Source organism: Pseudomonas sp. RSB 5.4 (assembly GCF_037126175.1).
Taxonomy (GTDB): Bacteria; Pseudomonadota; Gammaproteobacteria; order Pseudomonadales; family Pseudomonadaceae; genus Aquipseudomonas; species Aquipseudomonas fluorescens_H.
The window spans coordinates 6,143,318-6,200,302 of record NZ_CP146986.1 but is presented as its reverse complement, the minus strand read 5'-3'; the positions used below and the strand labels follow the sequence as shown (position 1 = coordinate 6,200,302).

52 protein-coding genes (2 of these 52 only partly in view) are annotated in these 56,985 nt (G+C 60.3%); 25 read left to right on the top strand and 27 right to left on the bottom strand.

The genetic code is table 11. From position 1 onward, the window contains the following. Positions 1-5,095, bottom strand: partial view of a hemagglutinin repeat-containing protein gene (locus tag V9L13_RS28045; protein ID WP_338801082.1) — the 5' portion only. It extends 8,216 nt beyond the left edge of the window; the window shows 5,095 of its 13,311 coding nt (coding positions 1-5,095); its start codon is at positions 5,093-5,095; the stop codon falls past the left edge of the window. A gap of 441 nt (positions 5,096-5,536) precedes the next feature. On the opposite strand from V9L13_RS28045, the gene V9L13_RS28040 reads away from it, so the two are divergent. The 3 genes from V9L13_RS28040 to V9L13_RS28030 all read left to right on the top strand — a co-directional run bounded on the left by V9L13_RS28040 (position 5,537) and on the right by V9L13_RS28030 (position 7,270). After that, positions 5,537-5,812, top strand: a complete 276-nt coding sequence (locus tag V9L13_RS28040) for a hypothetical protein (protein WP_003222690.1) — start codon at positions 5,537-5,539, stop codon at positions 5,810-5,812. A gap of 261 nt (positions 5,813-6,073) precedes the next feature. After that, positions 6,074-6,658, top strand: coding sequence for a papain-like cysteine protease family protein (locus V9L13_RS28035; RefSeq protein WP_262143079.1), 585 nt, complete (start codon positions 6,074-6,076; stop codon positions 6,656-6,658). A 12-nt stretch (positions 6,659-6,670) separates the two neighbouring features. Continuing rightward, positions 6,671-7,270 carry a hypothetical protein gene (locus V9L13_RS28030; protein ID WP_338801081.1) on the top strand — a complete coding sequence of 200 codons (600 nt, stop codon included), beginning with the start codon at positions 6,671-6,673 and terminating at the stop codon, positions 7,268-7,270. A gap of 62 nt (positions 7,271-7,332) precedes the next feature. On the opposite strand, the gene V9L13_RS28025 is transcribed toward V9L13_RS28030, so the two are convergent. After that, a complete protein-coding gene (locus tag V9L13_RS28025) occupies positions 7,333-8,673 on the bottom strand; it encodes a DEAD/DEAH box helicase (protein ID WP_003222685.1) in 1,341 nt (446 codons plus the stop codon). A 191-nt stretch (positions 8,674-8,864) separates the two neighbouring features. On the opposite strand from V9L13_RS28025, the gene V9L13_RS28020 reads away from it, so the two are divergent. Next, positions 8,865-10,163, top strand: a complete 1,299-nt coding sequence (locus V9L13_RS28020) for a mechanosensitive ion channel family protein (RefSeq protein ID WP_338801080.1) — start codon at positions 8,865-8,867, stop codon at positions 10,161-10,163. 110 nt (positions 10,164-10,273) lie between these two features. On the opposite strand, the gene V9L13_RS28015 is transcribed toward V9L13_RS28020, so the two are convergent. The 3 genes from V9L13_RS28015 to V9L13_RS28005 all read right to left on the bottom strand — a co-directional run bounded on the left by V9L13_RS28015 (position 10,274) and on the right by V9L13_RS28005 (position 12,631). Beyond that, positions 10,274-11,140: a carboxylate/amino acid/amine transporter gene (locus tag V9L13_RS28015; RefSeq protein ID WP_338801079.1), complete on the bottom strand. Its 867-nt coding sequence runs from the start codon at positions 11,138-11,140 to the stop codon at positions 10,274-10,276. 344 nt (positions 11,141-11,484) lie between these two features. Beyond that, a complete protein-coding gene (locus V9L13_RS28010) occupies positions 11,485-12,084 on the bottom strand; it encodes an FMN-dependent NADH-azoreductase (protein WP_338801078.1) in 600 nt (199 codons plus the stop codon). 232 nt (positions 12,085-12,316) lie between these two features. Continuing rightward, complete coding sequence (locus tag V9L13_RS28005; RefSeq protein WP_338801077.1) at positions 12,317-12,631, bottom strand: 3-phosphoglycerate kinase; 315 nt, start codon at positions 12,629-12,631, stop codon at positions 12,317-12,319. A 49-nt stretch (positions 12,632-12,680) separates the two neighbouring features. Between V9L13_RS28005 and V9L13_RS28000 the strand changes: the two genes are divergently transcribed. From V9L13_RS28000 to aqpZ, 5 genes are all read left to right on the top strand, one after another. Next, complete coding sequence (locus tag V9L13_RS28000) at positions 12,681-13,604, top strand: LysR family transcriptional regulator (RefSeq protein ID WP_025110609.1); 924 nt, start codon at positions 12,681-12,683, stop codon at positions 13,602-13,604. A 14-nt stretch (positions 13,605-13,618) separates the two neighbouring features. Further along, complete coding sequence (locus V9L13_RS27995) at positions 13,619-14,422, top strand: alpha/beta hydrolase (RefSeq protein ID WP_338801075.1); 804 nt, start codon at positions 13,619-13,621, stop codon at positions 14,420-14,422. 3 nt (positions 14,423-14,425) lie between these two features. Beyond that, positions 14,426-14,983 (top strand): peptidylprolyl isomerase, encoded by a 558-nt coding sequence (locus V9L13_RS27990; protein WP_338801074.1) that lies wholly within the window; start codon positions 14,426-14,428, stop codon positions 14,981-14,983. Positions 14,984-15,071: 88 nt separating this feature from the next. Beyond that, positions 15,072-16,904, top strand: coding sequence for an ABC transporter ATP-binding protein (locus tag V9L13_RS27985; RefSeq protein WP_338801073.1), 1,833 nt, complete (start codon positions 15,072-15,074; stop codon positions 16,902-16,904). A gap of 290 nt (positions 16,905-17,194) precedes the next feature. Next, positions 17,195-17,881, top strand: coding sequence for an aquaporin Z (gene aqpZ / locus V9L13_RS27980; RefSeq protein WP_338801072.1), 687 nt, complete (start codon positions 17,195-17,197; stop codon positions 17,879-17,881). 168 nt (positions 17,882-18,049) lie between these two features. Here the strand turns inward: aqpZ and V9L13_RS27975 are convergent, their stop codons facing one another. Next, entirely contained in the window at positions 18,050-19,174 is a 1,125-nt protein-coding gene (locus tag V9L13_RS27975) for a GNAT family N-acetyltransferase (protein WP_338801071.1), read from the bottom strand. 279 nt (positions 19,175-19,453) lie between these two features. Between V9L13_RS27975 and V9L13_RS27970 the strand changes: the two genes are divergently transcribed. Continuing rightward, positions 19,454-20,785, top strand: a complete 1,332-nt coding sequence (locus V9L13_RS27970; RefSeq protein ID WP_103522308.1) for a putative porin — start codon at positions 19,454-19,456, stop codon at positions 20,783-20,785. A gap of 202 nt (positions 20,786-20,987) precedes the next feature. Here V9L13_RS27970 and V9L13_RS27965 read toward each other — a convergent pair whose 3' ends face one another. The 5 genes from V9L13_RS27965 to aceK form a co-directional block, all read right to left on the bottom strand. Further along, positions 20,988-21,227, bottom strand: a complete 240-nt coding sequence (locus V9L13_RS27965) for a zf-HC2 domain-containing protein (RefSeq protein WP_003222664.1) — start codon at positions 21,225-21,227, stop codon at positions 20,988-20,990. Continuing rightward, a complete protein-coding gene (locus tag V9L13_RS27960) occupies positions 21,221-21,835 on the bottom strand; it encodes an RNA polymerase sigma factor (protein ID WP_338801070.1) in 615 nt (204 codons plus the stop codon). The genes V9L13_RS27965 and V9L13_RS27960 overlap by 7 nt, the downstream gene beginning before the upstream one ends. A gap of 191 nt (positions 21,836-22,026) precedes the next feature. Next, positions 22,027-23,148, bottom strand: coding sequence for a beta-ketoacyl-ACP synthase III (locus V9L13_RS27955; RefSeq protein ID WP_210557876.1), 1,122 nt, complete (start codon positions 23,146-23,148; stop codon positions 22,027-22,029). Positions 23,149-23,552: 404 nt separating this feature from the next. Continuing rightward, positions 23,553-27,464: an ATP-dependent RNA helicase HrpA gene (gene hrpA / locus V9L13_RS27950; protein ID WP_338801069.1), complete on the bottom strand. Its 3,912-nt coding sequence runs from the start codon at positions 27,462-27,464 to the stop codon at positions 23,553-23,555. 213 nt (positions 27,465-27,677) lie between these two features. Continuing rightward, complete coding sequence (gene aceK / locus V9L13_RS27945; RefSeq protein ID WP_338801068.1) at positions 27,678-29,399, bottom strand: bifunctional isocitrate dehydrogenase kinase/phosphatase; 1,722 nt, start codon at positions 29,397-29,399, stop codon at positions 27,678-27,680. 400 nt (positions 29,400-29,799) lie between these two features. Here aceK and V9L13_RS27940 point away from each other — a divergent pair, with 400 nt between their 5' ends. Both V9L13_RS27940 and V9L13_RS27935 read left to right on the top strand, forming a co-directional pair. Continuing rightward, on the top strand, positions 29,800-31,425 hold the full coding sequence (locus V9L13_RS27940; RefSeq protein WP_338801067.1) for a methyl-accepting chemotaxis protein: 1,626 nt from the start codon (positions 29,800-29,802) through the stop codon (positions 31,423-31,425). An 86-nt stretch (positions 31,426-31,511) separates the two neighbouring features. Beyond that, positions 31,512-32,420 (top strand): DMT family transporter, encoded by a 909-nt coding sequence (locus V9L13_RS27935; protein ID WP_338801066.1) that lies wholly within the window; start codon positions 31,512-31,514, stop codon positions 32,418-32,420. 135 nt (positions 32,421-32,555) lie between these two features. Here V9L13_RS27935 and V9L13_RS27930 read toward each other — a convergent pair whose 3' ends face one another. After that, on the bottom strand, positions 32,556-33,419 hold the full coding sequence (locus V9L13_RS27930; protein WP_338801065.1) for a DMT family transporter: 864 nt from the start codon (positions 33,417-33,419) through the stop codon (positions 32,556-32,558). Between the two features lie 554 nt (positions 33,420-33,973). On the opposite strand from V9L13_RS27930, the gene V9L13_RS27925 reads away from it, so the two are divergent. Then, positions 33,974-34,396 carry a hypothetical protein gene (locus V9L13_RS27925; protein WP_338801064.1) on the top strand — a complete coding sequence of 141 codons (423 nt, stop codon included), beginning with the start codon at positions 33,974-33,976 and terminating at the stop codon, positions 34,394-34,396. Positions 34,397-34,431: 35 nt separating this feature from the next. Beyond that, positions 34,432-34,590, top strand: a complete 159-nt coding sequence (locus tag V9L13_RS27920) for a hypothetical protein (RefSeq protein WP_167734099.1) — start codon at positions 34,432-34,434, stop codon at positions 34,588-34,590. Positions 34,591-34,648: 58 nt separating this feature from the next. On the opposite strand, the gene V9L13_RS27915 is transcribed toward V9L13_RS27920, so the two are convergent. Together V9L13_RS27915 and cysK are read right to left on the bottom strand one after the other, a co-directional pair. Further along, positions 34,649-35,587 carry an aspartyl/asparaginyl beta-hydroxylase domain-containing protein gene (locus V9L13_RS27915; RefSeq protein ID WP_103521574.1) on the bottom strand — a complete coding sequence of 313 codons (939 nt, stop codon included), beginning with the start codon at positions 35,585-35,587 and terminating at the stop codon, positions 34,649-34,651. A gap of 184 nt (positions 35,588-35,771) precedes the next feature. Next, complete coding sequence (gene cysK / locus V9L13_RS27910; protein WP_003222645.1) at positions 35,772-36,746, bottom strand: cysteine synthase A; 975 nt, start codon at positions 36,744-36,746, stop codon at positions 35,772-35,774. Positions 36,747-36,873: 127 nt separating this feature from the next. Between cysK and V9L13_RS27905 the strand changes: the two genes are divergently transcribed. Further along, positions 36,874-37,950: a DUF748 domain-containing protein gene (locus V9L13_RS27905; protein WP_338801063.1), complete on the top strand. Its 1,077-nt coding sequence runs from the start codon at positions 36,874-36,876 to the stop codon at positions 37,948-37,950. Here the strand turns inward: V9L13_RS27905 and V9L13_RS27900 are convergent. Then, positions 37,947-38,444, bottom strand: coding sequence for a helix-turn-helix domain-containing protein (locus V9L13_RS27900; RefSeq protein WP_329699366.1), 498 nt, complete (start codon positions 38,442-38,444; stop codon positions 37,947-37,949). The genes V9L13_RS27905 and V9L13_RS27900 overlap by 4 nt on opposite strands. Continuing rightward, on the bottom strand, positions 38,432-38,662 hold the full coding sequence (locus V9L13_RS27895) for a DUF4160 domain-containing protein (RefSeq protein ID WP_338801062.1): 231 nt from the start codon (positions 38,660-38,662) through the stop codon (positions 38,432-38,434). Before V9L13_RS27895 ends, V9L13_RS27900 begins: the two co-directional genes overlap by 13 nt. Positions 38,663-38,863: 201 nt before the next feature. On the opposite strand from V9L13_RS27895, the gene V9L13_RS27890 reads away from it, so the two are divergent. Both V9L13_RS27890 and V9L13_RS27885 read left to right on the top strand, forming a co-directional pair. Then, on the top strand, positions 38,864-39,709 hold the full coding sequence (locus tag V9L13_RS27890) for a MoxR family ATPase (protein WP_338801061.1): 846 nt from the start codon (positions 38,864-38,866) through the stop codon (positions 39,707-39,709). A gap of 10 nt (positions 39,710-39,719) precedes the next feature. Then, positions 39,720-40,898, top strand: a complete 1,179-nt coding sequence (locus tag V9L13_RS27885) for a VWA domain-containing protein (protein ID WP_338801060.1) — start codon at positions 39,720-39,722, stop codon at positions 40,896-40,898. 91 nt (positions 40,899-40,989) lie between these two features. Here the strand turns inward: V9L13_RS27885 and V9L13_RS27880 are convergent, their stop codons facing one another. The 4 genes from V9L13_RS27880 to V9L13_RS27865 all read right to left on the bottom strand — a co-directional run bounded on the left by V9L13_RS27880 (position 40,990) and on the right by V9L13_RS27865 (position 44,713). Then, positions 40,990-41,913, bottom strand: coding sequence for a biotin-dependent carboxyltransferase family protein (locus tag V9L13_RS27880; protein WP_338801059.1), 924 nt, complete (start codon positions 41,911-41,913; stop codon positions 40,990-40,992). After that, positions 41,910-42,614 (bottom strand): 5-oxoprolinase subunit PxpB, encoded by a 705-nt coding sequence (gene pxpB / locus V9L13_RS27875; RefSeq protein WP_338801058.1) that lies wholly within the window; start codon positions 42,612-42,614, stop codon positions 41,910-41,912. Before pxpB ends, V9L13_RS27880 begins: the two co-directional genes overlap by 4 nt. After that, positions 42,611-43,363, bottom strand: a complete 753-nt coding sequence (locus tag V9L13_RS27870) for a 5-oxoprolinase subunit PxpA (protein ID WP_338801057.1) — start codon at positions 43,361-43,363, stop codon at positions 42,611-42,613. Before V9L13_RS27870 ends, pxpB begins: the two co-directional genes overlap by 4 nt. A gap of 63 nt (positions 43,364-43,426) precedes the next feature. Beyond that, positions 43,427-44,713 (bottom strand): MFS transporter, encoded by a 1,287-nt coding sequence (locus tag V9L13_RS27865; protein ID WP_003222629.1) that lies wholly within the window; start codon positions 44,711-44,713, stop codon positions 43,427-43,429. A gap of 158 nt (positions 44,714-44,871) precedes the next feature. Here V9L13_RS27865 and V9L13_RS27860 point away from each other — a divergent pair, with 158 nt between their 5' ends. Next, complete coding sequence (locus V9L13_RS27860) at positions 44,872-45,786, top strand: LysR family transcriptional regulator (protein WP_338801056.1); 915 nt, start codon at positions 44,872-44,874, stop codon at positions 45,784-45,786. A 148-nt stretch (positions 45,787-45,934) separates the two neighbouring features. On the opposite strand, the gene V9L13_RS27855 is transcribed toward V9L13_RS27860, so the two are convergent. The 3 genes from V9L13_RS27855 to V9L13_RS27845 are packed head-to-tail and all read right to left on the bottom strand — an operon-like array spanning position 45,935 to position 47,782. Continuing rightward, positions 45,935-46,477 (bottom strand): DUF2937 family protein, encoded by a 543-nt coding sequence (locus V9L13_RS27855; protein WP_003222626.1) that lies wholly within the window; start codon positions 46,475-46,477, stop codon positions 45,935-45,937. A 14-nt stretch (positions 46,478-46,491) separates the two neighbouring features. Next, positions 46,492-47,268, bottom strand: a complete 777-nt coding sequence (locus V9L13_RS27850) for a class II glutamine amidotransferase (RefSeq protein ID WP_025110635.1) — start codon at positions 47,266-47,268, stop codon at positions 46,492-46,494. Positions 47,269-47,284: 16 nt separating this feature from the next. After that, positions 47,285-47,782 carry a hypothetical protein gene (locus tag V9L13_RS27845; protein ID WP_007969598.1) on the bottom strand — a complete coding sequence of 166 codons (498 nt, stop codon included), beginning with the start codon at positions 47,780-47,782 and terminating at the stop codon, positions 47,285-47,287. A 236-nt stretch (positions 47,783-48,018) separates the two neighbouring features. Here V9L13_RS27845 and V9L13_RS27840 point away from each other — a divergent pair, with 236 nt between their 5' ends. Further along, positions 48,019-50,073, top strand: coding sequence for a S9 family peptidase (locus tag V9L13_RS27840; protein ID WP_338801055.1), 2,055 nt, complete (start codon positions 48,019-48,021; stop codon positions 50,071-50,073). 274 nt (positions 50,074-50,347) lie between these two features. Further along, positions 50,348-50,821 carry a cyclic nucleotide-binding domain-containing protein gene (locus tag V9L13_RS27835; protein WP_103484422.1) on the top strand — a complete coding sequence of 158 codons (474 nt, stop codon included), beginning with the start codon at positions 50,348-50,350 and terminating at the stop codon, positions 50,819-50,821. Here V9L13_RS27835 and V9L13_RS27830 read toward each other — a convergent pair. Next, positions 50,818-51,102 carry a hypothetical protein gene (locus V9L13_RS27830; protein WP_003222617.1) on the bottom strand — a complete coding sequence of 95 codons (285 nt, stop codon included), beginning with the start codon at positions 51,100-51,102 and terminating at the stop codon, positions 50,818-50,820. The two genes, V9L13_RS27835 and V9L13_RS27830, sit on opposite strands and share 4 nt — an antisense overlap. Positions 51,103-51,182: 80 nt before the next feature. Between V9L13_RS27830 and V9L13_RS27825 the strand changes: the two genes are divergently transcribed. From V9L13_RS27825 to V9L13_RS27810, 4 genes are all read left to right on the top strand, one after another. Then, positions 51,183-51,869, top strand: coding sequence for a spermidine synthase (locus V9L13_RS27825; RefSeq protein WP_003222615.1), 687 nt, complete (start codon positions 51,183-51,185; stop codon positions 51,867-51,869). Between the two features lie 49 nt (positions 51,870-51,918). Further along, the gene (locus tag V9L13_RS27820) at positions 51,919-52,290 is read left to right on the top strand and encodes a YajD family HNH nuclease (RefSeq protein ID WP_003222612.1); all 372 of its coding nucleotides are present in this window, start codon (positions 51,919-51,921) and stop codon (positions 52,288-52,290) included. A gap of 208 nt (positions 52,291-52,498) precedes the next feature. Beyond that, complete coding sequence (locus V9L13_RS27815) at positions 52,499-52,969, top strand: RNA methyltransferase (protein ID WP_007911337.1); 471 nt, start codon at positions 52,499-52,501, stop codon at positions 52,967-52,969. Positions 52,970-53,051: 82 nt separating this feature from the next. Then, complete coding sequence (locus V9L13_RS27810; protein WP_003222608.1) at positions 53,052-53,429, top strand: DUF2892 domain-containing protein; 378 nt, start codon at positions 53,052-53,054, stop codon at positions 53,427-53,429. A gap of 237 nt (positions 53,430-53,666) precedes the next feature. On the opposite strand, the gene V9L13_RS27805 is transcribed toward V9L13_RS27810, so the two are convergent. Both V9L13_RS27805 and V9L13_RS27800 read right to left on the bottom strand, forming a co-directional pair. Beyond that, positions 53,667-54,896, bottom strand: a complete 1,230-nt coding sequence (locus V9L13_RS27805; protein WP_338801054.1) for a hypothetical protein — start codon at positions 54,894-54,896, stop codon at positions 53,667-53,669. A 35-nt stretch (positions 54,897-54,931) separates the two neighbouring features. Next, on the bottom strand, positions 54,932-55,381 hold the full coding sequence (locus V9L13_RS27800) for a YcgN family cysteine cluster protein (RefSeq protein WP_103485621.1): 450 nt from the start codon (positions 55,379-55,381) through the stop codon (positions 54,932-54,934). Between the two features lie 165 nt (positions 55,382-55,546). On the opposite strand from V9L13_RS27800, the gene V9L13_RS27795 reads away from it, so the two are divergent. Then, positions 55,547-56,140: a nitroreductase family protein gene (locus tag V9L13_RS27795; protein ID WP_338801053.1), complete on the top strand. Its 594-nt coding sequence runs from the start codon at positions 55,547-55,549 to the stop codon at positions 56,138-56,140. Between the two features lie 124 nt (positions 56,141-56,264). Here the strand turns inward: V9L13_RS27795 and V9L13_RS27790 are convergent, their stop codons facing one another. Then, positions 56,265-56,985, bottom strand: partial view of a D-2-hydroxyacid dehydrogenase gene (locus tag V9L13_RS27790; RefSeq protein ID WP_003222601.1) — the 3' portion only. The gene runs 212 nt beyond the window's last position; only the last 721 of its 933 coding nucleotides appear in the window; the start codon falls outside the window, past its right edge; its stop codon occupies positions 56,265-56,267.

Below are 56,985 nucleotides of genomic sequence, written 5' to 3'. Positions count from 1 at the left end.
CACCGAGCAGGTCGAGGCTGACGCTGTCATCGCCAACGAGGCTGCCATTGCTGTTGTTCAGGTGCGTGCCGGTGAAGGTCAGGGCTTTTTTCGCAGTGACTCTGCCGCCGCTGTTGTCCAGCGATGCGGCGCGGACATCCAGCGCGTCACCGCTCTCGATCAAGCCGCCGGAAGCATTGCTGAGCGTGCCGCCAGTCAGGGCCAGCGTCTGTTTGCCGCCACTGCTGACCGTGCCGTTGCTGTTATCGAGGCTGGCCGCTTTGATACTCACTTCGCCCTTCGCGCCCACGCCACCTTTGCTGTGGTTGGTGAGCGCACCACTGAGGTCGATGCTGGTGTTGCCGAGCAGGCTGGAGACACTGCCTTCCTGACTGTTGTCGAGGGTGCCGCCGGTGACGCTCACGCCGTTCCAGCCAGAGACCAGACCGCCCTGATTGTTCAGGTCGGCAGCGGTCAGGGTCAGTTGATCGTTGCTGATCAGGTTGCCGCTACGGTTGTCCAGGCTGTTGCCTTTCAAACGGAAGCTGTTGACGCTGGAAATCTCGCCCTTCTGGTTATTCAGGTTGCGCAGCGTCTCAATGCTCAACACGCCTTTGCTGTTGATCACGCCGTTCTGGTTATTGAGATCACGCAGGTGGGCGACGCTCAGCAAACCCTTGCTGCTGATCAGGCCGTCCTGGTTATTCAGATCCTGTGCGGTGGCGCCCAGATCGATCGCCATGCCCGCAACACCCACCAGTGTGCCGCCCTGATTATTCAGGCCGGTGCTGTTGAGGTTCAGCTGTTGCGCGGCCTTGATGCTGCCCTTGTTCTGGTTGTTCAGCAGGCCATCGACCTTGACGTCGATATCGCTGTCACTGAGCAAAACACCTTCGCCACTGTTATCCAGACTCGCCGCGCGAATCTGCAGCGCCGCGGCAGCGATCTTGCCTTTGATCGAGGTCAGCGCGTCGTTGATCTGCAGGGTGAGTTTCTGATTGCTCAGCAGTTGGCCGCTGCTGTTATCCAATGACTTGGCGAGCAGCTCGAAAGCCTGCTCGCTGGAAATCTCGCCGCCACGGTTGTTCACGTCGGCCAGATTCTTCAACAGCAACTGACCCGGCGCACTGATGACGCCGCCCTGGTTGTTCAACGCGCCGCCGTTCAGATCGACGCTGACATCAGCATTGCTGCTGAACAGCTTGCCACCCTGCTGATCCAGACCACGAACATTGGCCGCCAGCGAATTGGCCGCGCCGAGACTGCCGGCGATGTTGGTCACCTGGCCGGCCGTGATGTGCAGTTGATCGGCGGAGTAAATGCTGGCCTGGCTGTTGTTGAGGTCGCCGGTGGTAATGCTCAGTTTGCCTTTGCCACTGATCGCGCCTTGTTGCTGGTTATCCAGCGCGCTGCTGTTGAACGTCAGGTCGGTGTCGGTCAGCAGTTTGCCGCCCTGGTTACTGACGGCGCCACGGGTGTCGATGGTCAGCGCTTTAGCGCTGGAGACCGTGCCGGCCTTGTTGTCGAGACTTTGCGCGCTGATCGCCAAAGCGCCTTCGTTGACGAGGCTGCCCTGTGCGTTGTTCAGATCTCCGGAGAGGTTGATCGCAAGATCTTTCTGGCTGGTCAGACGTCCGCTGTTTTCCAGGGTCTTGCCCGTCAGGGTCAAGCCGCTGACACCGGACAGCAGCCCCTTGTTGCGGTTGATGACTTCATTAACCGTCAGCGCCAGATTGCCGCCGGCGAGCATGTAGCCGCTGTCGCTGTTATCCAGCCAGGCGCCGATCAGGCTCACATCAGCCTTGCTCGACAGCTCGCCGCTGCGGTTGTCGATACGGTCGACGTTGAGGTTCAGCGCTTTTGTTGAACCGATGAGGCCTTCCTGACGGTTATCCAGGCTGGCGGCCGTGATCGTCAGGCCGTTGTCGGCGATGACCACACCATTCTGGTTATCGAACATTCCGGTGACGCTGAAATCGACATCACCCCGCACGCGAATGTCGCCGCTGTTGTTGTTCAGACTGTCGCTGCGACTGTCGAGGCTGGCGGAAGCAATCACCCCTTTGACGTTGCTTAAGGCGCGGTCGATGACGAGGGTGAGCTTTTCATTGCTGAGCAATTTGCCGCCGTCGTTGTTCAGGCTTTGCGCATCGAGGCTCCAGGCCTTGGCAGCGGAAATTTCACCGGCGCTGTTGTCGACGTCCTTGAGGTTTTTCAGCAGCAACTGGCCCGGCGTATGAATATTGCCGCGCTGGTTGTTGAGCAAACCGTTGTTCATGTCCAGGGTCAGGTCGCTGTTGCTGAACAACTCGCCGCCGTCCTGTTCCAGCGAAGTCAGCGAAGCCTGAAGTTTCTGCTGGCTACCGATGGTGCCCCCGGAGTTGTCCAGGTGCCCGGCGGTCAACAACAGCGTGCCATCGGTGGCGATACTGCCGCTCTGACGGTTCTTCAACTCGCCGGTAGTCAGGGTCGAATCAGCCTTGGCGCTGATGATGCCGTTGTCGCTGTTATCCAGGCTGCCACTTTTGAAGGTCAGGCCTTTCTGCGAGACGATCAGGCCGCCCTGGCTCAGTACCGCGCCGGTGGCGGTCAGCGCCATTGCTTCAAGGCTCGACAGTTTGCCCAAGCGATTGTCGAGGCTGCCGGCGGTGAGGATCATTTGCCCTTCACTGCTGATCAGGCCTTGCTGGTTATCCATCGCGCCGTCGAAGGTCAGCCCCAGACTGTTCTGACTGACGATCCGCCCAGCGACGTTACTCAACCCGGTACCGCTCAGGGTGCTCGCGCCCTTGCTGAAAATCAGGCCGTTGCTGGCGTTGATGATCTGCGCGACTTTCGCCTCCAGCGTGGTGTCGGACAACACCTTGCCGCCCTCGCTGTTGTCCAGGCGCGAACCGTTGATGTGCAGGTCCTGCTGGCTGGAGAGCGAGCCACCGCGGTTGTCGATCTGGTCGACGTTGACCGTCAGGGTCTTGAGCGACCCGACGAGACCGTCCTGATGGTTCTGCAGCGTCTTGCCAGTCAGCAACAGGTTGCCTTCGGCGACCAATTCACCGCCCTGCTGGTTCAGGCTGTCGATACTGGCGTCGATATCGCCCTTGCCGGAAATCCGCCCACCATCGTTGGTGACATTTTTGGCCTTGAGGCCCAGCAGGCCGGTCGAAGTGAGCAAGCCACCATTGCGGTTGTCCAGCGTGTTGCCTTCGAACGTCAGTGTTGCCTTGCTTTCAACGCGGCCCTTGTCGCGGTTGTCCAGTTCACTGATCAGCAGTTTCGCCGCCTGATCAGCGCGAATCGTGCCGCCGCGGTTGTCCGTATTGGCGCTGGTGAGCGTCAGGGTGTTGAGGCTGGAAATCTTGCCGGCGCGGTTATCCAGGCGCGTGGCCTGTACGTCCGTGGCAGCGTTGGCCTGGATCAGGCCTTTGTTCTGATTGTCCAGGCGATCACTGATGCGCGTGGTCAGTGTGCCTTCACTGATCAACTGGCCTTGCTGACTGTTGTCGAGTTGTTGCGCGCGCAGGGTCAGCGATTGTTTGGCGCCGATCCGGCCGCCGTTGCTGTTGTTGATCGCACTGAGGGCGGTGATGTCGAGCAACTGCCCGGCGGTCATCACGCCGGCAACGTTATCCAGCGAAGTGACCGTCAGTACCGCGTCGGTCTGGCCGGCAAGTTCACCATTGCGGTTGATCAGTTGGCCGATATTGCCGGTCAGTCTGGCCTGGCTGTTGATCACGCCTTTGTTGTTCAGCACTTGAGCGGCATTGAGGTTCAGCGTAGCGCTGCTCTGCACGCGACCACCGTTGCGGTTGTCCAGTGTCCCCGCGGTGATCGCTGTGGTTTGCCCACTGAGTGTGCCGCTCTGGTTGTTCAGGGTTTGCGCGGTGTTGACTGTCAGATTGCGACTGGCTACCAGGCTCTTGCCGCTGTTGTCGAGGTTCTGCGCATTCAGGCTCAGATCACCGTTGGCGTTGCGGCTGCCGTCGGCGTTGACCCCGGCCTCAATGACGCCGGCGTTGGTCAACTGACCACCGGCACTGAGGGCGATGCTGTCACGGGCGGCGAGGGTCTGGTGGTTGGTCAGATTGCCTTGGGTCTGCACGTTCAATGCCGTGCCGGCATACACCGGCCCACGCGCATCGAGACTGGCCGCCTTGACGTTGACCGCGCCGGTCGCCGAAGTATCGGCCAGGCTCAATTGACCATTGGCATCAAGCTGAATATCGCCACCGCTGGCGATCAGTTTGCCGTCGAGCTTCACGCCGACCCCGGCCTCGGTGCCAACCAGTTTGATCGCCCCGGCATACATCCCGCCGAGTGCCGAGGAGTCAATCGCCAGTTGCGGTTTGGTGCTGCCGTCATCGGCACGGGCCGTGGCGTTCAAGGTCTGCGCATTGACGTCGTTGCGCCCGGCAACAATCGTCAGATTCTGCGCCTGGAGTTCAGCGTTGATCTTCGCGCTGCGGGTGATGATTTCGAAACGGTCGACGTTGTTGGCGTTGAGGCCGGCGCCTTCGATCGCTACAGCGCCTTGATCAACCTGAAAACGATCCAGCCGGCCCGCGCCATCCAGCACCGGCTTGCCGGTAGTCAGCGTCACGCGCGGTGCGTTGATGAAGCCGCAGCCATTACAGGTGATGCCATACGGGTTGGCGACGATCACTCGCGCTGACTGCCCCGCCACTTCGGTGTAACCGCGCAACTGGCTCGGGTTGCCGCTGATGACTTCGTTGAGAATTGCCTGCGCCGAGCCGCTGTTTTTCAGGTTCGGGTTGCCGATGATGTGCCCGGCCAACTGCGTATTCGAGGTTTGCGTCGAGCCGTTGTTGAGGATGACACCCTGCGCGCCGACGTTGTAATCATGGAACTGGTTATGCGACAGCCCGTTGCCGTTGGGCGTGGCGATGTTGATGATCGGCACACCGTTACCGGCACGATCCAGCGAGGTGTTCGGGTTGGCCACGACAATGCCGTCGGCCTGCGCCCACATCGGTTGCCAGAACATGACGTTCGCCAATAGAAACGCCAGCCCGCGCTTGGGCATGCCCCAGAAATGCTCACGGGTTTTCACGGCAGCAGAAGGCTGACGAGCGAGGAAGGCGTATTGGCGAACGTCCATGTTTGAGCTCTCGTTGCGACAGGCGAATGAGGTCTGGGTAATCAACAGGCAAAGCGATCCCTGCCCGGCAAAGCACGGCGCCAGGTGAGAGAACAAGCAAAAGGGGATAAATGCGCGCTTTGGTCAGAACGTCCAAAGCGTGGCAGAAACGATCGCAGAACTGCTTGCGAAGAGTTTGTTCGATCCCTCGAAATCACCGATTGATATCAATGTGATGGCGCGATGGTAGATTGCCATCATTCTGACGTCAATAAGTCGTACAGTGTCTTTTTTCGCAACGGCTCTAGCGCGCGGCTTTTCCTCAAGAAGTCTACTTTTCAGGGGGGATCGCAACCGTTCGGTCACTTCAAATGGGCTGGTAAAAACACTGTCACTGAACTTTTCACCGTCCGAAACCCTCCACCGATTAACCCGTCTTACCCGGAACGGAGGCCCGCCCCCATGAAAACCCTGCTCAAGCTCACCCTCGCCGCCACCCTAGCCTGCGCCCTGCCGGTCTGGGCCTGCACACCAGAAGAGGCCACCGCCAAACGCGAACAACTGGCCAAGGAAGTGGCCAAGCTCACCGAGCAGAACCCGACCAAGGCCAAGGAGATCAATGCCGAGTTGCAGAAAATGGACTTGGGCACGGCCAGTGCGGATTTGCCGGACAAATGCCAGTTGATTGATCAGCGCTTGAAAGAGCTGGATTCGGCTGAGAAAAAAACCGAGAGCTAAAGCAAGAGCAAAAGATCGCAGCCTGCGGCAGCTCCTGCACCGAACCCTGTAGGAGCTGCCGCAGGCTGCGATCTTTTGCTCTTAAAAATGCATTTGTGCATTTATTTTATTGCACAAACGCATATTCAGACTATGGTTACATCGAGCAAGGAGATCGGCACCGTTCATCGCAGATGAAAACCGTTAACCACCGATCGCTCGGCAATACCGCAACACAATCACAAGCTGGACGCTTGTTTTCATTCATGGAGGACTGAAAAAATGTTAACCACTCAAGCAACATCGTTCACCGGCGAGAGCCTGCCAAGGTGCCTTATCGGCCACCTGCTCGACCCGCAACTGGTCGAGGTTGAAGCCACTGCGCAAACTGCGGCACTGGCCGCCGCCAACCTCAACTTCACCATGCAGAAACAGACGCAGACCAACTGGTGCTGGGCCGCCGTTTCCGCCTCGGTCGGCAACTACTACGGCACCGGGAACTGGACACAGTGCGGGGTCGCGAGCACCCAACTGGATCGCAACTGCTGCAACCAGCCAGGTCCGTGCAACGTCTACGGCTATCTGGATTCGGCCCTGCAAACCACCCGCAGCTACAACGGGATGAATCAGGGTTCGCTGCAGATGTCGGCCATTCAGAACCAGATCAACATGGGGCGCCCGGTGGGCCTGCGTTGCGCCTGGTACGGTGGTGGCGCGCACTTCCTGGCGATCTACGGCACCAACGGCAACTACGTGCTGGTCGCCGACTCGATCTACGGTTACTCGACTCGCGCGCTGAACGCGTTCCCCGGTTCGTACAACGGCGGCGGCAACTGGACTCACACTTACTTCACCGCGAAAAACTAGGAGGGCGACATCATGCAACTGACTTATCCAAAGGCGCCTTCCAACGGCGTACAGACTTTGCGTCCGGTGCTGCAAGCCGCGCTGCAAAACCAGGGCTTCGGTATCAACCGCCAGTTCGCCAATGCGACACCGGCCAAAGTCAGCCTCAGCGAAGCCTATCGCGGCTACTCGCTGACGCTGGACGATCTGAGCCAGGGCAAGGGTCTGAAAGACGCACGCATCGGTGACTGGCATTACCTGGTATTTGCCGACGGCGTGAGTATTGCCGATGCGCAACTGGCCGAGGTGCGTGGCCACGTCGAGTTCGCTTCGCTGAACCACGGCACCCGGGCCGCCGACACCGTGGGCGCGCTGAAACTGGCGGAACAGGCGCCGCAATTGCAGGGCAAAACCGTTGAACTACGGGTGCTGTTTGTCTCTGCGCTGCACGTCGTGGCGATCTGGCTGCACGCTGACGGTGAGGATGTACTGATCCCGATCGAGCCGACGCCGAAAGAGCTGGGCGACTCGCAGTTGTACAGCGAAGCCGCGCTGCTCGCCCTGCTTAAACCGGCGGCAGATCGCGCCAAACAGCGCTTTGACGCGGATACCAGCGGACAGTTGGGGAACTGATAAACCCTGCGCATAAAAAAACCCGGACACTGTCCGGGTTTTTTATTGCCTGCGAAAACGCCTTACTCAGCCGCTGGCTCAGCCGGCTTGCGACGCTTGAGCGGGGCCATGCCGTCGCTGCTCACCAGCGAATCCGGCTTCGGACGGTTGGCGCTCTTGCGCTTGGTCGGGGTCTTGGCGGCGGTTTTCTTCTTGTCGCCCTTGGCGTCGGTCTTTTTCTTCTTCACGCCGACGGCTTTGCCCGAGGCCTTGACCTTTTTCGGCCCGCCGTAGGTGCCTTTGACTTCCTTGATGGTGCGGCGCTCGAAGCTCTGCTTCAGGTAGCGCTCGATGCTCGACATCAGGTTCCAGTCGCCGTGGCAGATCAGCGAGATCGCCAGACCATCGTTACCGGCGCGGCCGGTACGACCGATGCGGTGCACGTATTCGTCGCCGCTGCGTGGCATGTCGAAGTTGATCACCAGATCCAGGCCATCAACGTCCAGACCACGGGCCGCGACGTCGGTCGCTACCAGGATCTTCACACCGCCCTGCTTCAGACGATCGATCGCCAGTTTGCGATCCTTCTGGTCTTTCTCGCCGTGCAGCACGAACGCCTTGTATTCCTGAGCCACGAGGCGACCGTAGATGCGGTCGGCCATGGCACGGGTGTTGGTGAAGACGATGGCCTTCTGGTAGGTCTCGTTGGCCAGCAGCCAGTTGACGATCTGTTCTTTGTGCTGGTTGTGGTCGGCGGTGATGATCTGCTGACGGGTGGTCGAGTTCAGTTGGCTGACCGCGTTGAGCTGCAGGTGCTCAGGGTTGTTCAGCACCTTGGCGACCATTTCACGCAGGCCGGAACCGCCGGTGGTGGCGGAGAACAGCATGGTCTGCTGACGGTTTGGGCATTCGTCGACCAGACGCTGCACGTCTTCGGCGAAACCCATGTCGAGCATGCGGTCGGCTTCGTCGAGCACCAGCACTTCGACTTCCTTGAGGTCGAGGTTGCCGGCATTGAGTTGCTCGATCATCCGGCCCGGGGTACCGATCAGGATGTCCGGCACCTTGCGCAGCATCGCCGCTTGCACCTTGAAGTCTTCACCGCCGGTGATCAGGCCGGACTTGATGAAGGTGAACTGCGAGAAGCGTTCAACTTCTTTCAGGGTCTGCTGGGCCAGTTCGCGGGTCGGCAGCAGGATCAGGGTCTTGATGCTGACGCGAACCTTGGCCGGGCCGATCAGGCGGTTGAGGATCGGCAGGACAAAAGCGGCGGTCTTGCCGCTACCGGTTTGCGCCGTCACCCGCAGGTCACGCCCCTGGAGCGCCAGCGGAATGGCCGCTGCTTGCACAGGCGTTGGCTCGACAAATTTCAGCTCGGCCACGGCTTTGAGCAGGCGTTCGTGCAGGGCGAATTGGGAAAACACGGGTGCTACCTCGAAGATATGCAAAAAAACAGCTGCATAGGTTACCGGTTTCGAGCGCTCAGGCCGAGTTTCTTTATACAAACGGGCGTAATCAGTGGCTTTTTTGTTGCTCGATTTGTCTCCAACGGTAATACACAGCGTCTTAAATGCTCTAATCGCCTATCGCGTCCTACAGAAGAATCGTTGCTCACATGGATTTCAAACAGCTCTGGCTCAACGCCCAAGACCTCTGGGGTGCCCTCGAACAGCACCCGTTCCTGCAATCCGGCCTGGCGCTGATGTTGCTCTTGGTGATCGCGCTGGTCCTCGGACGAGTGGCGCGCTATCTGATCCTGCATGCCAGCCGCATGCTCGGCCGGCAGCCGGCCCTGCACTGGATCAACGACTTTCGCCACAACAAAGTGTTTCAGCGCCTGGCGCAGATGACGCCGTCGCTGGTGATCCAGTTCGGCCTGCACCTGGTGCCGGAACTGAGCAAAACCGCGATGACCTTTCTCGGCAACGTGGCGCTGTCGTTCACCATCCTGTTCCTGCTGCTGTCGGTCAGCGCCCTGCTCAATGCGCTGCTGGACATCTACGCGCGCACCGAACACGCGCGCACCCGCTCGATCAAGGGCTATGTGCAACTGGCGAAAATGGTCTTGTACGTGTTCGGTGCGATCATCATCGTCGCCACGCTGATCGACCGTTCGCCGCTGTTGCTGCTCTCCGGTCTGGGTGCGATGTCGGCGGTGATTCTGTTGGTCTACAAGGACACCCTGCTGTCGTTCGTCGCCAGCGTGCAACTGACCAGCAACGACATGCTGCGCGTCGGCGACTGGATCGAAATGCCGCAAGTCGGCGCCGATGGCGACGTGGTCGACATCACCTTGCACACGGTCAAGGTACAGAACTTCGACAAGACCATCGTCTCGATCCCGACCTGGCGCCTGATGTCCGAATCGTTCCGCAACTGGCGCGGCATGCAGCAGTCCGGCGGCCGACGGATCAAGCGCAGCCTGTTCATCGACGCCAGCGGCGTGCGCTTCATCCGTGATGATGAAGAAGAAAAGCTCTCCCAGGTGCACCTGCTGACCGCGTACATGGGCCGCAAGAAAGCCGAGCTCAAGGCGTGGAACGAAGCCCAGGGCAATGTGGCGGCAATGTCGGCCAACCGTCGACGCATGACCAACATCGGCACCTTCCGCGCCTATGCGCTGGCCTATTTGAAGAGCCACCCGGAGGTGCAGCCGAACATGACTTGCATGGTCCGCCAGATGCAGACCACGGCGCAGGGCATTCCGCTGGAAATCTACTGCTTCACGACCACAACGGTGTGGGCCGATTACGAGCGGATTCAGGGGGATATTTTCGATTATCTGCTGGCGGTGCTGCCGGAGTTTGGCTTGAGCCTGTATCAGCAGCCGAGTGGCGGGGATTTGCGGACCGGGTTGTTGCCGGCTGTACTCGGCTCAGCGCACATACCAGAACCACAAAAACACCTCCTGTAACCCCACAGATCAAAACTGTGGGAGCGGGCTTGCTCGCGAAGGCGTCAGGTCAGTCAACTTAATCGTTGAATGACGCACTGCTTTCGCGAGCAAGCCCGCTCCCACAGGGGTCATGCGGTGGCTTGAGTTTTGCGGATGCCCAACCGGCTGATCCACACTGCCGCCAGAATCACACTGCCACCCAGCAACAACCTTCCCAGTTCCTCATGCTGATTCCAGATCAGCAGATTCAGCAGCAAGCCCACCGGCACATGCAGGTTGTTCATCACCGCCAGCGTGCCGCCGTTGACCATGCACGCGCCCTTGTTCCACCAGTACATCCCCAGCGCCGTCGAGACCAGTCCGAGGAACAGCAACACGCCCCATTGCAGCGGCGCTTCGGGCAGGAAGTTAGCCTTTCCGAACATCAGGAATGCCGGCAATACCACCGCCAATGCGCCGAGGTAGAAGAAGCCGAAACGCCGGTAATGCGGCAGGTCGCTTGGGTGTTTCGCCACCAGATGTTTGTACAACACCTGGCCGGCGGCGTAGGTGAAGTTGGCCAGTTGCAGCAGCAGGAAACCCATGAAGAAGTCCGGGTTGATGCTGTCGAAACGAATCACCGCCGCACCGCCCACCGCTACCAGTGCGGCGACCAGCGCCCAAGGGTTGAAGCGTCGGTTCAGCGCATCTTCGATCAACGTCACGTGCAGTGGTGTAAGGATGGTGAACAGCAACACTTCCGGCACCGTCAGCACGCGGAAGCTCAGGTACAGGCAGACGTAGGTGATGCCGAACTGCAACGCGCCGATCAGCAGCATGCCGCGCATGAACGCCGGTTCCACCGAGCGCCAGCGGGTCAGCGGAATGAACACCAGCCCGGCCAGCACCACACGCACCAGCACCGCGAAGTAGCTGTCGACGTGCCCGGCGAGGTATTCGCCGATCAGACTGAAGGAAAACGCCTGAATCAGCGTGACAAAAAGTAGATAGCCCATGGTCGCCTCTGTTTCGAATGGCGGCGACGATAGCGGTTTTTACGCCAGACCGCGAACCTCAGGCAACACTGAACCCTGTGGGAGCGGGCTTGCTCGCGAAAGCATCGTGTCAGTCGACGAATAGTTGATTGACACACCGCCTTCGCGAGCAAGCCCGCTCCCACAGGGGTTACACGTTGCTCAGATAATTGCAGGCAAAAAAAAAGCCCGATCTCGCTAAAGCGTTCAATCGGGCTACAGCACTCAGGAGCAACAAGTGCAAAGGGAGGTTCGATGCGCGTAAGGCCTTGAAGGGGTTGCGCCGGGTCACTAGAACAATCGGCGATTATCTGGGGATTAACCTGTCAAGCGACCTGGGACAGTTTGGCGTTGGCCTGATTCAGGCCCTTCTCCTGGAAGTCGCCGCCCAGGTTCATGCCTTCGGCGTGAATGAAGGTCACGTCGTGGATGCCGATGAAGCCCATGACCTGACGCAGGTACGGTTCCTGATGGTCGGCCGGGCCGCCGGCATAGATGCCGCCGCGAGCGGTGAGCACATAGGCACGCTTGCCGCTGAGCAGGCCTTGCGGGCCGGTTTCGGTGTACTTGAACGTCACGCCGGCACGCAGCACGTGGTCGAGCCATGCCTTGAGAGTGCTCGGGATCGCGAAGTTGTACATCGGCGCGGCCATCACCAGTACGTCGGCGGCGAGCAATTCATCGGTCAATTCGTTAGATCGATCCAGCGACGATTGTTCGTTGGCGTTGCGCTGCCCGGCGGGCTTCATCCAGCCGCCCAGCAGGTTGCTGTCCAAGTGTGGAACGGGGTTCACGGCGAGGTCACGCACGGTGATCTGATCGTTGGGGTGCGCGGATTTCCACTGGCTGATGAAGGTCTGGGTCAGTTGACGGGAAACCGAGTCTTGCTGGCGGGCACTGCTTTCGATGATCAGAACGCGGGACATGGTGTGTAGCCTCCATCCGAGAATGTTGTAGGTCGATGGAGTGAAGGTTAAACAGGGTTGCATCGATGAAAAAGCGCAAATAATTGCTGCAAAGCATCGAATAATTCGTTTAGATGCTGACACGTACCCTTGTAGGAGTGAGCCTGCTCGCGATAGCGGTGTGTCAATTGACGCATTCTCTGACTGATACACCGCTATCGCGAGCAGGCTCACTCCTACAAGGGATCGACCGTTATTTCGGGGAGCAGCTCAGGTCGATGCGCAGCCTGATGATCTCGCGGGAGAACTTGGCCGTGGCGTTCGTATGCTTGTGGGCCGGGATTTCGATGTTGCGCGTACGGGGAGCTTCCGGACCATTGTTGAAAACGACTTTGCAGTTCGCGTCGACATCACCGAAGTTGACCACTTTGATAGACCCGATGTCCTTGTCGGTGTCGTAGGTTTCGTAGTCGATCTTCAAGCCATTGAGGTTTTTCTGCACGTCGATCGAGTAAGCAAACGCCGTCAGCGGCAGCAGCGCCAGCAACACACAACAGAATTTTTTCATTCGCCAGTCTCCATGAGGGACGGCCAGCTTAGGACAAGAGGAGCTATTGATGAAAGCGCCCCGCGTGACCCTTGATCAATGGCGAACATTGCAAGCCGTGGTCGACCACGGCGGCTTCGCCCAGGCCGCCGAGGCCTTGCACCGTTCGCAATCGTCGGTGAGTTACACCGTCGCCCGTATGCAGGACCAGCTCGGTGTGCCGTTGCTGCGCATCGACGGACGTAAAGCGGTGCTCACCGAGGCTGGTGGCGTGCTGCTGCGCCGCTCGCGCCAACTGGTGAAACAGGCCAGCCAGCTGGAAGACCTCGCCCACCACATGGAACAGGGCTGGGAGGCCGAAGTGCGGCTGGTGGTCGATGCCGCCTACCCGAGCGCACGCATCGTCCGCGCGTTGACCGCGTTCATGCCGCAGAGTCGCGGCTGCCGCGTGCGGCTGCGCGAAGAGGTGTTGTCGGGGGTCGAAGAGGTATTGCTCGAAGGGGTCGCCGATCTGGCGATCACCGGCCTGAGCATTCCCGGCTACCTCGGTGCGGAATTGAGCGACGTCGAGTTTGTCGCGGTCGCCCACCCGGATCACGCGCTGCATCGGCTCAATCGCGAACTGAGCTTCCAGGATCTGGAAACCCAGATGCAGGTGGTGATTCGCGACTCCGGTCGCCAGCAGCCGCGCGACGTCGGCTGGCTTGGCGCCGAACAGCGCTGGACGGTCGGCAGCCTCGCCACCGCTGCCACGTTCGTCAGCAGCGGTCTGGGCTTCGCCTGGCTGCCGCGGCACATGATCGAACGGGAATTGAAGGAAGGCACGCTCAAGCTGCTACCGTTGGATCAGGGCGGCAGCCGCAACCCGAGCTTCTATCTGTATTCGAACAAGGACAAACCGCTGGGCCCGGCGACACAGATCCTCATCGAACTGCTGCGCACCTTCGACACCTTGCCGCTGGACGCACCGTTCGCCGCCCCTGAACAAGCCTGACACGGAGTTCACCGATGGCCTATTTCGAGCACGAAGGTTGCAACCTGCACTACGAGGAATATGGCCACGGTTCGCCGTTGCTGCTGGTTCACGGGCTCGGTTCGAGCACCCTGGACTGGGAAATGCAGATCCCGGCGCTGTCGGCGCACTACCGGGTGATCGTACCGGACATTCGCGGTCACGGTCGCTCGGACAAACCCCGCGAGCGCTACAGCATCGCCGGTTTCAGCGCAGACCTGCTGGCACTGATCGAACACTTGAACCTCGGCCCGGTGCACTATATCGGGCTGTCGATGGGCGGGATGATCGGCTTTCAGTTCGGCGTCGATCAGCCGCGGATGCTGAAAAGCCTGACCATCGTCAACAGCGCTCCCGAAGTCAAAATCCGCAGTCGCGACGACTATTGGCAGTGGTTCAAGCGCTGGAGTCTGATGCGCGTACTCAGCCTCGCGACCATCGGCAAGGCCTTGGGCAGCAAACTTTTTCCCAAGCCTGAGCAGGCCGAACTGCGGCAAAAAATGTCCGAGCGCTGGGCAAAAAACGACAAACGTGCTTATCTCGCCAGCTTCGACGCGATTGTTGGCTGGGGCGTTCAGGAACGACTTTCGAGAATTTCCTGTCCAACCCTCATCGTCAGCGCCGACCGTGACTACACACCCGTCGCGCTGAAAGAAACCTATGGAAAACTGCTGCCGAATGCGCGGCTGGTGGTGATCGCCGATTCGCGCCACGCCACCCCGCTCGATCAACCCGAACGCTTCAACCAAACGCTGCTGGAGTTTCTTGCCGCAGCCGACACTCAATCTCAGGATCACTGACCCATGCTGAAAAAACTCGCCCTCGCCGCTGGTACCGTGCTGTTTGCCGCCAACCTGATGGCTGCCACGCCTGCCAAAGCACCGCACGTGCTGCTGGACACCACCAACGGTCAGATCGAAATCGAACTGGATTCGGTCAAGGCGCCGATCAGTACCAAGAACTTTCTGGATTACGTCAACAGCGGCTTTTACACCAACACCATTTTCCACCGCGTGATCCCGGGCTTCATGGCTCAGGGCGGCGGTTTCACTCCACAGATGCAGCAGAAAGAAACCAAGGCGCCGATCAAGAACGAACACAAAAACGGTCTGGCCAACGTCCGTGGCACCTTGTCCATGGCGCGCACCTCCGCACCTGATTCGGCAACCAGCCAGTTCTTCATCAACGTCAAGGACAACGATTTCCTCGACCAGGGTGATGGCTACGCCGTATTCGGCAAAGTGGTCAAAGGCATGGACGTGGTCGACATCATCGTCAACTCGCCAACCACCACCAAACAGGGCATGCAAAACGTGCCTTCCGACCCTGTGATCATCAAGTCGGCCAAAGTCATCGACTAAGCTGTACAGGGTGTATCGAGCGGCGCTGGCCTGACGCCACGCCGCTCGCACCGATAAAAGGAGAGCCCGGCTTCCGGGCGGTTATCTGATGCTCTATCGCCGTTTCGAACAACTGATCGACATATTCCGCGACGCTCCGACGGCGTCCCCTCCAGATCGTGTCTGGCCCTTCTATACCTACTACCTGAAACAAGTCTGGCCGAGCTTCGCTGCTCTGCTAGTGGTCGGCCTGTTTGCCGCGCTGATCGAAGTGGCGCTGTTCAGTTACCTGAGCCGCATCATCGACCTGGCCCAAGGCACGCCCAACCCGAATTTCTTCAGCGACCACGCCCTCGAACTGACGTGGATGGTGGTGGTAGCGCTGGTGCTGCGGCCGATCTTTTTCGGCCTGCACGATCTGCTGGTGCATCAGACCCTGAGCCCGGGGATGACCAGCATGATCCGCTGGCAGAACCACAGTTACGTGCTCAAGCAGAGCCTGAATTTCTTCCAGAACGACTTCGCCGGGCGTATCGCCCAGCGCATCATGCAGACCGGCAACTCGCTGCGCGATTCGGCGGTGCAAGCGGTGGATGCGCTGTGGCATGTGGTGATCTACGCGATCAGTTCGCTGGTGCTGTTCGCCGAAGCCGACTGGCGCCTGATGATCCCGCTGCTGACGTGGATCGCTGCCTACATCGGCGCGTTGTATTACTTCGTGCCGCGGGTGAAAGATCGCTCGGTGGAGGCCTCCGACGCGCGCTCGAAACTGATGGGGCGGATCGTCGACGGCTACACCAACATCGCCACCCTGAAGCTGTTCGCCCACACCAACTTCGAACAGCACTACGCCAAGGAAGCCATCGAGGAACAGACGGTCAAGGCGCAGATGGCCGGCCGCGTGGTGACCAGCATGGACGTGGCAATCACCACCATGAACGGCCTGCTGATCGTCGGCACCACCGCGCTGGCGCTGTGGCTGTGGACGCAGTCGCTGATCACCGTCGGTGCTATCGCGCTGGCCACCGGTCTGGTGATTCGTATCGTCAACATGTCCGGCTGGATCATGTGGGTAGTCACCGGCATCTTCGAAAACATCGGCATGGTCCAGGACGGTCTGCAGACCATCTCGCAACCGGTCAGCGTCACCGATCATGAGCAAGCCAAACCGCTGGCCGTGGCCCGTGGCGAAGTGCGTTTCGAGCACGTGGATTTTCACTACGGCAAGAAGAAAGGCATCATCGGCGACCTCAACCTGACCATCAAACCGGGGGAGAAAATCGGTTTGATCGGCCCGTCCGGCGCCGGCAAATCGACCTTGGTCAACCTGCTGCTGCGCCTCTACGACGTCGAGGGCGGACGTATTCTGATCGATGGGCAGAATATCGCCGAAGTCGGCCAGGAAAGCCTGCGCGCACGCATCGGCATGATCACGCAGGACACCTCCCTGCTGCACCGCTCGATCCGCGACAACTTGCTGTATGGCAAGCCTGACGCCACCGACGCCGAGCTCTGGGACGCGGTGCACAAGGCCCGCGCCGACGAGTTCATTCCGTTACTGTCGGACGCTGAAGGTCGCACTGGTTTCGATGCGCACGTCGGCGAGCGCGGGGTGAAGCTGTCCGGCGGTCAGCGCCAGCGCATCGCGATTGCCCGGGTGTTGCTCAAGGACGCGCCGATCCTGATCATGGACGAAGCGACCTCGGCACTCGACTCGGAAGTGGAAGCGGCGATCCAGGAAAGCCTGGAAACCCTGATGCAAGGCAAAACCGTGATTGCCATTGCTCACCGCCTCTCGACCATCGCCCGTATGGATCGGCTGGTGGTGCTGGAAAACGGCAAGATCGCCGAGAGCGGCACCCACGCCGAACTGCTGGCGCATCGCGGCCTGTATGCGCGGTTGTGGGCGCACCAGACCGGAGGGTTTGTCGGAATCGATTGATTATTGGATCAATACAACTCCAATGTGGGAGGGGGCTTGCTCCCGAAAGCGGGGTGTCAGTACCGAACATTTGTCTGACACACCGCATTCGGGAGCAAGCCCCCTCTCACAATACATCGAGAACCGCCACAGGCCTCTAACCACGGGCTCTGGCGTTTTTTCATGCCTGCTGGAAATCCATCCAAAGCCTGCTGTACTCAGCCAAGGCTCCAGCACGGAACCTGTCGTAAATCTGCAGGGAAGCACAACGCAATACAGTCTCGATAGCATGGGCTATCAAGGACTCTCTCATGTCTCTGTTCAAACGTTCAGTCACGGAGTTGTTGGGTACGTTCTGGCTGGTTCTGGGTGGCTGTGGCAGCGCGGTCATTGCAGCGTCTTCGCCGTTGGGCATTGGAGTGCTGGGGGTGGCCCTGGCGTTTGGTCTGACGGTGCTGACCATGGCGTTCGCCATCGGTCACATCAGTGGCTGTCACCTCAATCCCGCGGTGTCAGTCGGGTTGGTGGTCGGCGGGCGGTTTCCGGCGAGGGAGCTGCCGGCCTACATCATCGCCCAGGTAGTGGGCGGGATACTCGCCGCTGCCCTGCTCTACTACATCGCCAGTGGCAAGGAGGGTTTTGACATCGCCGCCGGCCTGGCCTCCAACGGGTACGGTGAGCATTCTCCGGGCAAATACTCGATGGCGGCCGGGTTTGTCACCGAACTGGTGATGACCGGGATGTTCGTGATCATCATCCTCGGCGCCACCGACAAACGCGCCCCGGCGGGCCTCGCACCGATCGCCATCGGTTTGGGCCTGACGCTGATCCACCTGATCTCGATCCCGGTCACCAACACCTCGGTCAACCCGGCGCGCAGCACCGGCCCGGCGCTGATGGTCGGCGGCTGGGCGATCGCGCAGTTGTGGATGTTCTGGGTCGCGCCGCTGCTGGGCGCAGTGGTGGGCGGGACGCTTTATCGCTGGCTGGGTAAATAGGACACCTGACACCACTGGAGATCCCCTGTGGGAGGGGGCTTGCTCCCGAATGCGCCGTTTCAGTCACTATTTACTGCACTGACACATCGCATTCGGGAGCAAGCCCCCTCCCACATCAGGAAATCAGCCACGCTCGGGAATGAATGTCGGCGCCGATTAAAGGCGAACTCAGGTTTGGCGGTACGGCAAGGCTGTTCTGGCTTCCTCGGCGTAGGCCAATACTCCGGCGCGCTCTTGCTGCAGGAAGTCTTTAACTGCGGCTTTCAATCCGGGATGGCGCAGGTAGTGCCACGAATGAGTGATCACCGGTTCAAAGCCGCGAATCAGCTTGTGCTCGCCCTGAGCACCGGCATCAAAACGCTGGTATCCGTGGGCAATCGCATAATCCATGCCCTGATAGAAACACGTCTCGAAATGCAGCCGGTCAAACTCGGCCAGACACCCCCAGTAGCGCCCATAGAAGCTGTCGCCCCCGACCAGACTGAAGGCCATCGCTACCGGCCGTGAACCCTGTCTGGCGAAAACCACCCGAATCGCCTCCGGCATCCGCGCGGCCAGCAGGCTGAAGAACTCGCGCGTCAGATAGGGTGCCTGGCGGCGCACGGCGTAAGTGTTGGCATAGCAGGCGTAGACAAAATCCCATTGTGGCTCGTCCAGCTCGCACCCCGTCAACCATTCGAACTCGAAGCCCCGCCCCGCCACCTGTTCGCGTTCCTTGCGCATCTGCTTGCGCTTGCGCGAACTGAGCACGTCGAGAAAGTCCTGGAAGTCGCGGTAACCGCGATTCTGCCAGTGATACTGACAGCCGATGCGCTGCAGCCAGCCCGGCTGCTCGGCCATGGCGGCGTCGGTGAAGGGGTCGGTGAAATTGATGTGCGCGCTGGAAAGATCTTCGATTTCCAGATAGCCCGGCAGGCTCTTGAGCAGTTCGAATCCATCCTCGACATTCGCCGCCAACAGTCTCGGGCCGCTGACCGGACTGAACGGCACCGCCGTCAGCAGCTTGGGGTAGTAATCGATGCCCGCCCGGGCGCAGGCATCGGCCCAACCGTGATCGAACACGTACTCGCCGTAGGAATGCCACTTGCGGTAACTGGGTAACGCGGCGATCAACCGACCGCCTTCAACGTGCAGCAGATGCTCGGCTTGCCAACCCGTGTGCGGGCCAACGCTGCCGCTGTCTTCAAGCGCCGAGAGAAAGGCATGGCGCAGAAACGGCTGGGTCTCGGGCACCAGTGCATCCCAGGTCGCCGGGGCGATTTCTGACAGGCTTTGCAGGCGTTGCAACGGCATCAACTGACTCTCCACTTCCGGGCATCAAAGCCGCGCGAGTATCGCTTATCGCTGCCCTTTGCACACGAGCATTCGGACGACAGCGCTCTAGATCAATAGTTCAGGACATCTTTGTATCGTCATCGACATGACATCACTTAGCCACTGCTCTGTCATAAACCATCGCGATACTCGCTCCTGTTTTTAGAGCGCCGGGTTCTACCCGGACACTGTTTTCCGACGTGCGCGTCGGTGTGCCCAGGATGGTTCAGCCATCCCCTCTCATCTTCGGAGATTGCTATGCGTCTTGCTTCCACAAAAACTGCGGCGGCCTTGTGCGGTGGCCTGTTGCTGGCCATGAGTGTTCCGGCCAGTGCCGCAGTCGACGCCAAACTGCTCGACATGCTCAAGGCTAACGGTTCCATCACCCAGGCGCAGTACATCGAACTGCAAACCGAACTGGCCCAGGATCAGAAGGCTCAGCAAATCGCGCAGCAGGCGCAGCAAGAGACCAACGAGCAAATCGCGGCGACCGCGAAGAAAACCAACGAGCTGAGCTCCTTCGACCAGAAACTTGCCTGGGCCGCCAAGACCCAGTTCAAGGGTGACGTGCGTTTCCGTCAGGAGACCGTCAAGAACGACGGCGTGCCGAACAGCAAGGACCAGGACCGTCAGCGCATTCGTGCCCGTCTGGGTGCCTACACCGAAATCAACCCACAGGTGGACACCGGTATCCGTATTGCTACCGGCAGCAGCGACGACGCCCGCTCCACCAACCAGGACCTGAACAACTACTTCGACAAGAAGCAGATCTGGCTCGACCAGGGTTACGTCGACTACCACCCTGACGCAATCAAGAACCTGCACCTGATCGCCGGTAAAATGAACCAGCCGTGGGTCAGCATGGGCGACATCATCTGGGACAGCGACATCAACCCGGAAGGTCTGGCCGTCACCTACAAGTACCCGCTGAACGGCAGCACCGAGCTGTTCGGCAGCGCCGGCCACTACACCCTCAAGGACAACGTCGACGGCGAAGGCGTGCAGTTCAAGCACGACCTGCGTCTGTACGCAGGCCAGTTGGGTGGTCGCTTCGCACTCACCGACAGCCTGAAACTGACCCTGGGCGGCAGCCTCTATTCCTACGACAATGACAAGGACAGCGCCTGCCCGACCACCGGCACCGTCACTGCGCCATGTGCCTTGGCCGTCAACGGCAACAGCCCGAACGAAACCTTCAAACTGTACGAAGGTTTTGGTCAACTGGACATCGCCAACCTGCCGGTACCGCTGTCGATCTACGGTCAGTACGTCAACAACAAAGACGCCAGCAACGACCAGGACACTGGCTGGCTGGCCGGCGTCAAGACCAAGGTTTATGGCTTCGGGATCGACTACAACTACCGCGACGTACAGCGTAACGCGGTGGTCGGTGCCTTCACCGACTCCGACTTCGCCAACGGCTACACCGGTTCGCGCGGCAGCAAGTTGAAAGTCAGCTACGAGCTGGACAAGAACTTCACCCTGGGCGCCACCTACTTCATGGCCAACTCGGACTACACCAACGCCAGCCTGAAGAAGACCGACTCCGACATCAATACGCTGCAACTGGATGCCGAAGCCAAGTTCTAAAACGCGTCACCCTCTAGCCTGACGCGGGCGGGACGATCCCCATCATCCGTTCGTTTCGTCCCGCGCCGGGCTATTTTTATCTTACCTGTGGCGAGGGAGCTTGCTCCCGCTGGATTGCAAAGCAGTCCTCTGCTTCTAAGTAAAGCGGGGGCCGCTTCGCGACCCAGCGGGAGCAAGCTCCCTCGCCACAAGGGTTCAGCGCCTACAGAAGACTATCTTTTCGGCGTTGCTCGGCCAGACGTTCGGCCAACGCATCCACACCCTCTTGCGGTTTCTCCGGCAGCGCCTTCAGGGTCGCCTGCATCAAACGCATCTGACGAATGAACCGCCGACAGTTCGGGCAGAACATCAGGTGATGGCGCACCAGCAGTTTCTCGCGAAAGCTCAATTGGCCATCGAGATAATCGCTGGAGCGCGCTACTTGTTCCTTGCAGGTCAGCATTCGCCGGTCTCCTCAAAATGCTCCACCGTGGCGAAGACTTTCAGCCGCGCACGATGCAGCAGCACACGGACATTGGAGAGCGAGATCTCCAGAAGATTACAGATCTCTTCCAGTTCCAGACCCTGACGCTCGCGCAGCAGCAACACGCTACTTTGCAGTTCCGACAGGCTGAGCAAGGTGTGCTCCAGGCAATCACGCAGTTCGCTTTCGGTGAGCAAGGCTTCCGGGGTGTCCTGATGCCAGGCGAATGGCGCCACCAGCCAATGGCCGTCACCGGGAGAAAAACGATCGTCGTCGATGGTGCCGTGGGGTGACGGAAGATCGTCCATCAACACTTCGCGGCGGTTTTGTTTGTAACGGCTTTTGGCGGAATTGGCGGTGATGGTCAGCAGCCAGGTCTTGAGACTGGAACGACCCTCGAAGCTGCCGATATAGCGCACCACCGAAAGCCAGGCGTCCTGCACCACTTCTTCGACATGGCGCTGGCCGACAATCGCGTAAGCCACGGCGCGCATGGCGCTCTGGTAGGTGCTGACCAGTTCCTTGAACGCCTTTTGCTCACCCGCGAGCAGACGTTCGAGCAGTTGGGTGTCGTCGGTTGCGGCCATGCACGCCTCGTTTGCAAATACCGATTAACGTTAACGCACTCGACCCTGTGGCGAGCGAGCTTGCTCGCGCTCGGCTGCGCAGCAGTCGCAAAACCGGCGATTGCGGTTCTTCAGCAAGACCGCAATCGCCGGTTTTGGCAGCGCTACGCACTTCAGCGGGAGCAAGCTCCCTCGCCACGAGGGCTAGTGACTCAGCGCTTGCGCAGAATCACGCTACCGATCGAGTAACCGGCGCCGAACGAGCTCAATACCGCCAGCGAACCGCTGGCCAGATCGTCCTGATATTTGTGGAAGGCAATCACCGACCCGGCAGAGCTGGTGTTGGCGTAGGTGTCGAGAATCACCGGCGCTTCTTCTTCGGTGGCTTCGCGGCCCAGCAGCTTGCGCACGATCAGGTGGTTCATGCTCAGGTTGGCCTGGTGCAGCCAGAAGCGCTTGACGTCGCCGACGTTGAGTTTGTTTTCCTCCAGATGCTCACCGATCAGCTCGGCGACCATCGGGCAGACGTCCTTGAACACCTTGCGGCCTTCCTGCACGAACAGCTTGTCGCGGGCACCGATGCCCTCTTCCGCGGCGCGGTTGAGGAAGCCGAAGTTGTTGCGGATGTTGTTGGAGAACTTGGTCAGCAGTTTGGTGCTGACCACATCGAACTGGTGCTTGGAAGTCGCCAGGTCAGCGCGCTCGATGATCACCGCCGTCGCCGCGTCACCGAAGATGAAGTGGCTGTCGCGGTCGCGGAAGTTCAGGTGCCCGGTGCAGACTTCCGGGTTGACCATCAGGATCGCCCGGGCCTGGCCCAGTTGCACGCTGTTGGCCGCGGCCTGAATGCCGAAGGTCGCCGAGGAGCAGGCGACGTTCATGTCGAAACCGAAACCCTGAATGCCCAGTGCTTCCTGGACTTCGATGGCGATGGCCGGGTAGGCGCGTTGCAGATTGGAGCAGGCAACGATCACGCCGTCGATGTCGGCGGCGGTCTTGCCGGCACGTTGCAGCGCCTGTTCAGCGGCGCCGATGGCCATCTGGCACAGCACCGACCATTCGTCGTTGGAGCGCTCCGGCAGACGTGGGGCCATGCGCGCAGGATCGAGAATGCCGTCCTTGTCCATGACAAAGCGGCTCTTGATGCCCGACGCCTTTTCGATGAACGCGGCGCTGGATTCGGTCAGCGCCTGGACTTCACCGCTGGCGATGGCGTCGGCGTTGTCGGCGTTGAACTGCGCGACGTAGGTATTGAAAGACTGCACCAGCTCTTCGTTGGAGATGCTGTTGGCCGGGGTGTACAGGCCGGTGCCGCTGATGACGACGTTATGCATGGTCGTTTCTCTAATCTGTTCAGGCAGAAAGCGCTGGCACCGACGTACCAACACACAAAGGGTCTATTCCCGTCCGGGGACGCTGACCTGGCATCTTTTAGTCCGATCCGCGAACTCGCCAAAGGCTCTGGGTCGCGAAAACGGCATTTATGGTCGCGAAGTTTGCCATAAACCCAAGGTTTTGGCGCCTTTCTCAAGCACAACGCTTCTTCCAAGGTGGGGTCTTGTCTGTGTGGCGAGGGGATTTATCCCCGATCGGCTGCGAAGCAGTCGCCAAACCAGCACCCTCATCAAAACTGATGAACTGAGAGGGTCACTATTGGGGCGGCTTCGCCGCCCATCGGGGATAAATCCCCTCTCCACAAAAGCCCGCTCCCACAAGAGGGATTGTGCTTGCCTGTGGATCAGGCCTCGACCTGACTCCACTGCTTGCTCAGCCGTTTGTCCGAGATCGGCGCTTTCGTCCCCAACTGCTGGGCGAACAGCGACACCCGGTATTCCTCCAGCCACCAGCGGTACAGCTCCAGCTGTGGATCGCGTTTGCCTTCCTGCGCATGCTTGGCGGCGCGGGTCTGGTATTGCGTCCAGAGGCCGGCCAGTTCGCCGCTCCAGACTCGATCCTTCTGCACCTGCGCACCGAGTTTCTCGAAACGCTGCTCGACCGCCTTCAGGTAGCGCGGCAACTCCTTGAGCCATTGCATCGGCGTCTCCCGGACGAAACCCGGATACACCAGATGGCTGATTTGCTGCTTGATGTCATTCAATGCCACGGCCTGAGCCAGATCGATCTTGCCCTTGAAGCGCTTTTGCAGGCCGTGCCACAGCTTGAGGATCTCCAGCGTCAGCCGCGCCACGCGCTCGGCGTGTTCGGTCCAGCTGCCGCGCTTGCGTTCGGCCAATGCCGCCAGCCCGGCGCCGTCACGGGGCAACGGGTCTTCGCCTTCCAGAATGCAGCTGTCGAGGCTGGCCAGCAAAATGTCTTCGACCAGCGCATCCACTCGGCCCAACTCGCGATAGAGCAGGCCCAACTCGGTGATGCCCGGCAGTTTGCTGCGCAGGAATTTTGCCGGTTCCGCCAGTTGCTGCAGCAGCAGCCGCTGCAAGGCGCGACGATGCTGGAACTCGGCTTCGGCCGGCGTCGAGAACCGCCCTTCCTTGACCGTGCCGCCCTCCTCCACCAGCGCCGGATAGACCGTCATCGACAGACCGGCAATCTTCTGCTGGGTCTTTTCCGCCACCGGGGCGAAGACCTTGGCCTCCACCGGTTGCTGACTTTTCGCACTCTGCGGCACTGCCAAAGCCGCCTGGCTGGCTTCGGCAAACCGTGCGGTCAGCTCGGCCAGATCGCGGCCCTCGCCAAGGAACTTGCCCTGGCCGTCGACGATTTCCAGGTTCATCCGCAGATGGCTTTCGACCTGCTGCGCGGCTTCCGCCCACGCTTCATCGCTGACCCGCGCGCCGGTCATGCGCAACAGCTCGCGACCCAGCGCTTGCGGCAATGAACCTTCGGCGAAGGTCATGCGCTGCAATGCCGCCTTGATGAAGTCCGGCACCGGCACGAAGTTCTTGCGCAGGGCCTTTGGCAGGTTGCGTACCAGGGCAATGCACTTGGCTTCGATCAGCCCCGGCACCAGCCATTCCAGGCGTTCCGGCGGCAGCATTGGCAACAGCGGCGCCGGCACGCGCAGGGTCACGCCGTCGCGCGGGTGATTGGGTTCGAAGTGGTAGCTGAGCGCCAGTTCCAGATCGCCAATGTGCAGCGTGTCCGGGTAGTCGCGCGCGGTGACTTCACTGGCCTCGCGGGCCAGCACGTCCTCTTCGCGCATGATCAGCAGTTGCGGGTCTTTCTGGCTGTTGACCCGATACCAGCTGTCGAAGGTCGCAGTCTGGTGAATCTCCGCCGGCAAACGCGCATCGTAGAACGCGTACAGGGTTTCTTCGTCAGCGAGGATGTCGCGACGCCGGGCCTTGGCTTCCAGTTCGTCGAGCTGTTCGAGCAACTGCTTGTTGGCCGTCAGGCACTTGGCTTTCGACTGAATCTCGCCACGCACCAGGCCTTCACGGATAAACAGCTCACGCGAGACCAGCGGATCCACCGGGCCGTAATGCACCGGACGGCGACCGACCACGATCAGCCCGAACAGAGTGATCTGCTCGTAGGCCACGACCTGGCCGCGCTTCTTCTCCCAGTGCGGTTCGAAATGGTTTTTCTTGATCAGGTGCCCGGCCAGCGGCTCGATCCAGTCGGCGTCGATCTTGGCGACCATGCGCGCGTAGAGCTTGGTGGTTTCCACCAGTTCGGCGGTCATCAGCCATTGCGGACGCTTCTTGCCGATGCCCGACGACGGGTGAATCCAGAAGCGCCGCTGACGGGCGCCGAGGTAATCACCGTCCTCGGTTTTCTGGCCGATCTGGCTGAGCAGACCGACCAGCACCGCTTTGTGCAGTTTCGGGTAATCCGCCGGTTCCTTGTTGAGGCTCAACTGCATGTCGCGGCAGATCAGGCTCAACTGGCGATGGGAATCACGCCACTCGCGCAGGCGCAGGTAATTGAGGAAATTCTTCCGGCACCAGTTGCGCAGCGGGCTGGCGGTCAGCGCCTGGCGTTGCTCTTCAAAACCGCGCCACAGATTGACCAGTCCGGCGAAGTCCGAATCGGGATCTTTCCATTGTGCGTGGGCCTGATCCGCGGCTTGCTGACGCTCCGGCGGACGCTCGCGCGGGTCCTGAATCGACATCGCACTGGCGACGATCAGCACTTCCTGCAGGCTGCCGAGCTTGGCCGCTTCGAGCAGCATGCGGCCCATACGCGGGTCCACCGGCAGGCGCGCCAACTGGCGACCGAGCGGGGTCAGTTGACTGTTGCGATCCACCGCCGAAAGCTCTTGCAGCAGATTGAAACCGTCGCTGATCGCCTTGCCATCCGGCGGCTCGATGAACGGGAACGCGGTGATCTCACCGAGGCGCAGGTGCAGCATCTGCAAGATCACGGCGGCAAGGTTGGTACGCAAAATTTCCGGATCGGTGAATTCCGGGCGACCGAGGAAATCTTCCTCGCTGTACAGCCGCACGCAGATCCCCGGCTCGACCCGGCCACAGCGACCTTTACGCTGATTGGCGCTGGCCTGGGAAATCGCTTCGATCGGCAGCCGCTGGACCTTGGCACGATAGCTGTAGCGACTGATGCGCGCGGTGCCGCTGTCGATCACGTAACGGATGCCCGGCACGGTCAACGAAGTCTCGGCAACGTTGGTCGCCAGCACCACGCGCCGCCCCGGATGCGACTGGAAAATCCGCTGCTGCTCCGCCGGCGACAGGCGCGCGTACAGCGGCAGGATTTCCGTGTGTTTTAGCTGGGCTTTGCGCAGCATGTCGGCGGCGTCGCGAATCTCGCGCTCGCCGGGCAGGAACACCAGCACATCGCCGGGGCTGCGGCGTTCGCTGCGCTCATAGGCGGCGATTTCGTCGAGGGTAGCGAGGATCGCCTGATCCACGGTCAGGTCGTCCTCGACGCGGTTGCCCTCTTCGTCCTGCTCCAGGGTCAGCGGGCGATACCAGGTGTCCACCGGGAAAGTCCGCCCGGACACCTCGACAATCGGCGCATCATCGAAATGCCTGGAGAAGCGCTCCAGATCGATGGTTGCCGAGGTGATGATGACCTTCAGATCCGGGCGACGCGGCAGCAGGGTTTTCAGGTAACCGAGCAGGAAGTCGATGTTCAGGCTGCGTTCATGGGCTTCGTCGACGATGATCGTGTCGTAGCGTTCGAGGTAGCGGTCGTTCTGGGTTTCCGCCAGCAGGATGCCGTCGGTCATCAGTTTGATCAGGGTGTTGGCATCGCTCTGATCCTCAAATCGCACCTGATAGCCGACCAGCGAGCCGAGCGGCGTGCCGAGTTCTTCGGCAACCCGGCTGGCAACGCTGCGCGCCGCAATTCGGCGCGGCTGGGTGTGACCGATCAAACCGTGCTGACCGCGACCGATTTCCAGGCAGATTTTCGGCAACTGGGTGGTTTTGCCCGAACCGGTTTCGCCAGCGATGATCAGGACCTGATGCTTCTCTAGCGCAGCCTTGATCTCATCGCGCTTGGCGGCAATCGGCAGGCTGTCGTCGTAACGAATCACCGGCAGGCTGGCACGGCGCGCCAGCACCTGATCGCAGGACGCCTGCATGCGCGCCACCCACTGGGCCAGCTTGGCCTCGTCGGGTTTCTTGCGCAGCTCGAGCAACTGCCGCCGCAGCCGGTGACGGTCGGCGAGCATGGCGTGATCGAGGTTTTTCAGCAGTTTGTCGATGGAGGGCGATTCGTCGGTCATCGGGTACGCAATTCGGTCGTCTGTTTATGCAGGGGGGCGATTGTCGCAGATTTGCCCCCTACTGTGGCGAGGGAGCTTGCTCCCGCTCGGTTGCGCAGCAACCGTAATCCGGTTGTCGGGATGTCACTGACAGGACGCGGTGGATGGTTTCAGGGCCGCTTCGCAGCCCGGCGGGAGCAAGCTCCCTCGCCACAAGTTAGTCATGCTCCGGGATTATTCGTTATCCAATCCTTTACGGCGGTAGGGGAAGACATCGATGACTTTCCCCGCCCGAATCGCCTCCTGCAAACCCTTCCAGTAATCCGCGTTATACAACTCGCCATGCAACTGATCGAACAGTTTGCGCTGTCCGGCATCGGCGAACAGGAACGGCGGAAACTCTTCCGGGAACACATCCAGCGGCCCGATCGAGTACCACGGCTCGGAAGCCATTTCGTCCTCGGGGGTACGTGGCGCGGGGATGTGGCGGAAGTTGGCTTCGGTCAGGAAGCAGATTTCGTCGTAGTCGTAGAACACCACCCGGCCGTGACGAGTGACGCCGAAGTTCTTCAGCAGCATGTCGCCGGGGAAGATGTTGGCCGCCGCCAGTTGCTTGATCGCCAGGCCGTAATCCTCCAGTGCCTCGCGCACCTGAGCTTCGTTGGCGTTGTCCAGGTAAAGGTTGAGCGGGGTCATGCGGCGCTCGGTCCAGCAGTGGCGGATCAGCACCGTGTCGCCTTCGACCGAGACCGTCGACGGCGCGACCTCGAGCAGTTCTTCCAGGCAGGCCGGATCAAACTTGCTCAGCGGAAAACGGAAATCGGCGAACTCCTGGGTATCGGCCATGCGCCCGACCCGGTCGACGCTTTTCACCAGTCGGTACTTCTCGATCACCGTCGCCCGGTCGACGTTTTTCGACGGTGAGAAACGGTCCTTGATGATCTTGAACACGGTGTTGAAGCCCGGCAGGGTAAACACGCTCATGACCATGCCGCGCACGCCCGGCGCCATGATGAACTGGTCGTCGGTGTTGGCCAGATGATTGATCAGCGCTCGGTAGAACTCGGATTTGCCGTGCTTGTAGAAGCCGATCGAGGTGTACAGCTCGGCGATGTGCTTGCCCGGCAGGATGCGCCGCAGGAAGCCGATGAACTCCGCCGGCACCGGCACATCGACCATGAAATAGGAACGGGTGAAGGAGAAGATGATCGACACGTCGGCTTCGTCGGTGATCAGCGCGTCGATCTGAATCCCCCGACCCTCACGGTGCAGCAATGGAATCACCAGCGGCCACTGCTCGTCGCGGGTGTAGATGCGCCCGACCAGATACGCGCCCTTGTTGCGGTACAGCACCGAGGAGAACAGCTCGACGCTCAGCTCCGGATCCTTGCACACCCAGTCCGGCAGGTTCTCGCGCAACTGTGCTTCGAGGCGCTGCAGGTCGCCGGGCAGATCGGCGTAATCCTCGCTGAAGCGATAGTCGGCAAAAATGCTGGCGAGCATCGACGACAGCTGCCCTTGCGGCTTGTAGGTGCGGGTTTGCGCAGCGCGGGCGCGGCGCAGGCTCGGCCGGGTGGTGTGGATGAACATGCAGCCATCGCTGATCAGGTCATGGCTGAACAGCCCGCAGAAGATCGAGTTGTACCAGGTCTCGGACAGCTCATCGTCGAAGCGCAGGTCGATAAGGCTGATGTAGGCGCTTTTCACCAGCGGCCAACTGCCGACATTCATCAGTGTCTCGTCGTCGAAATACTCGCGCAGGCGGGCGATGGTTTCGCCGACCTTTTCTTCGTAGAGGTTGATCCGCGCCGCCGACGCGGTCTGCGCCTCCTGCCAGCGTGCCTGCTCGAAGCGCTCGCGGGCGCCGTCGGTAATCCGCCGGAAATGCTCGCGGTAATCGTCAAAGCCATCGAGGATCATGCGGGCGATGTCGGCGGCTGGCCATTGCTGCGGCATAGATGAGACCTCTGCGTGCATGTGGAAATCTGTGCCTGAGCTTAGCCACGGATGCACGCGCAGGAGAAGTGCAATTTCTGCCAAATGCGCGTCAGCGTTGTACAGCGACACAGTTTTTATCAAAGTTTTTTCAGATGACCGTTCGGTCAATTAATCACTCGTTCGGTCTGCTCGGCATTCCCGCGCCAGACCGCGAATTCTCTGGCTTTCGGATCCAATCACCAGGTCAGGCCTCTGGCTTGCGGCTTTGCCCCTGTTGGCAATTGCGGGGCAGGACAGCGTACCGATTGGTCTTACCAAAATAGTGGCACTTTGATATACAGCCCGCCAGCACCCGCCCCACAACAAGATCCTCGGCCCACGAGGACGACTTCTCCCCCATAGATCAAGGAGCACTTTGATGTCTATCCGCAATCTGCGCATCGGTTTGCGCGCTGGTTTGAGTTTTGCCGTGCTGGCCGGTCTGCTGGTGATCGTAGGCCTGTTCGGCCTGGGTCAAATGAAAACCCTGCGTGAAAGCGCCGCGGTCATCGAAGAATCGTGGATGCCGAGTATCGAAAGCATTCATGACGCCGCAGCGAATATCGCCAGCATCCGCCTCGAATCTCTGCGCCTGATCACCAGCACCCAACCGGCCGTGCGTGAGCGCAGCAAAGGTCTGATCCAGGTGCAGCGCGAAGAATTGCTCAAACGCCTGAAAAGCCATGAAGCCTTACTCGCCGGCGATCAGGAACGCGTGATGCTCGACGGTTTGAACGCCGACATCACCCGATATCTGAGCATCCTCGACCAGATCATCAGCCAGATTGACGCTGGGCAAAACGAACAGGCCTACAACCGCCTGAACAATGATCTGGCCCCGCAGGGCAAAGTGCTCGACAAGACTCTGGAGCAGATGATCAGCCTTAACCAGCAAGGCGCTGAAGCCGCCGCCCGGGCCGCGGCTGCGATGTACCAGCGAGCGCTGTGGATTGTCGCGACGATCATCGTTGTCGCTCTGATCGCCACCCTGCTGCTCGCCTGGCTGCTGACCCGCAGCATCACTACACCGATCAATCAGGCGCTGAACGTCGCGCAAAAAATTGCCGCCGGCGACCTCAGCGGCCAGATCGCCGACAACGGTCGCGATGAGGCGGCGCAGTTGCTCTCGGCCCTCGCCGAGATGCAAGGCAATCTGCGCTCGACCATCCGGGGCATCAGCGAATCGGCGCAACAACTGGCTTCCGCCGCCGAGGAAATGAGTTCGGTGATGGAACAGAGCACTCGTGGCCTGCAACAGCAAAACGACCAGATCGAGCAGGCCGCCACGGCCGTCACCGAGATGAGCACGGCAGTGGATGAAGTCGCCGCCAACGCGGTGTCCAGTGCCGAGGCCTCCGAAGCCTCGAACGAGGACAGCAAGCACGGACATGTGCAGGTCAGCGAAACCATCAGCTCGATTCAGGAACTGGTTGGCGCGGTACTCGGCGCCTCCGAGCAAGCCGAAGGCCTCGCCACGCAGGCCCAGGACATCAGCAAGGTGCTGGAGGTGATTCGCGGCATCGCCGGGCAGACCAACCTGCTGGCGCTCAACGCTGCGATCGAAGCGGCGCGCGCCGGTGAAGCCGGACGCGGCTTTGCGGTGGTCGCCGATGAAGTGCGCTCGCTGGCACAACGCACGCAGAACTCCACCGAAGAAATCGAGTTGATGATCAGCAGTATCCAACAAGGCACCGGTGCCACCGTCGGAGCGCTGCAAAGCAGTGCCGAGCAAGCCAGCCACACACTCCGTCGGGCCAACAGTGCCGGTCAGGCACTGGAGAAAATCACCGCGTCGATTTCGCAGATCAACCAGCGCAACCTGGTAATCGCCAGTGCCGCCGAACAACAGGCGCTGGTGGCGCGTGAGGTTGACCAGAATCTGGTGACCATCCGCGACCTCTCGACCCAGACCGCCGCCGGCGCCACCCAGACCTCTGCCGCCAGTCAGGAACTGTCACGGCTGGCGATCGACCTCAATGGTCTGGTGACGCGTTTCGTGCTCTGAGTGCGAAATTAAATGCCCGATTAGCGGTTGCCATCGTCGGGGCGCTCGGCAACACTCTCGTCCCCATCAAGGAAGGAGTGCCCACCGTGAGCCCTGTCGATATCTTTCGTTTGTTGTCGCTGGCAGCGATCTGGGGTGCGAGCTTTCTGTTCATGCGCATCATCGCCCCGGTAATCGGCACCATTCCCACCGCGTTCTTTCGCGTGTCGATTGCGGCTGTGGGGCTGCTGGTGATTCTCGGCCTGATGCGCATCAGTTGGGACTTCAAGGGCAAGCTGAAAACGGTGATGCTGCTGGGGGTGATCAACTCGGGGATTCCGGCGACGCTGTACTCGGTCGCGGCCCAAGTATTGCCGGCCGGCTACTCTGCCATTTTCAATGCCACCACGCCATTGATGGGTGTGTTGATTGGCGCGTTGTTTTTCAGTGAAAAGCTCACCGCGGCCAAATTTGGCGGCGTATTCCTCGGTCTGTTCGGCGTCGGCGTATTGACCCGCGCCGGTCCCGTGGCATTCGATCTGCAACTGCTGATGGGCGCCCTCGCCTGCCTGCTCGCCACCACCTGCTACGGCTTTGCCGGGTTCCTGACGCGACGCTGGCTGGATCATGCCGGTGGCCTCGACAGCCGGCTTTCGGCCGTGGGCAGCATGCTCGGCGCGACGTTGTTCCTGTTGCCGTTGTTCGGCTACAGCGTGATCACGCAGCCCCCGGCGAGCTGGGGTGGCTGGAGTGTCTGGCTGTCGCTGCTGGGCCTGGGCCTGGGTTGCACCGCATTCGCCTACATCATTTATTTCCGCCTGATGAGTTCGATCGGCCCGGTGAAGTCGATGACCGTGACCTTCATGATCCCGCCGTTCGGTGTGTTGTGGGGGGCGCTGTTGCTGGATGAGCCATTGTCGATGGCGCATGTTTATGGCGGGGTGTTGATTGCGCTGGCGTTGTGGTTGGTGTTGAAGCCTGCGGTGGTGAAGCCCGCTGCCGTAGCCGTCCGCTGATTTGCCGCGTTAACAAGTCAGTCTTCGCGAGCAAGCCCGCTCCCACAGGAGGAATGCATTCCAATTGTGGGAGCGGGCTTGCTCGTGAAGAGGCCGGCCCAGACACTGAAAATGCCTGGGTCAGCCTTGTGGTTTTCAAGCGGATTTACGGAACACAAACGCCAGACCGACAATGATCAACAGCATCCCCAGCACACTCAACGCCGCCAGACGATTACCGAAAATCAGGTAGTCCATCACCGCCGTCACCGCTGGCACCAGATAGAACAGACTGGTGACATTCACCAGATTGCCGCGGGCGATCAGGCGATAAAGCAACAGCGTCGCCAGCACCGACACCACCAGCCCCATCCACAACACCGGCACGATGAAGCCTGCGTTGTGTTCAAAGTGGAACGGCTGAAACGGCACAAAGATCCCGCACAACAATAGCCCGGCCAGGTACTGCACCGGCAGCGTACCGAGGGGATTGTCGGTGATGCGTTTCTGCATGATCGAGCCGAGGGTCATGCTCGCCAGCGCCAGCAGGCCGAACAGCATCCCTGCCCAGGACATCCCCGCCAGCCCGACCCCCTGATAAACCACCATGATCAGCCCGGCCAGCCCCAGCGCCAGGCCGAACATCCGGCTCGCCGAGCGCTGGCGCTCCATCAACACCACAGTGAGGATCGGCTGTACGCCCATGAGGGTCGCCATCACCCCCGGCGTGACTTTGGTGTTGAGCGCCAGCAGATAGAAAATCTGATACGCCCCCAACAACACCACGCCCGTAGCCATCGCAAACAGCATCGGCCGACCGCCCTTGGGCAGCTTCAACTTGAGCAGCGGCGCCAACAGCAGCAACCCACACAGGGCGATCACAAAGCGAATCAGCAGAAAGGCAAAAGGCGAAGCGTGGGCCAGCCCCCATTTGGAGAAGATCGCTCCGCTGCTCCACAGCAGAACGAACAGGCTCGTGGACGTCGCCGCGAGCGCGGTTTTTTTCGAAAGGACAAACATGAATACCACCTGTAGTCAGGCCAATAGCCAACTCAGCCGAAGCTGAAATTCAGTAGTTGTTCTGGCGGGCGCAGGGGTCAGCAAAGATTGCCGATCAGCCCGAAACGCCAACGCCCGGCGGTGATACGACGGCGCACACCGGCGTGCTACTGACAGGTGGAGGATAATGACTGATCTGCCCTGGCTGCTGATTCCCGCACGGCACGACGCCAGCGTTGACCGCTGAATCGACTACCGCGTTGATGAGGGATGCAGGCATTGGGGCTGATCTTTTTGAAGGGTTTGAAACGTGAATCAGCTGATTCACGAGCGCCGACTATAACCAGCGCGGGACATGGATTGCAATGATTTGGACAAAGGGCCAGCAGGGACAGTTGGCCGCGAGGTGATTAGGCTGAAGAGCAACGGATAGGCCCATTGATGGGGAGACAGGGAATGCTCGAAATCACATGCCAAGGGAACGGACGAATTTGCGGTATCAGTTGCACAGGTCGCAGGCCAGGAAACAGGCAAGCATCGCCAAAGCTCTATTGCAGCTACCAGCGCGGCAAGACTTGTCGAAAGTACGTTTCGAAGCCATCGACGCCATAGCACTGAGCGCGTTCGAGCTCTGGGAGAATCCACTTTTTTGCTGGCGAGAGGTTGCCGCATGGAAATCACGAGAACCCCTGTCCCTGGATATCGCGATCTGGTTCGAAGAACAGCTCTGCGGACTGTGTTTCGTCAATCCGAACAAAAGCCGCCAACGTATTCGAATCGTACGATTGGAAGGGCGACCAGGAGATTCTCACCCGCTGAAAAATCGTATCGGGACCTTGGCGATGATGGTCATCGATGAGTTCGCCCAAATAATCGGCAGCAAGTTCATTGAAGTCCAGGAGCCGATGCAGGGGGCAATTCCTGTTTATACAAAGCTCGGCTTCAAATTTGATTTGGAAGGTCGTCTTGTCCTCGCAGTGGAGAGTAAAGTATCGTGAAAACAGCTCAAGTAATGATCAATGAGGGAGGGAGCATGCGCAAATCAGTCAAGAAATCCCCCGCTAAGAAAAGATCAATCAAAACAGAAGAAAAGATTGTGTCATCCGGGCTTTCAGCCAATCAGCAGCGCTTTCTGCAGTTACTGATTACAGGCATTGAAGACGAACCCAACGTTCTCGCCGGGCGCCGCTGACTCACAGACAATAAAAAACCGCTCACAAGGAGCGGTTTTTTCATTTCAACATCCAGCCTCAACCAAACAGCCAATACCCCAGCAACGTCAACACCACCACTGCCAGCACCGGGCGCAGGACGCGGTAGGCCTTGGGATTGCGGCGCTTCCACTGTTTGACCACACCGCTGAACCGGTCGCTGAAGTTCTTGCTCCAGGCGTAAGCCTGGTTGATTCCGCCGACACGTTCGTCGTCAAGGTTCTGCGGGGCGGTGGCACGCCCCAGCCAGGCGCTGATGGCGCGGTTGATGCGAGTCATCAGGCGGTTGCTCAGTGGTCGTTCAACGTCACAGAACAGGATGACGCGGGTCTGATCGGTTTCGTTCTTGACCCAGTGCACGTAGGTCTCGTCGAACATCACGTCTTCACCGTCGCGCCAGGCGTAGACCTGACCGTCAACGAAGATCCGGCAGTCGTCGGAGTTCGGCGTCGACAGGCCCAGGTGATAGCGCAGGGAACCGGCAAACGGATCGCGGTGCGGGTTCAGGTGGCTGCCACCCGGCAACAGCGCGAACATCGCGCCTTTGACGTTAGGGATCGCACTGACCAGCGCCACGGTTTTCGGGCACAGGGTCTCGGCCGATGGCAGCGGTTTGTCGTACCACTTGAGGTAGAAACGTTTCCAGCCCTTCTTGAAGAACGAGCCGAAACCGGCGTCATTGTTCTTCTCGGCGGCGCGGATATAGCCCTCGTCGAACAGGTGCATGGCCTCGTCGCGAATGGTTTCCCAGTTATCGCGCAGCACGTCAAGTTCCGGGAACTTGCTGCGATCCAGATAGGGTTTGGACGGAACGCCGGAGAACAGGTACATCAAGGCGTTGTACGGAGCGAACAGCGCCGAGTGATTGACGAACTGACGCAGTACCGGCAGACGCGCCTTGCCGCGCAAATGCACATAGAGGATGCTGCCCACAAACAGCAGCAACACCAACACCTTGGCGGCTAACGAAAAGGTCATCAACGACTCCTTGAATAAAGACAACGCTGCGCATGGCCCCTCATCAGGCATGGCAGCCGGCAATGATAAACACTACCGGCGTGGGGCAACACCCGCCGAACCAAAGATTCAGTGTTAAGAATTGCGCAACAAAGCATTTATTAGCATAAGGTTCCTGAATCCCGACTGATCTGCATCAATTCGATTACTGCTGATTCTCCTGTTCCGTGAACAGATCGCTGAACAGCATGCTCGACAGATAACGCTCACCGGAGTCCGGCAGAATCACCACGATGGTCTTGCCCTGCATTTCCGGGGTCTCAGCCAGACGCACTGCTACGGCCATGGCCGCGCCGCAAGAGATACCGCACAAGATCCCCTCCTCCTGCATCAGGCGCAGTGCCATGGCCTTGGACTCTTCGTCGGTGACCTGCTCCACCCGGTCGACCATCGACAGGTCAAGGTTTTTCGGCACGAAACCGGCGCCAATCCCCTGAATCTTGTGCGGGCTCGGTTTGATCTCCTGGCCCGCCAGTGCCTGGCTGATCACTGGCGAAGACACCGGCTCCACCGCCACCGATAGAATCGGTTTGCCCTGGGTATTCTTGATATACCGCGAAACGCCAGTGATGGTTCCGCCGGTCCCGACACCAGCCACCAGCACATCGACGGCGCCATCGGTGTCGTTCCAGATTTCCGGGCCGGTGGTTTTTTCATGGATCGCCGGGTTGGCCGGGTTATCGAACTGCGATGGCATAAAGTATTTGCCAGTGTCGCTGGCAACGATTTCCGCGGCCTTCTCGATCGCGCCTTTCATGCCCTTGGCCGGTTCAGTGAGGACCAGTTCTGCGCCGAGAGCCTTGAGTACCTTGCGCCGCTCGATACTCATCGAGGCCGGCATGGTCAGCATCAATTTGTAACCACGGGCGGCGGCAACGAAGGCCAGACCGATGCCGGTATTGCCCGACGTCGGCTCGACGATGGTCATGCCCGGCTTGAGTTTGCCGTTGCTTTCGGCGTCCCAGATCATGTTCGCGCCGATCCGGCACTTGACCGAATAACCGGGGTTGCGCCCCTCGATCTTGGCCAGGATGGTCACGCCGCGCGGCGCGATGCGGTTGATCTGCACCAGCGGCGTATTGCCGATGGAATGGGCGTTGTCAGCGAAAATACGGCTCATGGCTGGGTCCTTATGCAGCGTTGAATTCAGCCTTTCAAGGTATGCCTGTTGCCGGGCACAGTCCAGTCGGGTCGAACGTCTGCGCCGCGCTACAGTCAATCGCTTACATCGTTCGGGAATTGTTGCCATGAAGCGTCGCTACAGCTGGCCATTAGGGATTTTTGCCGTCGTCGTTGTGCTGCTGATCGTCCTGCACATCGCCCTGCCCTACTTGGTGCGCGATTACTTGAACGACAAACTGGCCGACATGGGCGATTACCGTGGCCAGGTCACCGACGTCGATCTGGCCCTGTGGCGTGGCGCCTATCGGATCAACGGCCTGAAAATCGTCAAGGTCGACGGCAAGGTACCGGTGCCGTTCGTCAACGCGCCCGTGATCGATCTGGCGGTCAGTTGGCACTCGCTGTGGTACGACCATGCCGTGGTAGCGCAGGTGCAGTTCTTCAATCCCGAGATCAACTTCGTCGATGGCGGCTCCAACAAACAGAATTCACAGACCGGTAAAGGCACTGACTGGCGCGCACAACTGGGCAAGCTGCTGCCGATCACCCTCGACGAAGTACAGATCCACGACGGCAAGATCAGTTTCCGCAATTTCAATTCCAAACCGCCGGTCAACATGAACGCCAGCAATGTCGAAGCGAGCATCTACAACCTGACCAACGTGGTCGACAAACAGGGTAAACGCGACGCCCGTTTCGAGGGCAAGGCCAAACTGCTCGGCCAGGCACCGCTGGAAACCACGGCGACTTTCGATCCGCTGAGCAATTTCGAGGACTTCCAGTTCCGCCTGCGCGCCCGCGACATCGAACTCAAGCGCTTGAACGACTTCGCCTCGGCCTACGGCAAGTTCGACTTCAATGCCGGCCATGGCGACGTGGTGATCGAAGCCCAGGCGAAAAAAGCCCAGGTCACTGGCTACATCAAGCCGCTGCTGCGCGACGTCGAAGTGTTCAACTGGCAGCAGGACGTGGAGAACAAGGACAAGAGCATCTTCCGCTCAGTCTGGGAAGCCATCGTCGGCGGCACGGAAACCGTGTTGAAGAACCAGGCGAAAAACCAGTTCGCCACCAAGGTCGAACTCAGTGGCAACGTGCATCAGCAAAACATCAGCGCGTTCGAAGCGTTTTTGCAGATTTTGCGCAATGGTTTCATTCAGGCCTTTAATGCGCGGTATGAAAGACCTAAGCCGGATGCGGGCTAAGACTTACGATTAACGACATATCGACCAGACTCTTCAGCTGCCAGGGTGGACTTTTGCTGCAATGAGTCCCAACCAAGACAAGCCAAGGCTAATGACCTGGGCACTGCCTCCCGCCCATTACTGTATCGGCTGATGCTGCGGGCACTGACCCCCAGCGCCTCGGCTGCCTGATTCAGTGAGAGTCCGGTACGTGCACGCCAATCGATGAAAATCCGAGTGTTTTCATCGGCAGCGTTTTGAGCCAGCGCATCCATATAAAGCGTGTCTGCGCCAATCTGTATATCGGGCTCAAGCCATTCGACCGTCCAGCCATAGTCGTCGAGGGTCGCAGCCGCAAAAACTTCGGGATCAAGCAATGGTTGCAGACCTGGATAAGCGTGAATATCTCGGCTCAGGTCAAGAGTCAGATCCTGACCATCAATAAAGGTCAGTTTCAATCGAAAACCTGAAAGTGCTTGCACAGCCGACAGACGCGGCCTTTTCATGGGTAACATCGTTTCCACTCCTCCAGCAGTTGCGCTTGATGAGCCGCAACCCAAGCCAACGCTTCCTTGATAATCAGCGGCGGTGCCTTGCCCGTCATGACTTCGACGGTTTCAAGGCTCAGCATCACGTCCACACCGCCACCGATCAGGTGGACATGGGGTGGCGGGTGATCTTTCTCGCGCAACTGAATGCGGTATTTGTCGCGAAATCGGTATTTAGTCGTCATGTCCGACAGGCTATCGCCAAATCGGCGATACCTGAATACTGGCCCCGGGCCGAAACCGAGTCAACATGTGACGCCCCATTCAGAGACTGAATAAGCCGTCTGCGTTCACAGTCGACCGGGCTGCGCGTTATAGTCGGGGCATCCGATTTTTTCGCCCCGCCCTGCCCGTGCAGGTCGGCGTTACCGTTCGAGGATTAGCAGATGAAGTTCGAAGGCACCCAGGCCTACGTCGCCACCGATGACCTGAAGCTGGCGGTCAATGCCGCCATCACCCTGGAGCGGCCACTGCTGGTCAAGGGCGAACCGGGCACCGGCAAGACCATGCTCGCCGAGCAACTGGCCGAATCGTTCGGCGCCAAGCTGATCACCTGGCACATCAAGTCCACCACCAAGGCCCATCAGGGCCTGTACGAGTACGATGCGGTCAGCCGTCTGCGCGACTCGCAATTGGGCAACGAAAAAGTCCACGACGTGCGCAATTACCTGAAGAAGGGCAAGCTGTGGGAGGCTTTCGAGTCCGAAGAGCGAGTGATCCTGCTGATCGACGAAATCGACAAGGCCGACATCGAGTTCCCCAACGACTTGCTGCAAGAACTCGACAAGATGGAGTTCTACGTTTACGAAATCGACGAGACCATCAAGGCCAAGAAGCGCCCGATCATCATCATTACCTCCAACAACGAGAAAGAGCTGCCGGACGCCTTCCTGCGCCGCTGCTTCTTCCATTACATCGCCTTCCCGGACCGCAGCACCCTGCAGAAAATCGTCGACGTGCACTACCCGGACATCAAGAAGGATCTGGTCAGCGAAGCGCTGGACGTGTTCTTCGACGTGCGCACGGTGCCGGGTCTGAAGAAGAAGCCGTCGACTTCCGAACTGGTGGACTGGCTGAAGCTGCTGATGGCCGACAACATCGGCGAAGCGGTGCTCCGCGAGCGCGATCCGACCAAGGCCATTCCGCCACTCGCCGGCGCCCTGGTGAAGAACGAACAGGACGTGCAGTTGCTTGAGCGCCTGGCATTCATGAGCCGTCGCGGCTCTCGATAAGGGCATCGTCATGCTGCTCAACCTGTTCAATGAAATGCGTGCCGCCAAGGTGCCGGTGTCGGTGCGCGAGCTGCTCGACCTGATCAACGCGCTGAAACAGCGCGTGACCTTCGCCGACATGGACGAGTTCTACTACTTGTCGCGGGCGATTCTGGTCAAGGACGAACGGCATTTCGACAAGTTCGACCGTGCGTTCGGCGCCTACTTCAATGGCCTGGAAAAACTCGACGATCACTTGCAGGCGCTGATTCCCGAAGACTGGCTGCGCAAGGAATTCGAGCGTTCGCTGACTGACGAGGAACGCGCGGCGATCCAGTCCCTCGGCGGCCTGGACAAGCTGATCGAAGAGTTCAAGAAACGTCTGGAAGAACAGAAGGAACGTCACGCCGGCGGCAACAAATGGATCGGCACCGGCGGCACCAGCCCATTCGGTTCCGGCGGCTTCAACCCGGAAGGTATTCGGGTCGGCGACGCCGGCAAGCGTCAGGGCAAAGCGGTCAAGGTCTGGGATCAGCGCGAGTACAAGAACCTCGACGATTCGGTGGAGCTGGGCACGCGCAACATTAAGGTTGCCCTGCGTCGTCTGCGCAAATTCGCCCGTCAGGGTGCGGCGGAAGAGCTGGATATCGACGGCACCATCGACCACACCGCCAAAGACGCCGGCCTGCTGAATATCCAGATGCGCCCCGAGCGGCGCAACACGGTAAAGCTGTTGCTGCTGTTCGACATCGGCGGCTCGATGGATGCACACGTGAAAATCTGCGAGGAATTGTTCTCGGCCTGCAAGACCGAGTTCAAGCATCTGGAGTACTTCTACTTCCACAACTTCATTTATGAGTCGGTGTGGAAGAACAACCTGCGCCGCACGTCCGAGCGTTTCTCGACGCAGGATCTGCTGCACAAGTACGGCGCCGACTACAAAGTGATCTTCATAGGTGACGCCGCCATGGCGCCCTACGAAATCACCCAGGCCGGCGGCAGCGTCGAGCACTGGAACGAAGAGCCGGGCTACGTGTGGATGCAGCGCTTCATGGAAAAGTACAAGAAGCTCATCTGGATCAACCCGTATCCGAAGGACACCTGGGGCTATACCTCGTCGACCAATATCGTGCGCGATTTGATCGAGGATCAGATGTATCCGCTGACCCTGCGCGGGCTTGAGGAAGGGATGCGGTTTCTGTCGAAATAACCTTCGTTAGCCGTGATGACCCTTCGCGAGCAAGCCCGCTCCCACATTTGGAATGCATTCCCCTGTGGGAGCGGGCTTGCTCGCGAAGCTCTCAGCTATTTCGAAAGCGCCGCAAATACTCGACATGCTCCCGGTGCGCCACGTCCTGCACCACCGGCCTCAACCGCACTTGCGCCCCCGGCAGACACTGCGCCAATCGCGCCAACGCCAACGGCGTCAGCGCTCCCAAACGTGGATAGCCACCAATCGTCTGCCGATCATTGAGCAAGACAATCGGCTGCCCATCCGGCGGCACCTGCACCGCCCCCAGCGGAATACCCTCGGAAATCATCGGCCGGCCCTGATACTGCAACGCCTTGCCCAACAAGCGAATGCCCATGCGGTCGGCACGACTGTCGAGCGTCCACGGACTGTTGAACACATCGAACAGACTCTGCCCGCTGAACTGACCAATCTGTGCGCCGAGCACCAGATCCAGCGGCGCATTGAGGCGCAGATCAGGTCGATGCGCCAGCGGCACTTCACGCACCTGCAGAACCGCACCGCGATAACTCAGTGCCGCGCCCTTGGCCAACGGCAACCCCATGCCATCCAGACCACCGAGCTCTTCGCGCACCACCGTAGCACTGCTGCCCAGCACCTGCGGCGCGTCGAAACCGCCGGGTGCCGCCAGATAAGCCCGGGCGCCAAGCAGCGGTTGGCTGAACTTCAAGATTTGCCCTTTGCTGAGCTTGAAACTGCGCCACGGCGCCAGCGCCTGCCCGTCAATCTGCGCGCCGAGATCCGCCCCGGCCAACGCCAGCAAGCAGTCTTCCTGCGCCCGTACGGCAAACCCGCCGAGGGTGATTTCGATCACCGGCAGATCCAGCGCATTGCCGAGCAACCAATTGCCCCAACTCATCGAACTCCAATCCGCGGCGCCGCCCTGGGTCACGCCCAAATGGCGCACGCCAAAGCGCCCGACGTCCTGCAACAAGCACAGCGGCGTGCTGGCCTCAATCGTCAATTGGCTCATGCCAGCGCCTCCAGTGGCGTGTCATCGCCGCCCAGGTTGATGAACTCGGCGTGGCTCACCGCTTCGAAACGCACGGTGTCGCCGGGTTGCATCAGGCTGTAGCCGTCGCGATGACGATCGAACAGTTTCGCCGGGGTGCGACCGATCAGGTTCCAGCCACCGGGGGATACCACTGGATAAGCCGCGGTCTGCCGCTCGGCGATACCGACGCTGCCGGCCGCGACTTTCTTGCGTGGGGTGTCCAGGCGTGGCGCCGCGAGGATTTCTTCCACCAGCCCCATGAAGGCAAATCCCGGCGCGAAGCCGAGGGCGAACACCTGATATTCGCGAGCGCTGTGCCGCCGAATCACCTCCTCCACCGCCAACCCGCTGCGCTGCGCCAGCAGGCTCAGTTCGGGGCCGACACTCAGGTCGTACCAGACCGGCAACACATGGCACTGGCCGCTGGTTCGAGCGTTCGGCGACAGATCGATCAACGCTTCAGCGATCAATTCACGGGCCTGATTCGGATTCAGTACCGTCAGGTCGTAATGCACCATCAGCGTGGTGTAGGACGGCACCAGGTCAATCAATTGCGCGCCAAATACCGTGCGCAGGCGCTCACTGGCAGCGAGCATCCACGGCATGTTGGCTTCGGCGATTTCATCGAACAGGCGCAGCATCAGGCAATCCACGGCCACCACTTCAATCCGTGGGTTCATGGCGCGCTCTGCTGATTCAGGGCCTCGCGAATGCGCTGCACGGCGGCCACCGAACTGGCGTTGTCGCCATGCACGCACAAGGTGTTGGCCTGCAACTGCAATGCGCTGCCGTCGCTGGCGACGAGTTCACCGCCACGGGCGATGGTCAGGGCCTGTTCGATGATTTTTTCTGGCTCGTGATGCACCGCGCCCGGCAGTTGCCGCGAAACCAGTCGACCTGCGCTGTCGTAGGCGCGGTCGGCGAAGGCTTCGAACCACAGGGTCACGCCGTATTCGTCACCGAGTTGCTGCGCCGCCGCGTTATCGCGGGTGGCCATCAGCATCAGCGGCAGGCTGCGATCATAGGCGGCCACGGCCTGAATCACTGCACGCAACTGCGCCGGGTTGGCCATCATGTCGTTGTACATCGCGCCGTGGGGTTTGACGTAACTGACCCGCCCGTCCTGCGCACGGCAAATGCCATCGAGCGCGCCGATCTGGTAATGCAGGATGTCTTGCAGCTCTTGCGCGGAATAGGCCATGGAACGTCGGCCGAAACCGACCAGATCCTGATAGGCCGGGTGCGCGCCAATCTGCACGCCGTGACTCAGGGCCAGGCTGACAGTCTTGCGCATGATGCTCGGGTCACCGGCATGGAAGCCGCAGGCCACGTTGGCGCAGTCGATGTAGGGCATGACTTCGGCGTCCAGACCCATGGTCCAACTGCCGAAACTCTCGCCGATGTCGCAATTCAATAGCAGGCGGCTCACGGTGAACACTCCTGTAGCTTCTTGTCTTTTTGTCTGTAGGACGCTTGCTCAGCAGGTTATCAGTTACTGCGCATCCAGTTGCTTGCCACGGGTTTCCGGCAGGCTCAACGCCGCGAGAATCACCACGCCGTAGGACACCGCCGCGAACGCGCCGATACCCACACTCAACGGCACTGTCTGGCTGAGCAGGCCGATCAGCAGCGGAAACAAAGCCGCCAGCGCCCGGCCGATGTTGTAGCAGAAGCCCTGCCCCGAACCGCGAATCCGCGTCGGAAACAGCTCGGTGAGAAACGCGCCCATGCCACTGAAAATCCCCGAGGCGAAGAAGCCCAGCGGAAAGCCCAGCCACAGCATCACCCCGTTGCTCACCGGCATTTGCGTGTACAGCAGAACGATGGTGAACGAGCCGACCGCGAACAGGATGAAGTTCTTTTTACGCCCGAGCAGATCGGTCAGATAAGCGCTGATCACATAGCCGACGTAGGACCCGACGATCACCATGGCCAGATACCCGCCAGTGCCGAGCACACTCAAGCCGCGTTCATTCTTGAGAAAAGTCGGCAGCCACGAGGTGATCGCGTAATAACCGCCGAGTGCACCGGTGGTCAGCAGCGACGCACGGAACGTGGTGAACAGCATGCCGGGGGCGAAGATCTCGTAGAACTTTGCCGGGTTCTGCGGAGTTTGCGCAGCCTTGGCTTCGCGATAGATCTCCGGGTCCTTCACCAGACGCCGCACGAAGATCACGAAAATGGCCGGGACAATGCCGAGGATGAACAGCGCACGCCAGGCATCTTCCGGCGGCAACACCGAGAACAGCAGTGCATACAGAATCGCCGTCAGCCCCCACCCCAGCGCCCAGCCGGATTGCACCATGCCCACCGCTTTGCCGCGATCCTTGGCGCGGATCACTTCACCGATCAGCACCGCGCCGGCGGTCCATTCGCCGCCGAAACCGAAGCCCATCAGGGTGCGGGCGATCAGCAGCTGTTCGTAGTTCTGCGCAAAACCGCAAAGGAACGTGAAAAAGGCGAACCACAGCACCGTCAGTTGCAGGGTGCGCACGCGGCCAATACGGTCGGAGAGAATCCCCGCGACCCAGCCGCCAATGGCCGAGGCGATCAGGGTGCTGGTGTGAATCAGCCCGGCCTGCCCGGTGGTGATACCCCACATGGCAATCAGGGTCGGCACCACGAAGCTGAGCATTTGCGTGTCCATGCCATCCAGGCCATAGCCGATCTTGCAGCTCCAGAAGGTGCGACGTTCCTGCTGATTGATATTGCGATACCAGTCGAACGGTCCGGGGCGGGCCGTGCTCTTGGGGAGGTCGAGGGTGTCGGGCGCACGCATGGCAAGTCTCCGCAGGCTTTTATTGGTCTTGTTCGAAGTTCCGACGACGCCTATCGTGGGAACCGGATGCGCCGATTTTTGGGCGCGCCGCCCTGCTGCGTCCAACGAATAAAAACCCGCCTTAGGCATAAGAAAAATTTGTCACCCGAGCCGTTGCCATGAACCTGAAGTTTCTCGAGACCTTTGTCTGGGTCGCCCGGCTGAAGAGTTTTCGCCTGACCGCCGACAAGCTGTTCACCACCCAGGCGTCGATTTCCAGCCGCATCGCGGTGCTCGAAGGCGAACTGGGGGTGAAGCTGTTTCTGCGTGATTCACGCGGCGTCAGCCTGACACCCGAAGGCCTGAAAGTGCTGGATTATGCCGAGCAGATGCTCGATACGATGTCAGCCCTGAAGCAATCGATCGAGACCCGCTCGAGCAAGGTCGGCCGGGTGCGCATCGGCGTGATGGACACGGTGATCCACACCTGGCTCAGCCCGTTGGTGGCGCAGATGACCGATTTGTATCCACGGGTGGAAATCGAGCTGGTGGCGGATACCTCGCTGAACCTCTGCGATCAGCTGCAAAAAGGCTTTCTCGACATCGTTCTGCAAACCGATCTGGTGCGTCACGAAAGCGTGCGCAGTCTGGAGCTGGCCAGCCATCCGCTGGGCTGGATCGTTGCGAGCAATTCAATCTACAACCGTGACTATGCCGACCTCGGCGAACTGGCGCAGGAACGGATCATCACCTACTCGAAGAACTCCCGACCGCATCAGGATCTGCTGGCATTGATGCAGACCAACGGTGTGCTGGCGCCGCGCCTGAATTGCGTGAATTCGGTGTCGGCGATTACCCGGCTGTTGCGCGATGGTTTTGGTATTGGCGTACTGCCGCCGGTGCTGGTGGCCGAGGAACTGGCGCGGGGTGAATTGACCTTGCTCGACATCGACCAGCGACCACCGAATCTGCAAGTGGTGGTGTCGTGGCGAGTGGGCGTGGAGTGGGTCGAGGAGATGGTGACGTTGTGTCAGCAGGTGCTGGAGGGGTATGCGCGCAAGGTCGGTGAAAAGTACATCACCCTCACTCAGTAATCACACCTGTGGTGAGGGGATTTATCCCCGATGGGCTGCGCAGCAGTCCTGAAACCTGAGCAATCAGGTTGATCTGACACACCGTTGAGGGCCGCTTCGCGCCCCATCGGGGATAAATCCCCTCGCCACAGAGAGAGCTTTGCAAGATTTAAAGACCACGCACATCCCGGTCTTCAATCGGCCGGCTCTGGCGCAAACGCCGGCCACCGAGCACCACCCAGTCAATCAGACGAATCAGGCACTCAATGCCGAACGACAGCAACAACGCGCCGCTCATGCCCCAGATCATCGCTTCCGGAGTCAGCAGGATCTGGTAGCTGTAGCCGTTCCAGGTTTCCTTGCGAATGTCCGGGTCGGCGGCCAGCACCACTTGCAGGAAGCGGATGTACCACGGGCCCTGCATCGCCTGGAACTGTTTATCCAGCGCCAACTGCCGGTCGAGCAAAGTGCTCAGGCTGTCGGCATCGCTGCGAAACACCGGATCGTCACTGGCGCGGTAATGTGCAACCAGCGCCTGCAAGTCGCCCTTGAAGAACTGCTCGGCGGTGCCCTGGAAACCGCGCAAACCGGTCTGCGCTTCGATCAGATGGGCTTCGACACGTTTGGCGTAATCGTTGATGAACCCCGGCACCTGGACACCGATCAACAGGCCCGCCGCAAACAACACCAGCCGTAGATAACTGAGCAACATCGAGGAGAGATCCTTTATTCGGTCGTGCCCTGGCTGACGCATTCGCCGCGTCGCCACAGGCTCCATTGGCCCGGTTCGTAACGGGTCCAGGTTTCGTTTTCGGTCAAAGGCTCGGTGGCGATCACCGTGACCACATCGTTGGGCGTGGTTTCTGCCTGGAAATCGACGATCACATCGACATCCTTGAGTCGCGCCGGACCGAACGGTGCGCGCCGGGTGATCTGTGCCAGTTTGGTCGAGCAATAGCAGAACAGCCAGTCGCCATCGCTGAGCAGGCAGTTGAACACGCCTTTGCTGCGGTATTCGGCGCAGGCGGCGACCAGATCCGGCAGCAGCACTTCTATATCGACCGGTTCCGGGAATGCGGCACGCACGCGGTTGAGCAAATCGCAGAAGGCCGCTTCGCTGTCGGTGTCGCCCACCGGGCGGTAGAAACTCTTGATCGGGGTGAAGTCGGCGAGCTGGCCGTTGTGCGCGAAGCACCAGTTACGCCCCCACAGTTCGCGGACGAACGGGTGGGTGTTGGACAGGCAGACCTTGCCGACGTTGGCCTGGCGGATATGGCCGATGACCACTTCGCTCTTGATCGGATAGCGCTGTACCAGGTTGGCGACTTCCGATTCGCTGCTGGCGGCCGGGTCCTGAAACAGGCGCAAACCGCGACCTTCGTAGAAAGCGATGCCCCAGCCGTCGCGGTGCGGGCCGGTACGTCCGCCGCGCTGCATCAGGCCGGTGAAGCTGAACACGATATCGGTCGGCACGTTGGCACTCATGCCCAGTAGTTCACACATGTGCTGACTCTCGTGATTACAGACGCGGCTCGACGCGCATGCGTTGCGGATTGTTCGGCAACGGCGGGCGACCGTAACGGTCGTCTCCGGCACCGCCGAACGGCTGATCGTCGTCGCGATCATCGGCACGGGCCGCGGCCTTGGCGGCTTCGGCCTGCTCGCGTCGGGCGCGGGAAGCGCGTTCGATCGGGAAGCGGATCAACACGAAGATCAGGTAGATGCCGAACGCAATCATGCCGTACATGAACAGGTCGGAAATCGCCCGCCAGGCGTTGTTGCCGACCTTGAAGGCCAGGTCCAGCGCGGTAATGGCGATCGACGGTGCGACCTTGGCTTTCACCGGGTCAATGATGGTCGGGCTGAACAGCAACACCGCCATCAGCACCCGCAGCGGCTCGCGCAGCCAGCGCCACATCCAGCGGGTCAGGCGCATCCATACCAACAGGCAGCCCACAGCGGCAAAGGCGTAGAGGCCCCAGGCGATCAGATAGTCGTTCTCGGTCATGGTGTCCATGGCAAGGCAGGCAAAGAGGCGCTTATAGTAACGACTTTTCGCCCGTCAGGCTTGTCCCAATGCCAGACGGCCAACAGCAAACCCTGTGGGAGCGAGCTTGCTCGCGAAAGCGTTGGGTCAGTGAAACAAATGTCATCTGACAAGACGCCTTCGCGAGCAAGCTCGCTCCCACAGGGAAGTGCGATGGTTTCAAGAGCTGCGAAAACCCTTATTCCGTAAATGTCCGAGAGCCTTCCATGCCCGAATCCGCCCACGTCCTCCGCGCCCCGATCGCCCACAAGGCTGCCGGTGCCGACCCGTATGCCTGGCTGCAGGAACGCGACACCGACGCGGTGCTCGACTACCTCAAGGCTGAAAACGCCTATCAGGAAGCACAGACCGCCGATCAGGCCGGCCTGCGCGAAAGCCTGTTCGAAGAGATCAAGGGCCGGATCCTCGAGACCGACCTGTCCCTGCCTTCGCCCTGGGGGCCGTATCTGTATTACACCCGCACCACCGCGGGTGACGAGTACGCTCGGCATTACCGTTGCCCGCGTCCGGCTGACGACAGCCTGACCCTCGATGAAAGCCGCGAACAACTGCTGCTCGACCCGAACGTGCTGGCCAATGGCGGTTTCTTCTCGCTCGGTGCGTTCAGCATCAGCCCGGATCACCAGCGCCTGGCCTACAGCGTCGATGCCTCGGGCGACGAGATCTACACACTGTTCGTCAAGGAACTGGCCAACGACAAGGTCAGCGAGCTGGAATTCGAAGACTGCGACGGCAGCATGACCTGGGCCAACGACAGCCTGACGCTGTTCTTTGGCGTGCTCGACGACACTCATCGCCCACACAAACTGTATCGCTATCGCCTCGACGGCACGGCCGCCGAAGAGGTTTTCCATGAACCGGACGGGCGCTTCTTCCTGCATTGCTACCGCTCCAGTTCCGAGCAGCAATTGCTGCTGACCCTGGGCAGCAAGACCACCAGCGAAGTCTGGGCACTGGATGCGCATCAGCCACATCTGCCCTTCACCTGCCTGGCACCACGGGTCGAGGATCATGAATACGACGTCGACCACGGTGTGCTTGAAGGCGCGTGGACCTGGTTCATCCGCACCAACCGCGATGGCATCAACTTCGCCCTGTATCAGGCGCCGGACACTGGTGCGGTACCGAGCGAAGCCGACTGGCAGAACCTGATCCCGCACAGCGATACGGTGATGCTCGACGGCGTGACGCTGAACACCGCGGCCATGACCCTGAGCCTGCGCGAAGGCGGTTTGCCGATCATCGAAGTTCACCCGCAAGGCCAGACGCCGTATCGCGTACAACTGCCGGACGCGGCCTACAGCCTCTATGTGCAGAACAGTCTGGAGTTCGAGAGCGACCGCATTCGTCTGCGTTACGAGGCGTTGAACCGTCCGGCGCAGGTTCGGCAGTTGCTGCTGGCCAGCGGCGAGCAAACCGTCCTGAAAGAAACCCCGGTGCTCGGCCCGTTCGATGCCGACGCCTACGTCAGCCAACGCCTGTGGGCCACCGCGCCGGACGGCACGCAGGTGCCGATCAGTCTGGTGATGAAACGCGAGATGGTCGGCAAACCGGTGCCGCTGTATCTGTACGGTTATGGCGCCTACGGTTCCAGCCTCGATCCGTGGTTCTCCCACGCACGCCTCAGCCTGCTGGACCGCGGCATGGCTTTCGCCATCGCCCATGTGCGTGGCGGCGGTGAGCTGGGCGAAGCCTGGTATCGCGCCGGCAAGCAGGAAAACAAGCACAACACCTTCAGCGACTTCATTGCCTGCGCCGAATTCCTGATCCTCAACGGCATCACCACCGCTGAAAAACTGGCGATCAGCGGCGGCAGCGCTGGCGGCTTGTTGATTGGCGCGGTGCTGAACCAGCGTCCAGACCTGTTCGGCGTGGCGATTGCCGAAGTGCCGTTCGTCGACGTGCTCAACACCATGCTCGACCCGGACTTGCCGCTGACCGTCACCGAATACGACGAATGGGGCAACCCCGAAGAGCCGGACGTCTACGAGCGGATCAAGGCCTACGCGCCGTACGAAAACGTCACCGCGCAGAATTATCCGGCAACCCTGGTGATCGCCGGCTACAACGACAGTCGCGTGCAGTACTGGGAAGCGGCCAAATGGGTGGCGAAATTGCGCGCGACCAAGACCGACGACAATCTGCTGCTGCTCAAGACCGAACTCGGTGCCGGGCATGGCGGAATGAGCGGGCGTTATCAGGGATTACGTGACGTAGCGCTCGAATATGCATTTGTGTTCAAGGTTTTGGGCCTGGCCTGAGGAACTCCGTCGGTCACTTGGGTCTTAACTCCAGACCCAGGGGGCCGATACACCACAGATCCTGTAGGAGTGAGCCTTTGTGGTGAGGGGATTTATCCCCGATGGGTGGCGAAGCCGCCCTGAATCTGCAATGCGATTCTTTCAGACAGATCGCATTGGCGGATTTGCGGCTGCTGCGCAGCCGATCGGGGATAAATCCCCTCACCACAGGCTCACTCCTACAAGGGTCCGTGTAGTGCCTTGAAAATGTGAAAACAATAAAGACCGCAATGACATGTCAGAACCCACCCTGCTGAACAACGAAATTCGCGACTGGCTGATGGACTGTGGCCTGTTCGATCAATTGCAACTGGCGGACTTTGCCGCAGCCTCGGGCTACTTCAGCATCAGCACCGTGGCGGAGGGCGAAGCGATTTTCCGTGAGGGCGATGCCGGCAGTTTCATGTGCATCCTCCACACCGGTCAGGTCGCCGTGCAGAAGACTGGCCCCGACGGCCAGGTCATCACCATGGCCACCCTGCGCAGCGGTCGGGCGTTCGGGGAAATGGCCGTGCTGGATGGCGAGCGCCGTTCGGCGACCTGCGTCGCCGCGAGCAACTGTCAGTTGCTCAATCTGGGCAAGGATTCGCTGGAAAAGATGCTCAACGACGCACCGAAGATCGCCGCCAAGATCATCCGTGCCCTTGCCGTGTCCCTCTCCAAACGCCTGCGCATGGCTGACGGCCAACTCGCGGCGCAACAGATTTAACCGCCCGGGGATTTGACCTTGGTGCCGCTCGGTTCGATGCCCGGCACCGGTTGATCCTTGCTCGGCGGGCTAGGCATTTCGATCGGCACCAGCGGCGGGCTGCCACTGCCGGCACCGGCCTTCGGTGCGCTGATCGGGGTGATTTGCGGATACGGCGTCGGCGTGGCGGTGCCGGGTGAGCCGGGTTGCGGCGTCGGGCTGACCGGAATGGTCTGCTGCGCCTGCACTGCAGTAATCGAGAGCGCGGCCAGGGCAATGACCGTTAGAATGGTGCGCTTCATCAAGGGCTCCGTTTGGCCTTTAGTCTGCGCTCAGGCTACTCCCAACGGGCCTGCTTGCCTTCCCCTTTGTAGAGATTTCCATGAAACGTTTCGTTCTGCTCGACACCACGCCGATCCCAGATAACGGCGGTGCCCTGTGCCTGTTCGAGTATGGCGAGGATTTCGTCATCAAGATCCAGGGCGGCGACGGCGGGCAATTGATGAACACGCGCATGCACGGTTCGGAAGATGCACTGGCCGAGATCCCTTGCCGCAAGGTCGCCGGCCGGCCGAATTCGCGGGTGTTGATCGGCGGTTTGGGCATGGGTTTCACCCTTGCCTCGGCGCTCAAACATCTGGGCAAGGGTGCCGAAGTGGTGGTCGCCGAACTGGTGCCCGGCGTGGTCGAGTGGAACCGTGGGCCGCTCGGTGAAAAGTCCGGGCGACCGTTGCTCGATCCGCGCACAGTGATCCGTCAGGACGACGTGGCCAAAGTGTTGCAAAGCGAGCCGAACGGCTTCGACGCGATCATGCTCGACGTCGACAACGGCCCCGAAGGCCTGACGCAGAAAGCCAACAGCTGGCTGTACTCGGCCGCCGGCCTGAACGCCTGCGCCAAAGCCCTGCGGCCCAAGGGTGTGCTGGCGGTGTGGTCGGCCAGCGCCGACCGGCAGTTTTCCGACAAATTGAAGAAGGCCGGTTTCAAGGCCGAGGAAGTGCAGGTCTTCGCCCATGGCAACAAGGGCACCCGCCACACGATCTGGATTGCCGAGAAGCTCAAGGGCTGAGCTAAACTCTGCACATAACCGTCATTAGTCTTTTTACAAAGGTGAACCCATGAGTTCGTCCACCCCGACCAACACGTCGAAGCTCGATCGCATCCTTGCCGATAACCAGCGCGACAAGGAAATGGGCTACCGCGACAAGGCCCTGAAAATGTACCCGCACGTGTGTGGCCGCTGCGCCCGTGAGTTTTCCGGCAAGCGTCTGAGCGAACTGACCGTGCATCACCGCGATCACAACCACGACAACAACCCGCAGGATGGCTCGAACTGGGAACTGTTGTGCCTGTATTGCCACGACAACGAACACTCGCGCTACACCGACCAGCAATATTTCGGCGACGGCTCGCTGAGCACGCCGAAAATCGCCAAGGCCACGCATAACCCGTTTGCTGCCCTCGCCGGGCTGATGAAGAAAGAAGACTGAAGAACTTCAGCGCCTGACCTGGCCCTTTCGCGAGCAAGCCCGCTCCCACAATGATTTTGGTCGCTCACAAATTTTGTGAACACCTGAGATACCTGTGGGAGCTGGCTTGCCAGCGATGAGGCCAGACCAGACACCACAGATCTCGAATCTGCCCGCCCTCCCCCAATCCCCGTATAATCGCCCTCTTTTTCCCGAAGGCACCCCGCTCGTGGCAGACAAACGTTACAGCTGCATTGGTTTGTACAACCCCAAATCACCGGAGAACGTCGGTTCGGTGATGCGCGCCGCAGGCTGTTACGGCGTGGCGTCGGTGTTTTACACCGGCAAGCGTTATGAACGCGCCGCCGATTTCGTCACCGATACCAAGCGCGTGCACTACGACATTCCGCTGATCGGCATCGATGATCTGAAGAAGATCCTCCCGCTCAACTGCGTCCCGGTCGCCGTGGAACTGGTCGAGGGCGCCCGCCCGCTGCCGGAATACACCCACCCGGATCGCGCGCTGTACATCTTCGGCCCCGAAGACGGCTCGCTGGATAAAGAGATCCGCGACTGGTGCGAAGACGTCGTGTACATCCCGACCACCGGCTGCATGAACCTGGCGGCGACGGTCAACGTCGTGCTCTACGACCGCATGGCCAAGGGCCTGAATACTCGCTCCGGTCCGAAATTCCGCTGAAACGTCGCACATCCGATGGAACGAGCCGGCCGCTGCGGCAGTCAGCTTATCTATCTATTGCACATTGCCTGGGAGACAGATCATGACCGAACTCAAACGCGTCCAACGTATCGATTCCACCCCGTTCCAGAGCCCGACCGAGCAGAACGTGCAGGGCTGGGAGCGCATCGGCTCGCTGGCCGGTGGCGTGATCATGGTCGGCAAGGGCCTGCGCCGTGGCGGCGTGTTCGGTCTGATTCAGGTGGCGATTGGCGGCGTGGCGATGGCTCGTGGCATCACCGGGCACAGCTCGATGAAAAGCCTGCTGGAAAAAAGCCGCGAGGACATGAACAACGTCCGGGCGAAGATCGAACGGGCCGGGGAAGAATTGAGCAAACTCAAGGCCAATGCCGAAGCAGCGACCAGCACAGCCACGGTGACTGGCAATGACTCGGTGAAGTCGCCGAAAGCCGGGGTTTGATTCGAGATCTTCGTTGAGACTTCTGGCCTCTTCGCGAGCAAGCCCGCTCCCACATTGAACCGGGTTCCGTCAGTTGGAATGCGATCATCGGTGAAATCACCAAAAGCCGGGGTTTGATTCGAGATTTTCGTTGAGGCTTCTGGCCTCTTCGCGAGCAAGCCCGCTCCCACATTGAACCGGGTTCCGTCAGCTGGAATGCGATCAAATGTGGGAGCGGGCTTGCTCGCGAAGGCGGTATTACTGAAGCAATGCGCTATCGAGAACTTTCGAGGATTCGCCCAGAACACCCTCGGCCAGTTGCACAAACGCCTTGGTGTCCACCGTCCCGAGATGCATCGTCCCGCGCAACACATCATCCAGCGAACGCTTGTTACGCGTCTTCAAGCGAATCTCGCGATCGAGCTCCTGCAGCACAACCACCGCTTTGGCAACTTGCGCCGGGCTGATCTGTTCGCCGCGCAAGGTCGTGACTTTCTGACTTTCCCTAATCAATTTCGCCTGTAACGCCTGATAGCGCTCATCGCTCATGCCACCGGCACGGCGTACCAGTTCGATCGCGTAATACTCGGCAAACCCTTCGCTGATCCAGTCGCTGCGATGCTCGTCGTTGATCCGGCCGAACACCTGCGCCAGCTCACGCACCAGCGCACTGCTGCCACTCTCGCTGACCAGCGGCAAGTGCGTGTTCAAGTAGATCGATTCATGTGCGCCCAGACTGCCGCGCCACATCGGGTCGTTGGCGCCGACGATCAACAGCTTGCTCGGATGCCGTGGATACACGGCCTGCACCTGCGGCCAGATGAACGTCAGCAGCGTCAGCACATCCATGCGGCGCATCCCTTGCCCTTGCGGTGAGGCTACGGTGACTTCAGTTTCGCCCAGGCGCGTGCGGCGGCTGCCGAGGTGACCGGCGAGCATCCAGCCGGTCGGGCGGTCGAACAGCCGTGAGGGATTGTCGATGCGGAATGTGTTCTTGCCGATGCGCGGCCAAGCGGTTTCGACACTTTTCCAGCCGTTGGGCAATTCGAATTGCAGGCGTGACACCAGCTCGACGCCATCCTGCTGATCGAGCCTGGCCGCCGGCACCAGATCATCACCGCGCAGCAGCGCCCAGGTCGGGGTCATGCGCGTGTCGAAGCTGCCGTTCTTGCGGCCGTGGCTGACGGTGACGCGGTAGGTCAGGCTGGCCTTGTCGCCGCTCGGACGCCACAGGCCACGTGCCTGTTTGCCCGGTGTCAACTGCCACTGGCCGTCGGCCTTGAAGTCGCTGTAGTGGCTGCCGTCGCCGAGGTCGAAATCGAGACTGCGCACCGCTTCGCCTTTGGCCAGGGTCAGGCGCACTTCGGCCTGATCGCTTTGCGGCAACAGGCGCACGTGGTAATCCAGATCGACTTTCTTCGCCGCCCACACTGGCGCGCTTAGCGCCAGCAGGCCGATCAACGATGCCCGCAGCAATCCCCCAGCCATACACACTCCTTGTTGAATCCTGGAACCCTTGGTACTTACCCGGCGCGGAAAATCAGATGATCTTCCCAGTCATCCTCCGGCACGCTGCCTTCGGCGAGCATGCGCCCGGACTGGGAAATCCGTTCGTGGTGCACGGCGTCACGATCGCCGCACACCAGGTGGTGCCACAGCGGCAGATCCTTGCCTTCACTGACCAGACGATAACCGCAGGTCGGCGGTAGCCATTTGAATTCTTCGGCCTGGCCCGGAGTGAGCTGGATACAGTCCGGGACAAACTGGATGCGATTCGGGTAGTCGCTGCACTGGCAGGTCTTCAGGTCCAGCAGTTTGCAGGCGATGCGTGTGTAATAGACGCTGTTGTCTTCTTCATCCTCGAGTTTCTGCAGGCAGCACAGACCGCAGCCGTCGCACAGCGATTCCCATTCCTCGTGATCCAGTTGCTCGAGGGTTTTGCGTTTCCAGAACGGTTCGACTTTGGCGGCCATGGCTCAAGCATCAACATCAGGTGGTGAAAAGGCCGCCAGTCTAGTGCCCAAGGCCTTGCGGGCCAAGCGCTGGCGACTGTCGGTAAATCGCGCTTGTCAGGCGAATCGCCGCCCAGTAGGGTTTTGCCACGAATTCATGACGCAAACACAGCAAGGAATCTTTCGATGAGTGCCAACCCTCGCGTTGCCGATTACGCCATTCACCCGCAGTTCACCGAGCGCTGGTCGCCCCGCGCCTTCACCGGTGAAGCGATCACGGAAGAAACCCTGCTGAGCTTCTTCGAAGCTGCACGCTGGGCACCTTCGGCCTACAACTCGCAGCCGTGGCGCTTTCTGTATGCGCGTCGTGATACGCCGAACTGGGAGCGCTTCCTGGGTCTGCTCAATGAATTCAACCGCAGCTGGGCGCAGCACGCTTCGGCACTGGTGATCGTGATTTCGAAAACCACCTTCACCGCCCCCGGCGCCAGCGAAGAAACCCCGGCGCTGTGGCACACCTTCGACACCGGTTCGGCCTGGGGCCACCTGGCGCTACAGGCGAGCATCAGCGGCTGGCACACCCACGGCATGGCCGGTTTCGATCAGGAGCTGACCCGCAAAGAGCTGAATATTCCGGAAGGTTATGCGCTGCACGCGGCGGTCGCTGTCGGCAAGCTGGGCGACAAGGCAACCCTGGCCGAGTACCTGCAGGCCCGTGAAACGCCGAGCCCGCGTCGTCCGCTGAGCGAGTTGGTGGCTGAAGGCAACTTCACCCTGTAAGCCACCATGCAAAAACCACTGTAGGAGTGAGCCTGCTCGCGATGGCGTAGTGTCAGACAACATCAATGTCGACTGACACACCCTCATCGCGAGCAGGCTCACTCCTACAGGTATCGCGGTGGATTTAATATCCGCGGTTGAAATCCACTTCCCCGCGCAACGCTTCACCCGCTTGATACGCCTTCAGATTCTCGACGAACAATTGCACCATCAACGCCGGCGACGTCGGTGCCGAGCTGTGCCCGGTGAGCAACAAGCCCCAGGCGGTCCAGAACGGATGGCGTTGTGGCAACGGCTCCTGACGGCAGACGTCGATCACCGCGCCCGCCAGATGCCCTTCCTTCAAGGCTTCCACCAGATCCGCGTCAACTACTGCCACGCCGCGTCCGACGTTGATGAACAGCCCGGTCGGTTTGAATTGCTTGAACAGCGCCGCGTCGTAAATGTCGTGGGTGTGCTCGGTGTTCGGCAGCAGGTTGACCACGTAATCGACCGCGCCCACCAGCCGTGGCAGATCCGCCATCGAGCCGACCTCGACAAACGGCGCCTGCTCGCGCGCGCTGCTGGCGATGCCGTACAGCTCGACGCCAAACGGCAGCAGGAACTGCGCCACGCTCTGGCCGATATCGCCGGTGCCGACGATCAGCACCTTGCGCCCGACCAGGCTCTGGCCGGTGCGATTGTCCCACTTGCGCTCGACCTGGCTGACCAGGCGCGCCAGCACTTCCCGCTCGTGACCGAGCATGTAGGTCAGCACGTATTCGGCCATCACCTGACCGAAGATCCCCACCGCACGGGTCAGGCGGTAATCGCGGCGCAAGCCGTCGGCGAGCAGCGGCGTGATG

Excerpts from the sequence above, each read along its gene's own strand:
- V9L13_RS28040 (WP_003222690.1), top strand. The coding sequence starts at position 5,537 with ATGAAAACCCTGCTCAAGCTCACCCTCGCCGCCACCCTAGCCTGCGCC.
- V9L13_RS28035 (WP_262143079.1), top strand. The coding sequence starts at position 6,074 with ATGTTAACCACTCAAGCAACATCGTTCACCGGCGAGAGCCTGCCAAGG.
- V9L13_RS28030 (WP_338801081.1), top strand. The coding sequence starts at position 6,671 with ATGCAACTGACTTATCCAAAGGCGCCTTCCAACGGCGTACAGACTTTG.
- V9L13_RS28020 (WP_338801080.1), top strand. The coding sequence starts at position 8,865 with ATGGATTTCAAACAGCTCTGGCTCAACGCCCAAGACCTCTGGGGTGCC.
- V9L13_RS28015 (WP_338801079.1), bottom strand. The coding sequence starts at position 11,140 with ATGGGCTATCTACTTTTTGTCACGCTGATTCAGGCGTTTTCCTTCAGT.
- V9L13_RS28010 (WP_338801078.1), bottom strand. The coding sequence starts at position 12,084 with ATGTCCCGCGTTCTGATCATCGAAAGCAGTGCCCGCCAGCAAGACTCG.
- V9L13_RS28005 (WP_338801077.1), bottom strand. The coding sequence starts at position 12,631 with ATGAAAAAATTCTGTTGTGTGTTGCTGGCGCTGCTGCCGCTGACGGCG.
- V9L13_RS28000 (WP_025110609.1), top strand. The coding sequence starts at position 12,681 with ATGAAAGCGCCCCGCGTGACCCTTGATCAATGGCGAACATTGCAAGCC.
- V9L13_RS27995 (WP_338801075.1), top strand. The coding sequence starts at position 13,619 with ATGGCCTATTTCGAGCACGAAGGTTGCAACCTGCACTACGAGGAATAT.
- V9L13_RS27990 (WP_338801074.1), top strand. The coding sequence starts at position 14,426 with ATGCTGAAAAAACTCGCCCTCGCCGCTGGTACCGTGCTGTTTGCCGCC.
- V9L13_RS27985 (WP_338801073.1), top strand. The coding sequence starts at position 15,072 with ATGCTCTATCGCCGTTTCGAACAACTGATCGACATATTCCGCGACGCT.
- aqpZ (WP_338801072.1), top strand. The coding sequence starts at position 17,195 with ATGTCTCTGTTCAAACGTTCAGTCACGGAGTTGTTGGGTACGTTCTGG.
- V9L13_RS27975 (WP_338801071.1), bottom strand. The coding sequence starts at position 19,174 with ATGCCGTTGCAACGCCTGCAAAGCCTGTCAGAAATCGCCCCGGCGACC.
- V9L13_RS27970 (WP_103522308.1), top strand. The coding sequence starts at position 19,454 with ATGCGTCTTGCTTCCACAAAAACTGCGGCGGCCTTGTGCGGTGGCCTG.
- V9L13_RS27965 (WP_003222664.1), bottom strand. The coding sequence starts at position 21,227 with ATGCTGACCTGCAAGGAACAAGTAGCGCGCTCCAGCGATTATCTCGAT.
- V9L13_RS27960 (WP_338801070.1), bottom strand. The coding sequence starts at position 21,835 with ATGGCCGCAACCGACGACACCCAACTGCTCGAACGTCTGCTCGCGGGT.
- V9L13_RS27955 (WP_210557876.1), bottom strand. The coding sequence starts at position 23,148 with ATGCATAACGTCGTCATCAGCGGCACCGGCCTGTACACCCCGGCCAAC.
- hrpA (WP_338801069.1), bottom strand. The coding sequence starts at position 27,464 with ATGACCGACGAATCGCCCTCCATCGACAAACTGCTGAAAAACCTCGAT.
- aceK (WP_338801068.1), bottom strand. The coding sequence starts at position 29,399 with ATGCCGCAGCAATGGCCAGCCGCCGACATCGCCCGCATGATCCTCGAT.
- V9L13_RS27940 (WP_338801067.1), top strand. The coding sequence starts at position 29,800 with ATGTCTATCCGCAATCTGCGCATCGGTTTGCGCGCTGGTTTGAGTTTT.
- V9L13_RS27930 (WP_338801065.1), bottom strand. The coding sequence starts at position 33,419 with ATGTTTGTCCTTTCGAAAAAAACCGCGCTCGCGGCGACGTCCACGAGC.
- V9L13_RS27920 (WP_167734099.1), top strand. The coding sequence starts at position 34,432 with ATGCGCAAATCAGTCAAGAAATCCCCCGCTAAGAAAAGATCAATCAAA.
- V9L13_RS27915 (WP_103521574.1), bottom strand. The coding sequence starts at position 35,587 with ATGACCTTTTCGTTAGCCGCCAAGGTGTTGGTGTTGCTGCTGTTTGTG.
- cysK (WP_003222645.1), bottom strand. The coding sequence starts at position 36,746 with ATGAGCCGTATTTTCGCTGACAACGCCCATTCCATCGGCAATACGCCG.
- V9L13_RS27905 (WP_338801063.1), top strand. The coding sequence starts at position 36,874 with ATGAAGCGTCGCTACAGCTGGCCATTAGGGATTTTTGCCGTCGTCGTT.
- V9L13_RS27900 (WP_329699366.1), bottom strand. The coding sequence starts at position 38,444 with ATGTTACCCATGAAAAGGCCGCGTCTGTCGGCTGTGCAAGCACTTTCA.
- V9L13_RS27895 (WP_338801062.1), bottom strand. The coding sequence starts at position 38,662 with ATGACGACTAAATACCGATTTCGCGACAAATACCGCATTCAGTTGCGC.
- V9L13_RS27890 (WP_338801061.1), top strand. The coding sequence starts at position 38,864 with ATGAAGTTCGAAGGCACCCAGGCCTACGTCGCCACCGATGACCTGAAG.
- V9L13_RS27885 (WP_338801060.1), top strand. The coding sequence starts at position 39,720 with ATGCTGCTCAACCTGTTCAATGAAATGCGTGCCGCCAAGGTGCCGGTG.
- V9L13_RS27880 (WP_338801059.1), bottom strand. The coding sequence starts at position 41,913 with ATGAGCCAATTGACGATTGAGGCCAGCACGCCGCTGTGCTTGTTGCAG.
- pxpB (WP_338801058.1), bottom strand. The coding sequence starts at position 42,614 with ATGAACCCACGGATTGAAGTGGTGGCCGTGGATTGCCTGATGCTGCGC.
- V9L13_RS27865 (WP_003222629.1), bottom strand. The coding sequence starts at position 44,713 with ATGCGTGCGCCCGACACCCTCGACCTCCCCAAGAGCACGGCCCGCCCC.
- V9L13_RS27860 (WP_338801056.1), top strand. The coding sequence starts at position 44,872 with ATGAACCTGAAGTTTCTCGAGACCTTTGTCTGGGTCGCCCGGCTGAAG.
- V9L13_RS27855 (WP_003222626.1), bottom strand. The coding sequence starts at position 46,477 with ATGTTGCTCAGTTATCTACGGCTGGTGTTGTTTGCGGCGGGCCTGTTG.
- V9L13_RS27850 (WP_025110635.1), bottom strand. The coding sequence starts at position 47,268 with ATGTGTGAACTACTGGGCATGAGTGCCAACGTGCCGACCGATATCGTG.
- V9L13_RS27845 (WP_007969598.1), bottom strand. The coding sequence starts at position 47,782 with ATGGACACCATGACCGAGAACGACTATCTGATCGCCTGGGGCCTCTAC.
- V9L13_RS27840 (WP_338801055.1), top strand. The coding sequence starts at position 48,019 with ATGCCCGAATCCGCCCACGTCCTCCGCGCCCCGATCGCCCACAAGGCT.
- V9L13_RS27835 (WP_103484422.1), top strand. The coding sequence starts at position 50,348 with ATGTCAGAACCCACCCTGCTGAACAACGAAATTCGCGACTGGCTGATG.
- V9L13_RS27830 (WP_003222617.1), bottom strand. The coding sequence starts at position 51,102 with ATGAAGCGCACCATTCTAACGGTCATTGCCCTGGCCGCGCTCTCGATT.
- V9L13_RS27825 (WP_003222615.1), top strand. The coding sequence starts at position 51,183 with ATGAAACGTTTCGTTCTGCTCGACACCACGCCGATCCCAGATAACGGC.
- V9L13_RS27820 (WP_003222612.1), top strand. The coding sequence starts at position 51,919 with ATGAGTTCGTCCACCCCGACCAACACGTCGAAGCTCGATCGCATCCTT.
- V9L13_RS27810 (WP_003222608.1), top strand. The coding sequence starts at position 53,052 with ATGACCGAACTCAAACGCGTCCAACGTATCGATTCCACCCCGTTCCAG.
- V9L13_RS27805 (WP_338801054.1), bottom strand. The coding sequence starts at position 54,896 with ATGGCTGGGGGATTGCTGCGGGCATCGTTGATCGGCCTGCTGGCGCTA.
- V9L13_RS27800 (WP_103485621.1), bottom strand. The coding sequence starts at position 55,381 with ATGGCCGCCAAAGTCGAACCGTTCTGGAAACGCAAAACCCTCGAGCAA.
- V9L13_RS27795 (WP_338801053.1), top strand. The coding sequence starts at position 55,547 with ATGAGTGCCAACCCTCGCGTTGCCGATTACGCCATTCACCCGCAGTTC.